Genomic DNA, 55720 nt, shown 5'->3' on the forward strand with positions numbered 1-55720 from the left:
CGCCTCGACCTGGCCGGGCGACAGGCGCTGCGGATCGCCGAGCGGGCGCAGGCCCTCGGCGGTCACTTCGAAGTGCTGGGCGTCCTCGGCGCCGCGCAGCATGCCGATCAGGCCCCAGACCCGGTGATCGTGCACCGGGGTGGTCTGCCCCGGTCCCCAGACGAAGCTGACCACCGAGAAGCGCTGCCGGGAGTCGGCGTGCAGCAGGTACTGCTGGTAACGCTCCGGGTCGGGCCGGGCGAAGGCCTCCGGCAGCCAGTCGTCCTGAAGGACCAGTTCGCGCAGCAGCAGCCGGCCTTCGCGCAGTACGCTCTCCTCGTCGTCGTGCCGGTCGAGCAGCTCGCCCAGGGCACCGACGAAATTGCGCAGGCGGTCCAGGCGCAGGGGGGATTGACTCATCGTCGCTCATCCATTCTGTGACAAGATGGCGCCACGTTACCAAGCGCCATATCATTATCAAAATGCACTTTATTCATAAGCTAATATGCTAATAACGCATGAAAACAGATGACATCGAAGCCTTCGTCGCCGTCGTCCGCTGCCAGTCGCTGAGCCTGGCCGCCGACAGCCTGCAACTGACCCAGTCGGCGATCACCCGCCGCGTGCAGAATTTCGAGGATGACCTCGGCACCCTGCTGCTCGACCGCAACACCAAGCCCCTCAAGCCGACGGCCATGGGCCTGCGGGTCTACGAGCAGTGCCGCGAGGTGCTGCGCAGCATGGACGTGCTGCGCGAGATCGTCGCCCGCGACGCCCCGCCCAGCGGCACCCTGCGCCTGGGCGTGCCGCAGACCATCGGCGACGTGGTGCTGCTCGACACCCTGGAGCAGCTGAAGAACACCTATCCCGACCTGCAGACCCAGGTCTCCAGCGGCTGGGGCAGCACCCTGCTGGAGCGCCTGGAAAACCTCGAACTGGATGCCGTGGCGGCGCTGTTTCCCGCCAGCAAGAGCTTTCCCGAGGGCATCGCCGCCACCTCCCTCGGGCGCCTGCGGCTTCTGGTGGTGGCCGCCCGCGGCAGCTCGGAAAGGCGCGGCGGCAAACTCGCCGACTGCTGCGACCGCGGCTGGGTGCTGAACCCGGAAGGCTGCGGCTTTCGCGCCGGCCTGCAGCACGCCCTGGCCGAGCAGGGCCTGAAACTGCGGATCAACCTGGAAACCTTCGGCAGCGAACTGCAACTCGGCCTGGTGGCGAAGAACCTCGGCCTCGGCCTGGTTCCCGAGCCGCTGCTTTTGGCCAGCCGCTACCGCGAGCAGCTGGAAGTCGTCGCCCTCGCCGACTTCAAGCCGACGGTCGACCTCTGGCTGCTGCAGCCGCGCTTCGTCGGCAACCTGCACGGCGCCATCGAACTGTTCGGCAGCCTGGTAGCCCGCCACCTGGCCTCGCCGCCGGCGGGTGGCGTCTGAACGGGGATAGCCTCATTCGTGGCGGATGATGCCCTGTAGGGTGGAAAACGACCGCGGGTCTTTTCCACCGGGCATGGCGGGAGGGGTGCGGATTGGTAGAAAATGTGGTGTGGTTTTCTACCAATCCGCACTGGCGGCAATCGTGCCGAAGCGGAAGTTGTTCGAATTCAATAGCGAACACTCAATGCTCTCGGCCCCTTCTTGTAACACCTTCAATCCTTCGCCACCACCGTGTCGTAAAGCCCGTAGTGACTCAAGCCCTCGTGACTCTCGATACCGGTGTAGCGTAGCGACGCATCTTCATAGCGACGGAAGGCAAAGACGGCCTGGTTCATCTGCTCGGTGTTGAAGACTTTGAGGCGGACGAGCAGGTGGAAGTCCTGCACCGTCAGGCCGGTGACGGCAAGAAACAAGTCCGGTTCGAGCTTGGTAATCACATCCTGCAGCGTGTTCTCACGGAAGTCGGTGAGGTACATGAATGCCGGGATGCGGGTGGCGAACTTGATCAGCTTTTCCTGAACCAGCTTGCGCTTGGATTTGTATTCCTTCTCCTCGTCGGAGAGTTCCTTCTTTTCCTTTGCCGACAAGTCGTTGTTCTTCGCCTTGTTCTTGAGTTCCTTGACCTTCTCGCTCTTATTAATGATCGTCTCAATGATGTTGTCACCCAGAGCGCGCCAGCCCTCGATCCGCTCCACGGCAGCCATCGCCTTGGGGTCGTCCATTATGCGCCGCAACGTGTCGTTATCCACGTTCACCAGCAGCGCGCTCTCCCACTTGCGAGCCAGCAGCGTGGCTGAAGTGCCTGCCATCGCAATATCGAGAATGCCGCCGGCGTCAATCTGCGTCATGTTCGCGCCGTCGTAGGCCAGCACGGGCAGGAAGGACACGAGCTCCTTGACCGCGTTCTCCGGGTTTGACTCGTTGGGCGACAGGCCGATCCCGTACTCCGAGAGTTGCCGCAGGGCGCGGGTGGGCGCGAAGTCGAACACGAAGCAGACGGGCTTGAGAATCTCCTCCTCGTTCGGGTTATCGCCGTTGGGGTTCTTGATAGACCACGGCGACTGAACCCGGAATGCGGCCTGGAAGTAGCTCTCTGGTGACTTGAGATTGCGCAGCATCAGGATGGACGACCACTGAGGCACGGTATTAATCCGGCAATACAATAGGGCACTTTCTGTATTTTGGTTTCTCCTTGAAAATCAAGGATATATGCCGATACTGGTATGAGCCTTATTTGTGCTTTCGTATTGCCGGATTAATAACGCCGGTGGTGAGCTTGCCGCACGACAGCGTGAGGGTCTTGGTCTCGAATCCGCTGCCGATAGCCTTGCGTACGGGCGGCAAGGCATCCAGCCCGATGCCCGCCGATGCACCGGCGGCGACGACCACTGCGTAGTCGTGCCAGAAGGTGTTGTGCCTCTCCGCCAGCAGGTTGGCCATCGCGTGGCAGGCTGCCACGCTAGGCAGGAACCAGAACGAGTGCTGGAGATACGGCAACAGACGCACGTCAGAATACGGAAACGGCGGCCGCGTTCCCGTCTTCAGATGCTCCACCGATTTGGGCGCGTAGCCCCCGCGAATGATGTCCAGCCACTTCTGCACATCGTTCTTGTGCTTGAACTGTGCCGCATTGCCTGTACCCGATGCCTCGAAGAAGGCGTTGAGATCGAACTCGTCAAATTCCCCGGCGCTGGCGATCGCCACCAACTCATCCGGCATCTGGTAGGTCAACAAGCGCATTTGCGGCAATGCCCCGTAGGGATTCCGTTTGCCCGGGTTTTCGACGGCGAAGTCTTCCTTGGCGCGCTGCTCGTCGGTGTAGGTCCAGTTGAATATCTGTTCCTCGATGAACTCGCCGGTCGCCAGCGCCTTGAACGGCGTACCGGAGAGGTAGAGATACGCCTTGGTGGTGATGGGCAGGAACTCGGTTTCCTTCTCCGATAGCACTGTGAGGTCTTCGTTCATATCCTCCAGCCCGCCAGCGTATTCGAGCTTGGCCTCCTTCTTCGCGACGGCCTCCTCTTCGCCCTCGAACAGTTCCTTCGCTGTCTCACGCCAGGCCCCGAAGTGGTATTCGTCGAACACCACAAGATCCCAATTCACGGTGTGAATCCACTCATTCCTGGGCTTGATGTTCCCTGCCGCGTCACGGCCGAGCAGATCCTGGAAGGAGCCGAAATAGACGACCGGTTTGTTACAGTCGATCTGCGTCGGGTCCCGGCCGGACGAGCGCGAGAGGTATTGCCAGCCGTCGAAGTCCACGTGACTCTCAAGGTCTGACTGCCAAGCATCCTCGACGGCCGGTTTGAAGGTGACCACCAGCACGCGTCTAGCACCTAGCCTCTTGGCCAACTGATAGGTGGTGAAGGTCTTGCCGAAACGCATCTTCGCGTTCCACAGAAAACGCGGCGCAGCGTTCTTGTTTTCGGCCCAGATCGACTGGTAGTAGTCGAAGGTTTTGTCCACGGCCTCGGCCTGCTCGCGGCGCATTGGAAAGGTTTCGTGATGCGTCCCTGTGAACTGCTGGCCGGTGCGCAGCTCGGTCAGCACGGTCCTCACGTTATCGGCTGCACAGCGCACCCACTCCAGTTCGACGTTCTCGAACCCCTTCCTGACCAGCGCCGCGCGCACTTCATGGTCGCTGAAGAGGCCGCCGTCTTCGCGCTCGGCAGACTCGTCGAGTTCGATCCGAAAGTTCTTGATGGCGGCCGTCTTGAGCTGCTCGGCGACGCGCTGGCTCACGTCGCGAGTCGTCTGCCCCACCTTGAGAAGCCCCGTGTGCGCCGCGTCGGCGATCGAATAGGCGTAGATGCGCGGCCGGGCTTTCGGCTTGGGCGCTAGGATTTCTTCGATGGTGGGTTTATTCATCTGCACTACTGCCGAGATCCATCGCCCTGACTTGGGACTCGATGTATGCCCGCTCCTGCTTGGTGATGCCGTATTTCTCGTAGAGGACGTCATCGGTCCAAATGCGGTCCCACGTCTGCATCGGAACCCAAGTGTAAGCAGAGTGTGTCGCGTCCTGCGTAATCTTCCGCAACGAGACTAAGAATCGACAGAATCGAGTCGTGTAATACGACTAGAGGCTCTTGGCTTCGTCCTCCGAGCCAACGTAGAAGAAGAGGAATGACTGAGTGCAGACCGAGGGCGACGGGGCCATGAGCGGTTTACCCAATATTTGATGAGGGATGCCGTCGCCGCCGTTGTACGCCTTAGGAACGAGAACCTTCCAGGTGTCAATGAGATGTGTACTCTTGGTAACCTCCATGCGCCCGATATAGCCCACACTGCGCTTCATATTAATCCGGCAATACAATAGGGCACTTTCTGTATTTTGGTTTCTCCTTGAAAATCAAGGATATATGCCGATACTGGTATGAGCCTTATTTGTGCTTTCGTATTGCCGGATTAATAGTACGGATGTAGTAGAGCGGCAAATCCTCGGCACACCTCACTTCGTGGAATCCGTCGAAATTTGACGTCCAGCCAAACTCCTTGTCGCGAGCGAGGATCGTATTGATGGACAGTTCTCCGCGCTTCTGAACTTTTCGCAGGATTGACATGGAACGCCCATCCCGCACAAACACATCGTACTCGCCAAGGTTGCGTGCCATCGGCCCTACAACCTCTCCAGTCCGGATGGTCGTTACGTTGCAATCGCCATCGTGTGTAGCATCCCATAGGAAGTAGCAAACGCCCGCCTTGACCTCGACCCCCGGAAATACGTCGCTTGCCGCTGGATAGTCAACCAACTCGCGCATCCGTCGATCCCCAAGCATTGCCTGCCGGAATTCGCCAAGCCCAAGTCCGGAAGCCATCCACCGCGACGGAATGACCATGGTGAGGAAATGCGGCTCAAGCTTTTTCGCCTGCTCAACGAAATGCTGATAAATAGGCACGTCGCGAGTGCCGCCGTCCGAGCCGAGTTGATACGGCGGATTTCCAATTATCACGTCGAACCGCATATCACCCCCAAATAACTCGGCCAGCCGAGTTGTAATGTCGTCAGTGTGAATGAACGCATAGGCGTGGGTTTCCAATCCTTCGCCTCGGTCATAAGTCGCTTGGCTGGCACCGCAGTACAGGCACTTGCCTTTTTCCCAGGTATGCTCGACGCGCTCGAACCAGATATTGCCTGCGTCACTCATGAAGGATTTGGCGATGGAGTGCAGGCCATTGGCGTGCTTCGAGCAATAAACGCTTCGTCGCGCCAGCAGACTGGTGAGATGCGTGATGCCGATGCCGAACACCTGCCTGGTCAGAATGTGATTGACGCGCTCTTTGAGGTCTGGCATTTCGTCTGCCAGTCCCTTGGTAAGACGGCTGGTGATTTCCCGCAGGAATACGCCCGACTTGGTGCAAGGATCGAGGAACTTAACTGTCTTGTCCGCCCATAGGTTCGCCCCGTCATGGCTGGCCGCCCAGGCCTCGGCTAGCGTGTCCAGCATCCGATTGGCGAACTCGGGCGGCGTGAAGACCTCATCGTTCGAGAGATTTGCGATGCAGGTCAGCACATCCGGATTGCGGCCCCGCAGGGAGAAACTGGCCTGTTCGATCAAGGCCTCCGCCTTCCCGCTCATGGCTGATTCCCTTCCAGTCGCCGTGCGCCCGCGTCCGCCAACAGCAGCTTCATCTGATGCATGGCGGTCTGGTTTAGCTGCTTCAGCCGTTCGGCTTGCACCAGCCCCTGATGGATGAAATGCGCATTCAGCGTTTCCAAGTTGGCCAGGCAGACCAATTGCGAGGCATTGACCTCGTCGCGGATGTTGCCCTTGCTGTCGGGGTTCTCGTCGCGCCACTGTTTCGCGGTTTTGCCGAACAGAGCCATGTTCAGCAAGTCCGCGTCGCTGGCGTAATCGTCGGCGCCGCCGGAAATGACAGCGACGGGCGTGCCTTGTACGTCGATCTTGGCCATGCTCAATCTCCCTTCAGAGCAGCCAGCTCGCTCACCGTCATCGGCGGATAGGTCTTCGTCGGCATGAAGATTTCGTGCTTGCCGAGGTGGGCGAAGAGCGAACCCTCCGCACTGAAGGCCGACGAACCGGTGAGAACGTCAAAGCGGAAGTCACGGCGCTGGAACTTGCCCTTGCCGAGGTAGCCCCACTCCGAGAAGGTGATCGGCTGGCCATCGCTGCTGCGCATCGTCAAGGCATCACCGTGAACGAGATTCCGTGAAAGTACGCAAGAGGCGGCCCGGTACAGATCGTCCGCCCCCTCGATATTCAGGTAGTCGGCGAGGATTTCCTGCACGTTCGCCCGGCACTCGGCAATGTTATCCGCCAACAGCTCAATGCCGTAGATGCACATCAGCGCGAGCAGCGCATAGTGCCGTCGCTCGAAGTCCGACTTGCCGTACTTAAGTTCGACGGCGGCGAGCTTGCGTTGCAGGACCCGGACAAGGAAGTTCCCGCTCCCGCACGCCGGCTCCAAGAAGCGGGAATCGATGCGCTCAGTTTCATCCTTCACGAGGTCGAGCATCGCCTCGACCATCCACGCCGGGGTGAATACCTCTCCGTGATCGGCAACGCGCTTTCGGGACTTGATCAGACTCATGGGCAAAAGGCTTCGGGCTGCGATATCCAAGGAATTTGGCATTATGCCTCATGCTTCCAAGTGTCCCTATGCCGTAAAAAGCTTGACAGCGACCTATTGTGAGATCGGGCAATGGCGTCTATTGGGAGCCGATTATTAATCCGGCAATACAATAGGGCACTTTCTGTATTTTGGTTTCTCCTTGAAAATCAAGGATATATGCCGATACTGGTATGAGCCTTATTTGTGCTTTCGTATTGCCGGATTAATATGATCCCCCTCACGTCCCCCTCCTCCTCCCCGCAACAATCCCCACCCGCATCCCGAACAACCTGAACACGCTGTCCAGGGTCGCCACCGTCGGGTTGCCGGCGTCCTGTTCGAGCTGGCGCAGAGTGCGCAGGGAGAGTTTGCACATGCGGGCGAAGTCGGTCTGGTTCAGGCCGGTGACACGCAGGCGCAGCTGGCGGATCGCGCCGCCGAAGCTCAGGGTGCCGTCGGCCAGTTGCTGGCGGATTTCGTCGAGTACCGCGCCGCGGTCTTCTTCCGGCTTCTTCATGGCATGTCTGGCAGCGACTGCCGCGTTCTCCGTGTGAGTCGGTCCAGATAGGCATCATAGTGCCTATTTCTGGCCCATCCAAACACTAAAAAGGTATTTAAATGCCTATTTTGACGTCTTGCTCGTGCGAAACAGGCAATTTATTGCCTTCCGTCATGCAGGCGCATTCACGCCGATTCAAGCGCTGCCCTAACAGCAGCAGGCCGATGGCGATGGCGAAGCCGAACGAAGGTGGATGGCTTCGGCCATCCACCCTACCCATCGAACCCGCGCGGCATGCATGAAAACCACGCACAAAATGCAAATAAAGCAAATTAATGGCAGCCAAATTTAAAACCCAGGAATATTAATTTATAAGAAAATCGAATTTCAGATTGCTCTCTTATGCATGCAGTATTGGGCTACCACTTCCTGCAGGCCCATGAACCGGCGCTACAGATGGCTGGCCCACCGGACCACCGGACGACTCGGCATCGTGACAGTCGCCCCAGGTGCATTCCGATGAGCATCACTCCACTTCGCAACCCTTCCCGGGCAGCCGCGGGCTCGCCCGTCCGCCCCGGCAGCCCGGCCTTTTCCGCGCTGCTGAACCGTCTCGGCGAGGAATTCGCCGGGCGCGCCGCCGACTACGACCGCAGCGGCGAGTTTCCCCAGGAAAATTTCCGCCGCCTGCATCAGGAAGGCCTGCTGGCCCTGACCATTCCCCTGTCCCAGGGCGGTCTGGGCGGCGGTCTGGCCGAGGCCGTCGAGGCCATCGGCGCGGTGGCCAAGGGCGATCCGTCCACCGCGCTGATCCTGGCGATGCAGTACCTCCACCACAACCGCCTGCAGGACAACCCGCAGTGGCCGGAAGTGCTGCGCCAGCGGGTGGTCCGCGAGGCCGTCGAGGACGGCGCGCTGATCAACGCGCTGCGCGTCGAGCCGGCGCTCGGCTCGCCCTCGCGCGGCGGCCTGCCGGCCACCGTCGCCCGGCGCACGCCCGAGGGCTGGCGGATCAGCGGCAGCAAGCTCTACTCCACCGGCAGCCACGGGCTGACCTGGTGCAACGTGTTCGCCCGCAGCGACGACCCCGACCCGCTGGTCGGCGTCTGGCTGGTCCGCAAGGACAGCCCCGGCATCCGCATCGTCGAGGACTGGGACCACCTGGGCATGCGCGCCACCTGCAGCCACCGCATCGACTTCGACGACGTGCTGGTGCCGCTGGAGCACGCGGTCAACGTGGCGCCGGCCAGCCGCCGGAGCACCGATACCGAACTCGACCCCGAGGGCCTGTTGTGGATGGGCGCCCTGCTCGGCGCCCTCTACGACGGCATCGCCCGCGCCGCCCGCGACTGGCTGGTCGACTGGCTGAAGCAGCGCACGCCGAGCGCGCTCGGCGCGCCGCTCGCCAGCCTGCCGCGCCTGCAGCAGCTGGTCGGCGAGATCGACAGCCTGCTGCTGGTCAACCGCAGCCTGCTGGAGGCCGCCGCCGGCCGGCGCCTGCCGCTCGAGGCCAGCGGCCAGCTCAAGCACCTGGTCACCGACAACGCCATCCGCGTCGTGGAGCTGGCCCTGCAAGCCTCCGGCAACCACGGCCTGAGCCGGAACAACCCCCTGGAGCGGCACTACCGCGACGTACTGTGCGGACGCATCCACACGCCGCAGAGCGACGTCGTGCTGGTCAAGGCCGGCCAGACCGCGCTGGGCCTCTAGCACATCCGTCGACCCAGGAAGCGGCGCGCATGGATGCTCCCCTCCCCAGGGGGAGAGGGAGCCGAAAGCCGCTTTCTCCTCAAGCACCGAATCCAACACTCGACACTCACGGAAACGACGCGCATGACCTTCAATCCCTCCCTCTCCCGCCGCCGCCTGCTCGGCCTGGCCGGCACCGCCGCCGCGGCCGCCACCGTCGGCCGCTTCGCCTGGGCCGCCGATCCACACGCCCATGCCGGCCACGCCGGCCATGCCGCACAGGCCTTCTCGCTCGATGCCAAGGGCTGGGCGCTGCCGGCGCCGCGCAAGCTCAAGCTGGCCACCAACCTCAACGCCATCTGCCTGGCCCCGGTCGCGGTGGCCGACAGCCAGGGCTTCTTCCGCAACCACAACCTGGAGGTCGAGTTCGTCAACTTCGGCCACTCCACCGAGGTGCTGCTCGAATCCCTGGCCACCGGCAAGGCCGACGCCGCCACCGGCATGGCGCTGCGCTGGCTGAAGGCGCTGGAGCAGGGCTTCGACGTCAAGCTGACTGCCGGCACCCACGGCGGCTGCCTGCGCCTGATCGCCCAGGAGGACGGCCCGCGCACCCTCGAGGAGCTCAAGGGCAAGACCATCGGCGTCACCGACATGGCCAGCCCGGACAAGAACTTCTTCTCGCTGATGCTCAAGCGCCACGGCGTCGACCCGATCCGCGACGTGACTTGGCGGACCTACCCGGTCGACCTGCTCGGCACCGCCCTGGAGAAGGGCGAGATCCAGGCGGCCAGCGGCTCCGACCCGATGATGTACCGCCTGCGCAACCAGCCGGGCAAGCGCGAGCTGTCCAACAACCTGGTCGAGGAATACGCCAACCTCAGCTGCTGCGTGGTCGGCGTCGGCGGCAACCTGGTGCGCAAGGAGAAGCCGGTCGCCGCCGCCATCACCCACGCCATCCTGCAGGCCCACGCCTGGGCGGCGCAGCACCCCGAAACCGTGGCCCAGGACTTCCTCAAGTTCGCGGTCAACACCAGCTCCGAGGAGATCCACGCCATCCTCAACGAGCAAACCCACGCGCACTACTCGGTGGGCCAGGCCTTCGTCGACGAGATCGCCGTCTACGCCCGCGACCTGAAGGCCGTGGAAGTGCTGCGCGCCAGCACCGATCCCCGGAAATTCGCGGAGAGCATCCATGCCGACGTATTCAGCTGAACTGCCGCGCCGCGCCGCCGCCCGTCCCTTCGCCGTGTGGAGGACCGGCCTGCTGGCGGCCGCCGGCTGGCTGGCCTTCGCCCTCTACAGCAGCGAGGCGCCCAACGCCATCCGCGACTGGCCCTATACCCGCGAACTGGTCAACCTCGCCCTGATCGTCGCCGCCCTCCTGGCGCTGATCGCCCTGCTCCCCGGCCCGACCGCCCGGCTCGCCGAGCGCCTGCGCCCGGCCGGCCCGTGGCTGATCGCCCTGCCGCTGCTGCTCGGCCTCTGGCAACTGGCGACCGCCAAGCTGGCGCTGCTGCCGGTGCCCTTCTTCGCCCCGCCGCAGGCGCTGCTGGAGGTCTACGCCGAGGACTGGCCGCGCCTGGCCGAGAGCCTGCTGCACTCGTTCTGGCTGCTCGCCAACGGCGTGCTGCTCGGCTCGGCGTGCGGCTTCCTCGCCGGGGTGTCGATCGGCTGGTCGCAGCGCATCGGCTACTGGCTGCACCCGGTGCTGCGCATCCTCGGCCCGGTGCCGTCCACCGCGCTGCTGCCGGTCTGCTTCTTCATCTTCCCCAGCAGTTGGGGCGCCAGCGTGTTCCTGATCGCCCTGGCCACCTGGTTCCCGGTCACGGTGCTGACCTGGTCGGGGGTCGCCAGCGTCGACCGCGCCTACTACGACGTGGCGCGCACCCTGGGCGCCAGCGAGCGCTTCCTGATCTTCCGGGTGGCCATCCCAGCGGCCCTGCCGCACGTCTTCGTCGGTCTGTTCATGGGGCTGGGCGCATCCTTCTCGGTGCTGGTGGTGGCCGAGATGATGGGCGTCAAGGCCGGCCTCGGCTGGTACCTGCAGTGGGCCCAGGGCTGGGCGGCCTACGCCAACATGTACGCCGCGCTGCTGGTGATGGCGCTGCTCTGCTCGGGGCTGATCACGGCGCTGTTTTTGGTCCGCGACCGCGTCCTGTCCTGGCAGAAAGGAGCCGTGAAATGGTGAGCGCCAGCCTGAAGAGCGCAGCCCCGGCGCGGGGCCTGCACCTGGAAGTGAAGAACCTCAGCCACGCCTTCGACCTGGGCAAGACCAGCCTGCCGGTGCTCAACCAGGTCGACCTGAGCCTGCAGCCGGGCGAGAGCGTCGCCCTGCTCGGCCCCTCGGGCTGCGGCAAGTCGACCCTCCTGCGCCTGGTCGCCGGGCTGGAGGCGCCGCTGTCCGGGCAGATCCTGGTCGACGGCCAGCCGGTCGGCGCGCCCGATCCGTCGCGCATCCTGGTCTTCCAGGACCCGACCCTCTACCCCTGGCGCACCGTGTGGGACAACGTCGCCCTCGGCCTGCAGGCCCGCGGCCTGATCAACAGCCAGCGCGAGCGGGTCGACGCGGTGCTGGCCAAGGTCGGCCTCGGCGAGTTCCGCGACGCCTATCCGCATCAGCTGTCCGGCGGCATGGCCCAGCGCGCCGCGCTGGCCCGCGCGCTGGTCAACGAACCGCGCCTGCTGCTGCTCGACGAGCCGCTGGGCAAGCTCGACTCGCTGACCCGCATCGCCATGCAGAGCGAGCTGATCCGCCTGTGGCAGCAGCAGCGCTACAGCTCGCTGCTGGTCACCCACGACGTGGAGGAAGCCCTGCTGCTCTGCGACCGGGTGCTGGTGTTCAGCAACCGGCCGGCGCGCATCCTCGCCGAGCTGAAGGTCGACCGCCCCTACCCGCGCCACCGCGACGACCCGCATCTGGTCGAGCTGCGCCAGCAGGCGCTGGAGCTGCTCGGGCTGGGCAGCAGCTGGTAAGAGCCCATCTCTGGTGTAGCGCCTGCAGGCCGGATAGGCGCCCCCACCCTCGCCTGCAGGCGCCGGTTGCCAGGACCGACCCTCCGGCTCCCGACCTCCCATCCAGCCGGCCGCCATGCCCCGTCCCGCGCCGCCTCCCCGATCGGCAGCGGCCGATCGGAATCGAGTCGCCGGCACCCTCTCGATGGCTTCCGATCCGAATACGAGGTCGAACGGATGGCCGGCCAGCCGCACTTCCGCCCCGGCTTTCCGGTCGGACAAGCCTTGCCGTCGTGCCTGCCGGCCGGTCGCTCGCCGCTGCGCACCCGGTCCTGTGCCCGGCAGAATGAAGCCCGGCGCCTGCGCGCACTCCATACTCCAGGACAAGAAAAGAAGGTTGGCCATGAAGATCGTCATCGCTCCCGATTCGTTCAAGGAAAGCCTGTCGGCCGCCGAGGTGGCCGCGGCCATCGCCGCCGGGCTCGGCGAGGTCTGGCCGCAGGCCGAGCTGCTCTGCCGGCCGATGGCCGACGGCGGCGAGGGCACGGTGGAGGCGGTGATCGCCGCGGTCGGCGGCGAGCGGCGCGAAACCCTGGTGCGCGGCCCGCTCGGCGAGCCGGTGACGGCGCACTGGGGCTGGATCGCCGAGAGCCGCAGCGCGGTGATCGAGATGGCCGCGGCCAGCGGCCTGCACCGGGTGCCGGCGGATCGGCGCGATGCCCTGCGCAGCTGCACCTACGGCACCGGCGAGCTGATCCTCGCGGCGCTGGAGGCCGGCGCCGAGCGGATCGTCCTCGGTTTCGGCGGCAGCGCCACCAACGACGCCGGCAGCGGCATGCTGCGCGCCCTCGGCGCGCGCTTCGAGGATGCCGAGGGCCGCCCGCTGCCGCCCGGCGGCGCGGCGCTGGCGCAGTTGCAGCGGATCGACCTGACGGGCCTCGATGCGCGCCTGGCGCAGGTGGACTTCGAGGTGGCCTGCGACGTCGACAACCCCCTGTGCGGGCCGCGCGGCGCTTCGCAGGTGTTCGGTCCGCAGAAAGGCGCGACGCCGGAGCAGGTGCGCCAGCTCGACGCCGCCCTCGCCCGCTTCGCCGACGTCTGCGCGGCGACCCTGGGCCGCGATGCGCGGGACAGCCCCGGCAGCGGCGCGGCCGGCGGCATCGGCTTCGCGGCGCGAACCTTTCTCGGCGCGGCCTTCCGCCCCGGCATCGAGCTGGTCGCCGAGGTCAGCGGCCTGGAGCAGGCCGTGATCGGTGCCGACCTGGTGATCACCGGCGAGGGCCGGCTCGACGAGCAGACCCTGCACGGCAAGACGCCGATGGGCGTGGCGGGCATCGCCAAGCGTCACGGCGTGCCGGTCGTCGCCCTGGCCGGCATGCTCGGCGAGGGCTACGAGCGCCTCTACGGCCACGGCATCGATGCCGCCTTCAGCCTGGCGCCGGGGCCGATCAGCCTGGCCGCCGCCCTCGCCGACGCCCCCGTCCTGCTGCGCCAGCGCGCCGCCGACATCGCCCGGCTCTGGCAGCTGGCGCGGGGCTGAGCGCCGCCGCGCCGGGGCGTCGCCGGGCTTGTCAGGGCCGGCAGGAGACGCCCTCGCCGGCATCGCGGCGGCTCCGCTGTCGGTCTCCCACACAGGAGGCACCCGTCCCGGAGGCGGGTCACGGGCCCCGAAATCGGCTACAGTCAGCCACGGCAGCCGGCCAGATAGCCTGGCTGGCCCCGGTGTGGCAGCGGCCCGGGCGGTCTTCGCTGCGCCGGCGAACCGGAAAGACGCTCAACCCTTGAAAGCGGGAGGAAGTAGATGCCCTTACTGGCCGGGATTCTCAGCGCTCTCGCGCTGGCGCTGGCGTTGGCCACCATCGCCGGCGTGATCGCCCCGTCGCTGTTCCGCAACCGAAAGACCGGAGAGGTTCCCAGACGCCTGTCCCTGCTGGTCTGGGGATGCATCGCCGTGCTCGTGGCCATGATTCTCGCCGGCAGCCTGGTACCGCGACCGGCAGCGGCGCCGACGGCCGGGGCCGGGTCGAACGAGGCCGCCTCGGGAAGCGCACCCCGCTGAGGGAACCCGGTTCGCCTGGCGTTCGGCCGGGCGAGGCCTGGTCGTTGGCATGGCCGGCCCGCCACAGCCCATGGACAGGCTCTCAGCGAAATTCCTTGTAGTTCAGGTTGTGCCGGGCCATGCGCAGGCCGAGGATGCGCCGGGTCAGGCCCAGGTGGGCGGCGGCCTCGGTCATGTTGCCCCGGTGCCGCCTGAGCGCCTCGACGATCAGCTCGTACTCCGCCTGCCCCAGGCGGACGTCGAGGATGCCGGCGGCGGACGGGCTCTCGGAGACCGCCGGGGTCTGCAGCGAAGGCGGCAGGTGGTGGGTCTCGATGACCCCGCCTTCGCAGAGGATCACCGCCCGCTCGATGACGTTCTCCAGCTCGCGCACGTTGCCCGGCCAGTGGTAGCACATCAGCATGCTCATCGCCGGCGCGGCGATGCGCTCCACCGCGATGCCCAGCTCGCGGGAAAAGCGCGCGACGAAATGCTCCGCCAGGGTGGCGATGTCGGCGCCGCGCTCGCGCAGCGGCGGCACGGTGATGGGGAAGACGTTGAGCCGGTAGTAGAGATCCTCGCGGAAACGCCCCTGCTCCACCATGCCTCGCAGGTCGCGGTTGGTGGCGGCGAGGATGCGCAGGTCGACCTGGTGGGTGAGGTTGCCGCCGACCCGCTCGAAGCTCTTCTCCTGGAGCACCCGCAGCAGCTTGGCCTGCATGGCCAAAGACAGCTCGCCGACCTCGTCGAGAAAGATGGTGCCGCCGTCGGCCATCTCGAAACGCCCGCGCCGCTGGTTGGCCGCCCCGGTGAAGGCGCCCTTCTCGTGGCCGAACAGCTCGCTCTCGATGACGCTCTCCGGCAGGGCGGCGCAGTTGAACTTGACGAAGGGGCCGTCGGCATTGCTGCTGTTGTAGTGGATGGCGCTGGCCACCAGCTCCTTGCCCACCCCGTTTTCACCGAGGATCAGCACCGTGGTTCGCGAACGGGTCACCTTCTCGATCAGCGCGTAGACCTCCTGCAGCGGCCGCGAGCTGCCGATGATGTTGCTGGGCCTGAAACGGCTCTGCAAAGCCGAGCGCAGGCGGCGGTTCTCGTCCTCCAGGGCGGCCTTGCGGACGTGCTCCTGCAGGTGCAGCTCCACCGCCTGGGCGGTGGTGGCGGCGAGGATGGCGAGGATCTCCGCGTCCAGCTCGAGCATCTGCCGGTTGGCGTAATGGCGCTCGGCGACGATGGCGCCGAGCACCTTGCGGTCGCGTCGGATCGGCACGCAGAGGAAGGACTGGCTGCCCGCCTCGCCGGGCAGCACCACCGCCTGGCCGCTGTCCACCACCTGGGCGACGATGCCCTCGCCGCGGGCGAGGCAGCCCGAGACCTCCTCCTCGTCGCTCAGGCCGCAGCCCTGCTGGATGAAGATCCGCCCAGACTCCGGCTCGCGCAGGTTGACCATGCCGCGCGTCACCTTCAGATGGCGCTGCATCAGCTCCAGCAAGACGCGCAGGATACCGGCCAGATCGCCGCCCTCACTGGCGATGCGCCCCAGCTCGCCGAGCAGCGGCAGCAGCTCGGTGCGGCATTCGCCCATGTCCCACTCGCAGGGCTTGTCCTGCACCGGCAGCTCCCGGCCGGAAAGCGCGTCCGCCGACGCCTGGGAACGCCGGCTCATGGGCGCCTCCCGGCCCATGCGCACAGGCTCCGCCAGGACAACGGCAGCCCGTGGCGGAGCCGCAGAGGTTGCTTGAGTCGTTCCAACGCCGTCCGGGATTCGCCGGGCAGCAGTCCGTATCCGAGGGCTTTCATGGCTGGCTGAAAAGGGTCTCCGGGTAGGGTTTGCGCCGCCGGGGCGGCATCCGCGGGAGATACAGCAAGCTTCGTTCCACACGCCAGGCCCCCGCAAATCCCGCCCCAGCCCGCACAAACGTACGCATGCGAACGAAAGGTCGGCCGGTTGCGCACGCGCCGGTACATCCCGGCCCCGGCAGCACAGGGCAACGGCGCTGCCGGGCAAGCCCGGCCAGCGCGGCGAACGCCCGCCGGGCGCCGCACAGCGCCAGGCGCCGACAAGGACAGGCCGGCACTGGCGTCGATCTTGCGAGGGGCGGTCCGTCACCCTCCCCAGGAGCCCCGCCATGTCCGAATCCATCCCGTCGCAGCCCGCCAGCGCCCGCATCTACCGTTTCGAGCCCTATCACTTCAGCCACCACCTGCCGCCGGACACCCGCGCCAGGCTGAAGGAAATCTTCGCCCACTGGAACGAGACGGAAAAAGCCGAGGCGCTGGTCCGCGACATCATCGACCAGGCCCCGGACACCCTTGGCGTGCGCATCGTCGCCTACCGCTTCTACTTCTACCGGCGGCGTTCGCTGGAAGCCGCGCACTGGGCGCTGTCCTGCATCGAATGGCTGTCCCGGCGCCTCGGCCTGCCGGCCGACTGGCGCGCGGTTCGTGCGGAGATGGCCGACTTCGTCCACTGGCACGCCTTCACCCGCCTCTGGCTGCAGTCCCTCACCGCCTATGCCTACAACCTCGCCCGTCTGGGCCGCGAGGCCGAATCCCTGGAGGCGCTGGACAAGGTGGAAGAGCTGGATCCCAGCGGCAAGCTGGGCGCACCACGCCTGCGCCAGGTCTTCGGCGGCCCGCGCAGCGACGCCGGCATGCTCTTTCCCAAGGCGTTCGAGAACTGGCGCTTTCCCCGGCGCCAGGACGAGTGCTGACCCTCCGGCCCCAACTGGCCTGTCGGCATTCGCCAGATGCACTTCAGGAACGGGAGTTTTCTATTCCCATGGTCCCACTTGATAGAAGCAAGCCACCGACCGGGCCAAGGCCCTGCCTGCTGAAGGCCAGTACTCCGGCCTCGCCCATCGGCATGCGCCCAGCCACACACCGTTATATTTACCAATATATAAATAATATCCTACACTGCCGTCCGGCCCCGTCAGCCAGGCACCCAGGCCCCGGGCGGGAGAAGGATCTGTCAGCCCCCTGTCCGGCCTGTCCGGGCAAGTCGTGCATTCGCCTGAATGCCCCCAGCGGCATCCTCCGGATGGAGGATCGCCTATTCGACAATCCGCCCGCCGTCCGCAGCGCATCGCGCTCCGGCGCGGTCCCGCGCACGACTGCCGGCCGGTCGCGGCGGGCACAGCCTGAGGAGGCAAGCCATGTCCAACCTGCCACTGGATAGCGAAGCCGGCGAAAGCGCCGAACTTCCCCGGATCGACCCCATCCCCGCCGAATCCCTGCCGCTGGTGCGCGACACCATCGAGCGCCTGCGCCCGGGGGTGCAGCGCGACGGCGGCGACCTGGAGCTGGTCGCCGTGCAGGAGAACATCGTCCGCCTGCGCCTCAAGGGCGCCTGCGTCGGCTGCGCCATGTCCGCCCAGACCCTCGGTGGCGTGCGCCGCGCGCTGGTCGAGGCGCTCGGCAACCCCTCGGTGCGCGTGCTGCCGGCCCCCTGAGCAACGCCCCATGCGCCAGACAGAACGCCAGACAGGAGCGGCCATCCCCATGTCCAGTCTTCCTCACTACTGCGAATGCGACCTCGGCGAGTGCCGCACGGACCTGCTGCCGCTGCTCTATGAAATGAGCCAGATCGCCACGGAGAGCGGCGATCTGTCGAGCATCATCAACATCCTGCTGCGCCTGATGCAGCGCCACATGAAGGTGGTGCGCGGCATGGTCACCCTCTACGACCGGGACTCCGGCAGCATCGTCCTGCACGAGAGCTTCGGCCTCAGCCCCGAAGAGGCCGGCAAGGGCGTCTACCTGCTTGGCGAGGGCATCATCGGCAAGGTAGTAGCAACCGGCCAGAGCATCGTCGTGCCCTGCATCCGCGACGAGCCGGCGTTCCTCAACCGCACCGGCAGCCGCGACTGCGCAAGCGACGACGCCAACCTGTCGTTCATCTGCGTGCCGATCATGCGCGGCCGCCAGGTGATGGGCACGATCAGCGCCGAGCGCCTCTACGACAACGCCGAACTGCTCAAGCTCGACGTCGAGGTGCTGTCGATCCTGGCCACCACCACCGCCCAGGCGGTCGAGCTGTATTTGGTGGAAAACGTCGAGAACGTCGCCCTGGAGGCAGAGAACCGCCGGCTGCGCAGCGCGCTGGGGGAACGCTTCAAGCCCGCCAACATCATCGGCAATTCCAAGCCGATGCTCGAGGTCTACCAGCTGATCGAGCGCGTGGTGCGCACCCGGACCACGGTGCTGATCCTCGGCGAGAGCGGCGTCGGCAAGGAGCTGGTGGCCGGCGCCATCCATCACAACAGCCCGGCGGCCAAGGGGCCGTTCGTCAAGTTCAACTGCGCCTCGCTGCCCGAATCGGTCATCGAGAGCGAGCTGTTCGGCCACGAGAAGGGCTCCTTCACCGGCGCCATCGGCCTGCGCAAGGGCCGCTTCGAGGAAGCCGCCGGCGGCACCATTTTCCTCGACGAGGTCGGCGAGATGTCGCTGACCACCCAGGCCAAGCTGCTGCGCGTGCTGCAGGAGCGCAGCTTCGAGCGAGTCGGCGGCAACACCACCCTCCATGTCGATCTGCGGGTGGTTGCCGCGACCAACCGCAACCTCGCCGAGATGGTCGCCGACGGCAGCTTCCGCGAGGATCTCTACTACCGCCTCAACGTCTTCCCCATCACCATCCCGCCGCTGCGCGAACGCGGCAGCGACATCATCACCCTGGCCGACCACTTCGTCTCGCGCTTCTCCAGGGAGATGGGCATCGAGGTCAAGCGCATCTCCACCCCGGCGCTGAACATGCTGCAGAGCTACCACTGGCCGGGCAACGTGCGCGAGCTGGAGAACGTCATCGAACGCGCCATGCTGCTCAGCGAGGACGGCGTGATCCATGGCTACCACCTGCCGCCGTCGCTGCAGGCGCCGGTGGTCGGCGACAGCGAGGCGCCGGCGGACGGCCTCGAAGCGCGCCTCGGCGCCATCGAGTACGAGCTCATCGTCGAGGCCCTCAAGCTGCACCACGGCAACATGACCGAGGCAGCGGCCCACCTGGGGCTGACCCGCCGCGTGCTCGGCCTGCGCATGGGCAAGTACCACCTCAACTACAAGGACTACCGCTGATCGCGGCGGCGTGCCGTCTGCCCGCGCGAAAGTACCGCCGCGTACAGGGATCGTTCGCCGCGGTACATACCCGCCCCCGAAATTCTGCCGAAACCCCTCAAGGACGCGGCTTTGCGCGGTTGGCGCGGCCTTTGCTGCAGCACCCGCAGGCGTTCGCGGCAGAGTGCTCCTGCCAACGCGCTCCGTCTGCCGGACAGCACTTTTCCATCCACCGCACGCGACGGTAGCGACCGTCCGGAGAGGTACGATGAACCAGACCGATATCCAGAACCTGCTCGACGAGCCGGCCTGCACCCACAACACGGCGGGCAAGAGCGGCTGCTCGCGCTCGCGCCCCGGCGCCACCCAGGGCGGCTGCGCCTTCGATGGCGCGCAGATCGCCATCCTGCCGATCGCCGATGCCGCGCACATCGTCCACGGCCCGATCGGCTGCGCCGGCAGCTCCTGGGACCTGCGCGGCAGCAGCTCCTCCGGCCCGCAGCTGTACCGCCTGGGCATGACTACCGAACTGTCCGACGTCGACGTGATCATGGGCCGCGGCGAGAAGAAGCTGTTCCACGCCATCCGCCGCGCGGTCGAGCGCTACAACCCGCAGGCGGTGTTCGTCTACGGCACCTGCGTGCCGGCGATGCAGGGCGACGACATCGAGGCGGTGGCCCGCGACGCCAGCCAGCGCTGGGGCGTGCCGGTTATCCCGGTGGACGGCGCCGGCTTCTACGGCACCAAGAGCCTGGGCAACCGCATTGCCGGCGAGACCCTCTACCGCCACGTCATCGGCAGCCGCGAGCCGGCGCCGCTGCCGGAAGACGCCGTCGACCGCGGCATCAGGGTGCACGACGTCAACCTGATCGGCGAGTACAACATCGCCGGCGAGTTCTGGCGCGTCGCGCCGCTGTTCGACGAACTCGGCCTGCGCATCCTCTGCACCCTCTCGGGCGACGCGCGCTTTCGCGAGGTCCAGACCATGCACCGCGCCGAGGCCAACATGGTGGTCTGCTCCAAGGCCATGCTCAACGTCGCCCGCCACCTGCGCGAGGACCATGGCACGCCGTTCTTCGAGGGCAGCTTCTACGGCATCGCCGACACCTCCCAGGCGCTGCGCGACTTCGCCAGGGCGATCGACGACCCGTCGCTGTCGGTGCGCACCGAGCTGTTGATCCTGCGCGAGGAGAACAGGGCCCGGGCGGCGCTCGAACCCTGGCGCGAGCGCCTCGCCGGCAAGCGCGCGCTGATCTTCTCCGGCGGGGTGAAGTCCTGGTCGGTGGTCTCGGCGCTGCAGGATCTGGGCGTCGAGGTGATCGCCACCGGCACCGAGAAATCCACCGAGGAGGACCGCGCGCGCATCCGCGAACTGATGGGCCCGAACGCCCGGATGATCGACGACAACGACCAGGGCGCGCTGATCGCCACCTGCATCGAGAGCGGCGCCGACATCCTGATCGCCGGCGGCCGCTACCTGTACGCCGCGCTCAAGGCGCGCCTGGCGTTCCTCGACATCAACCACGAACGCGACTTCGGCTACGCCGGCTACGCAGGCTTCGTCGAACTGGCCCGCCAGCTCGCGCTGGCCGTGCACAGCCCGGTGTGGCAGCGCGTGCGCCAGGAGCCGGGCTGGGTGCGCGCGAGCGTCGATGCGGCCCTGCTGGAGGAAGCCTGACATGGCCCGGATCGTCCAGACCAACAAGCCGCTGAGCGTCAACCCGCTGCGCGTCAGCCAGCCGATGGGCGCCGTGCTGGCCTTCCTCGGCCTGGCCCGCAGCCTGCCGCTGGAGCACGGCGCCCAGGGCTGCACGGCATTCAGCAAGGTGTTCTTCACCCGCCACTTCCGCGAGCCCATCCCGCTGCAGACCACCGCGCTCGACATGTTCAGCAGCGTACTCGGCGGCGACGAGCGGCTGCACGAGGGCCTTGCCACGGTGATCGACGAGCATCGCCCGGAAGTGGTCGGCCTGATCACCACCGGCCTGGTGGAAATGCAGGGCGCCGACATCCGCCGCGTGCTGCGCAGCTTCCACGCCGGCCGCTGCGAAACCGCCAGCGTCGTCGCGGTGAACACCCCGGACACCCTCGGCGGACTGGAGAGCGGCTACGCCCTGGCGGTGGAGGCGATCATCCAGGCGCTGGTGCCGGACGCCGTGGTGCCGGTTGCGCAGCGCGCCCGCCAGGTCAACCTGCTGGCCGGGTCGATGCTGACCCCGGCCGACGTCGAGGCGATCCGCGAATGGATCGAGAGCTTCGGCCTGCAGGCGGTGATCCTCCCCGACCTCGCCGACTCCCTCGACGGCCACCTGACGCCCCAGGGCTACACCACCCTGACCACCGGCGGCACCAGCCGCCAGGCGATCGCCGCCATGGGCCGCTCGGCGCTGACCCTGGTCATCGGCGACTCCCTCGGCCGCGCCGCCGACCTGCTCAAGGCGCGCACCGGAATTCCGGACCTGCGCCTGTCCGGCCTGACCGCGCTGGCCGACTGCGACGCCTTCGTCCAGGCGCTCGCCGACGTCTCCGGCCGCCCGGTGCCGGCGCGCATCCTCCGCCAGCGCGAGCAGTTGCTCGACGCCCTGGTCGACAGCTACGTCCCGGTCGGCGGCGCGCGCATCGCCATCGGCGCCGACGCCGACCAGCTGGTGGCCCTCGGGCGCTTTCTCGACGACATCGGCGCCCGCCTGGTCGCCGCGGTCAGCCCGTGCCGCAGTGCGGCGCTGGAGACGCTGAACGTCGAGGAAGTGCTGGTCGGCGATTTCGAGGACCTGGAGGAGCGCGCCCGTACAGCCTCCGCGCAGCTGCTGATCGGCAACTCCCACGCCTTGCAGAGCGCCGAGCGCCTCGGCATCCCGCTGCTGCGCGCGGGCTTCCCGCAGTACGACCACTACGGCGCGGCGGCGCGCCTGTGGGTCGGCTACCGCGGCGCGCGCCAGCTGCTCTTCGAGCTGGCCAACCTGTTCGCCCCCCGGGGCACCGGCATCGCCCCCTACCACTCGCCGCTGCGCCAGGACTTCGACGGCGCCGCCGCACCTTCCGCGAGGAGCATTTCCGCATGATCAAAGTCGCTTTCGCGTCCAACGACCGCGTCAACGTCAACCTGCACTTCGGCGCCGCCGACACCCTGGTGGTCTACGACGTCTCGCCGGGCTACGCCGAACTGCTCGGCGTCGGCGAGTTCGTCAAGGTCAACATGAAGGGCGAGAACCGCTTCAAGGCGCTGTCCACCGACGAGCAAACGGCCAACGTCATCGACCTGCAGCTCAGCACCGAGGAGCTGGAGCGCCTGGCTGCCAAGCCGCCGGAGGACAAGGTGATCGCCAAGCTGGACTTCCTCGACGGCTGCTCGGCGATCTACGCCGCCTCGATCGGCACCTCGTCGATCAAGCGGCTGATCGCCGCCGGCATCCAGCCGATCATCGTCGGCACCGGCCAGACCATCGAGGATTTGCTCAACGAGGTCAGCCTGGCCCTGCACTGCGGCGGCCTGAGCTGGGTCGAGCGCGCCAAGGCCAAGGCCGAACGCGCGGCCCCGGCTCCCGCCGTGCCCCGCGAATCCGCCGGCGGGCTGCGCCTGATCACCTCCATCGAAGAGCTGGAATAACCCGGCTCCGCCCTGCCCGCCGTTCCCGCCACCGGGAACGGCGGGCGGGGAATCCCAATAGCGAGAAACCAATCTCGCCCTTTCCCCACGACCGTTCTCCCGGCCGCCTCCCGCTTCGGGCGACTTTGCGCGCCCAAGCGCCCGAATTCGTCAATCGATCGGTGATAGCATGAAGCCATCTACGGCATGGGCTTCGGCCGGAAGCATTCGGAGCGATGCCGAAAACCTCTGCCCGGCAGCCTCGGTGCGGACCGAGTGGCGACGATACGGGCTTGCCCGCACGCGAAAACCACAGTCAGACCGGGGGAGCGAGAATGGCAGGGAATGTTATGCAATAAGTGGGGGGTATTTACTTACATCATTTGGTGTCGAATGGTAGTTAGGCCCTGACCGAATCTATTCACACCCGTAAGGAAATTTCCCACAGTGGACATCCCACGGATATTCAACATCACTGAAAGTGCTCACCGCATCCATAACCCGATCACACCTGAAAAGCTTGCCACTCTCGGCGCGGCGCTGCGTCTGGAATCGGGGGCCCGAGTGCTCGACCTCGGCAGCGGTTCGGGGGAGATGCTGTGCACCTGGGCACGCGATCACGGCGTCATCGGCACCGGCATCGACATGAGCCAGTTGTTCACCGAGCAAGCGAAACTCCGTGCTGTAGAACTCGACGTCGCCCATCAAGTCAAGTTCATCCATGGCGATGCTGCCGGCTATGTCTCTGACGAGAAGGTCAGTGTGGCAGCCTGCGTCGGTGCCACTTGGATCGCCGGTGGAGTCGCCGGCACTATCGAGCTTCTGGCGCGGAGCCTGCGCACCGGAGGGATCATCCTCATCGGCGAGCCCTACTGGCGGCAGTTACCGCCAACGGAAGATGTTGCCAAGGGGTGTCTTGCCAACTCAATCTCCGACTTTCTCATGCTTCCAGAACTTCTCGCGTCTTTCGGCCACCTTGGCTACGACGTCGTTGAAATGGTTCTGGCTGACCAAGACGGCTGGGATAGATACGAGGCGGCCAAATGGCTCACCATGCGCCGATGGCTTGAAGCCAATCCCGACGACGAGTTCGCGAAAGATGTTCGAGCCCAACTGACCTCGGAACCCGAGCGCTACGCCGCTTACACGCGTGAATACCTGGGCTGGGGTGTGTTCGCGCTGATGCCGCGGTGATGCGTTGGCGCATCCAGCGGATCGTCAACGGCTGTGCCGCGCAACAGCTGGTGGCTCGTCAAGATGTGATTGCGCCTGAATTCATTTCTTATGGTCTAGTTATCCGTGCAATCAACAGAAAGGTCTGTCTCGGGCAGGTCTAACAATTCATATATGGACTCTCCCCCACAAGTGGTGAGCAATGCTGCTCCAACCCTGCCGTCAGCACGGTTGCATTCCTATATCCGGCCTGTTCACGGGTATGCCGCCCAGGCCACTCTGTATTCGCGCAGCGGGGGCCAAGCGCTTCATCGATCACCAGGATCAGCATTGTTATCGGCCTTGCTCCGCTGCAGGACTCGCCTGTTCCGACAGTGTCGCTGTTCATCGCAACCATGGGGAAAACCTGGTTCCGATCAGGTCTGCCATCAGGCGGGTCGGCTGCTCCGCTAGTGGCCTGTGCGGTTAGTTTGTTAACTCAAGTTCGGATGACCATGGTTCCGAAACAAGGCGCCGCGACGAGTCATAGCAGGGCTATGGCGAGGAGTGGCAACGCAGTATCGGGGCCATGGGCGCCGAAATTGACTAACTGAACTAACCAAACAGGCCACTAGCCCCCGCTGTTCCAACCCACTTTCTTTTAGCGCCCCCAGCTCTGGAGATCACCATGCCCACCTGGCTCCGATGGCTGCTCACCGTCCCCTCCGCCTACCTTGCCTGGGTCGCCACGGCGTTCACGGGCATGGCGCTGCATGCCCATGCCGAGCGCGCCTGGTGTCCGGCGGAGGACTTCATTTCCGGCTATTGCATGAACAAGGCGGTCCAGGACCGCCTTGACCTGCTGATCACGGTCTTCGCCGGGCTGTCCGCCGTCGCGGTCATCGGCGCCGCGGTGGCCATGGCGCCGGCCCGAAAGCAGGCCGTTGCCTGGTGCGCCCTCGCGGTCGGCGGTGCGTTCGCGGCGCTGCTGGGGTTTGGCTCTTCGGAGTTCCATGCGGCGGTTTCGCTGGGTGCGCTGGCCTGCATCGGACTGTCACTGCGCGGGCGCCGCCGGGCCGTCAGTCGAACCTGACCAGATTGAGCGCCGGCAGCGGGCCGCCGGGGAACTGCACCAGGCGGGCGCCGATGGCGAGCGGGCCGAGATCGATGGCGAAGAAGCCCAGTTGCTCGATCAGCGCGCCCACCGCCGCCCTGGCGCGGGCGTCGTCGCCGGAGAGGAACAACACCCGCCGACCGCCCTCCGCCCCCGGCGCGCCGGAGACCAGCTGCGGTTGAAGGTGGTTGAAGGCCTTGACCACCCGGGCGCCCGGCACGAGTTCGACAAAAACCTCGCTGGAGACGCGGCCGTGCAGCTCGACCGGCTTGAACAGCGCTGCCTCGATCGGGTTGTTGGCGTCGATCACGATGCGTCCGCCGAAGTCCGGCAGGCCGGCGAGCGCCGCCGGCAGCTTGGACCAGTTGACCGCGACCAGGACGATGTCCTGCGCCGCCGCCTCTTCGCGGGTTCCGGCCCTGATCGAGGGGCCGAGTTCGCGGACCAGATCCTGCAGCGACTCCGGGCCGCGGCTGTTGGCGATGACGGCGGGGATGCCCTGCCGGGCGAGCGCCCGGGCGAATGCCGAACCGATGGCGCCGGCGCCGAGGATACCGATGGTGTTCATGCTGCTGCTCCTGCAGTCGGGATGGGCTGGATCAGGCGGTGAAGCCGCCGTCGGCGACGATCTCGGCGCCGGTGACGAAGGCCGCTTGCGGGCCGGCGAGGAAGGCGACGACGCTGGCGATCTCATGCGGCTGGCCGTAGCGGCTGAGGGCGATGCCGGGGCCGACGATCCGGCTGACCGGGCCGCCGTCGGGGTTCATGTCGGTGTCGGTCGGGCCGGGATGGACGGTGTTGACTGTGATGCCGCGCGGCCCCAGGTCGCGCACCAGGCTGCGGTTGAAGCCGGCGACTGCGCCCTTGGTCAGGGTGTACAGCGAGGCGGTCGGAAAGGCCGCGTAGCGCGTCATCGACGAGCCGATATGAACGATGCGCCCGCCGGCCCTCATGTGGCGCACGGCCTCCTGGGTGGCGACGAACACGCCGGTGACGTTGACCGCGATCATCCGCTCGTAGGTCTCGAAGGCGATCTCCTCGATCGCCCCGCCGAGGCCCAGGCCGGCGTTGTTGACCAGGATGTCAAGGCCGCCGAAGGCTTCGACGGTCGCCGCGACAGCGGCGCGCACGGCAGCCGGATCGCCCGCGTCGGCGGCAATGGCGAGCGCCCGGCCGCCGGAGGCCTCTATGGCCCGGACGACCTCGGCGGCCTTTTCCGGCGAGGCGCTGTAGGTGATGGCGACTGCCGCGCCGTCGGCGGCCAGACGCCTGGCGATGGCCGCGCCGATCGAGCGCGAGCCGCCGGTGACGAGGGCCGCCTTGCCGTTCAGGAGGGTGGTGCCGATGAGGGAGGTGGACATGGTTTTCACTCCGGGGTCGTTGTAGGTGGAGTGAATGGTGGCCCAGTCATTACCTCTTGATTAGCCGGTAATGGCTTGAATCATTTTCAATCATCCGTATAAAGTTCGCCCATGGAAACCCTCGCCAACCTCGAATCCTTCGTCCGCAGCGCCGAGACCGGCAGCTTCTCCGCCGCCGCGCGCCGCCTCGCCCTGACCCCGGCGGCGGTCAGCCGCAACATCGGCATGCTGGAGCGGAACCTCGGCGTGCGGCTGTTCCAGCGCTCGACGCGCAAGCTCACCCTGACCGAGGCCGGCGAGCGCTTTCTGGAAGCCATCGGCGGCAATCTCGACGCGCTGCAGGCGGCGATCGCCACGCTGGCGATGGAGCGGGACGAGCCGGCCGGCGTGCTCAAGGTCAGCATGCCGCCGACCTTCGGCATCACCCATGTCCTGCCGCTGCTGCCGGACTTTCTCGCCCGCCATCCGCTGATCCGCCCGGACTGGCATTTCGAGAACCGTCCGGTGGATCTGATCGCCGAAGGCTACGACGCGGCGATCGGCGGCGGTTTCGAACTCGCCCCGGGCGTGGTGTCGCGCACGCTCGCCCCCGCCCATATCGTCGCGGTCGCCTCGAAGGCCTACATGGTCGAACGCACACCGCCGGCGGATCCCGCCGGCCTGGCCGGATTCGCCGGCATCGTCATGCGCTCCAGCCGTACCGGCCGGGTGCGCCAGTGGATGATGCGCGACGCCGCCGGGGCCGAGATGCCGGCAAGGCTCGCCGAGACGATCACCCTCAACGACCCCGCCGCCATGCGCGAGGCGGCGCTGCTCGGTCTCGGCGTCACGCTGCTCGCCGTGCCGGACGTACTGCCGTGGATCGAGCGGGGCGAACTGGTGAGGCTGCTGCCCCGCTGGTACGCCGACGCCGGCGCGATCTCGCTCTACTACGCGAACCGCACCCTCATGCCGGCCAAGACCCGCGCCTTCATCGACTTCGTCGTCGAGGCGTTCCAGCACGGGCGCCTCGCCGAGCGGTTCGCCGGCAGCCTGGGCTGAGCCCGTCCCGGCGCCACGCAGTCGCTACCAGAAACCCGTCCAGAAACAGCATCCACGTTGAACAGCACCGTCCGAAAGGGGCAGCGCTCGTCCTGTTCATCGCGAGCCAAAGGATGCATCACGGCGTCCCGAGACCGAACCTCCAGGCATTCCGCCGTCAGGCACGCGTACGCTGCCCAGCCAAGGCATCTTGGTCCTGGCCAATATTCATCCCCTCTGGCCGCTTGTTGGGCTGCTGCGAAGAGGCGGCGGGAACAACCTCGGAAACACGGGGTCGTTACGCCGTTCGCCTCTGTCGAACCCGTGGATGGCGAGCAGACAACCAGGTGCCTTCACAAAACGTGGAAACCAGTGCAAAACCCTGGTTTCCGAACACGAACAGATCCCCCAAGGCGGCCCATTTGCCATGGCCGTTCGGGGTCAGCACGACAAGGACCCTTTTGCCTATGCTGGTATCGATCCAGGCACTGCGAGCCTTTGCCGCGTGGCTCGTGGTCTTCCACCACTTCATGCAGGTGTTTTTCGACTTCAAGGCCGACACCCTTGCCGGACACCTGCTTTCCACCCGCGGCCAGGTCGGCGTCGACATCTTCTTCGTCATCAGCGGCTTCGTCATCTACCTCGCCAGCGCCGGCAAGCCGATCGCCTCGAAACGCTTCATACTCGATCGCCTGATCCGCATCGTGCCTGCCTACTGGGTATTCACCCTGCTCACCGCCTCGATCATCTATTTCGACGCGCGCGTCATGCCGGTCTACGCGGTCGATCCGATCACGCTGCTCAAGTCGCTATTGTTCATTCCGGCCCAGAATCCCGGCGGCTTCGGCTTCTACCCGGTCCTGCCGGTGGGCTGGACACTGAACTTCGAGATGATGTTCTACATCCTGTTCGCGCTGGCGCTGTGCGCCGGTCGACGTCATCGGGCCTGGGTCACCGCCCTGCTGGTGCTCGCACTGAGCGGCTGGCTGGCCCATCAATCGTGGGTGTCGAGCTTCTACACCAATCCGGTGATCTACGAGTTCCTCCTCGGCATCGGCCTGGCGGTGATTTACCGCCGCGGCCGGCTACCGGCGCTGTCGGGCCGGATGCTGCTGGCACCCGCGCTGATCGCAGCGAGCGCGACCGCCATGATTCTCTGGTTCGACGACCAGCATCCCTATCGCTGGCTCACCTGGGGTGTCCCCGGCGCGGCGCTGGTCGCCGCCATGATCAGCATGGAACGACTGTTCAACGGCAGTCAGGTGCTCAGGAAGCTCGGCGACTGGTCCTATTCGGTCTACCTGGTGCACATCATCGTGCTGTGGTGCGGCGCCTACCTGCTCGGCCAGCACCTCGACCCCTACCTGATCCTGACGCTCTGCGTGCCGGTGATCACGCTCGGCGCCTGGCTCAGCTTCACCTACATCGAGATGGGCCTTTCCCGCCGCCTCAAACACCGCTTCGGCCTTTCCCGGCCAGTGGCGGCGAACACCGAAGCCATCCCCCCGCGTCTCCCCAACAATGCGGACGAGGACAGCGGAAGCAGCCGGGCCCGGTGACATGCCTGCCATGGAGCGTGCTGGCTCACTCGCCGCACGCCACTTCCCGCGCCAGCCGGCATGAACTCCGGTACCGCACGGAACGGATCGCCGGCCGGCTGTACCTGCAGGTACGCCGCCGGCCGGGGCGACGCAAAATCGCTGCCGGCCGACTTCCAATACACCCCTATTATTCGGCACAGAATCTCGCAAATAACGTTAATACTGGTTTTTTACACTAAAAAACTGGCCATACATGACTTTTAAATCGTGATGGCATCGCCCTTGCTAAATCCTCTGCGACACCAGTCAAACGCCACGAATCAACGGAGGTTCCAAGATGGCATTGCGTCAGTGTGCAATTTACGGCAAGGGTGGCATCGGCAAGTCCACCACCACCCAGAACTTGGTCGCCGCCCTCGCCGAGGCCGGCAAGAAGGTGATGATCGTCGGTTGCGACCCGAAAGCCGACTCCACCCGCCTGATCCTGCATTCCAAGGCCCAGAACACCGTCATGGAGATGGCCGCATCCGCCGGCTCGGTGGAGGACCTCGAGCTGGAAGACGTGCTGCAGATCGGCTACGGCGGCGTCAAGTGCGTCGAGTCCGGCGGTCCTGAGCCGGGCGTCGGCTGTGCCGGCCGCGGCGTGATCACCGCGATCAACTTCCTGGAAGAGGAAGGCGCCTACAGCGACGACCTGGACTTCGTGTTCTACGACGTGCTGGGCGACGTGGTGTGCGGCGGCTTCGCCATGCCGATCCGCGAGAACAAGGCCCAGGAAATCTATATCGTCTGCTCCGGCGAGATGATGGCCATGTATGCCGCCAACAACATCGCCAAGGGCATCGTGAAATACGCCCACTCCGGCAGCGTGCGTCTGGGCGGGCTGATCTGCAACAGCCGCAAGACCGACCGCGAAGACGAGCTGATCATGGCTCTGGCCGCGAAGATCGGCACCCAGATGATCCACTTCGTGCCGCGCGACAACGTCGTGCAGCACGCCGAAATCCGCCGCATGACCGTGATCGAATACGATCCGAAAGCCAAGCAGGCCGACGAGTACCGCGCCCTGGCCCAGAAGATCCTCAACAACAAGCTGCTGGTCATCCCGAACCCGGCGAGCATGGAAGATCTCGAAGAGCTGCTGATGGAGTTCGGCATCATGGAAGCCGAAGACGAGTCCATCGTCGGCAAGGCCGCCGCCGAAGGCTGATCCAGCCGGCGCAGTGTTTGCGGAGGAGCGTGCGTCGCGGGCTGTCCGGAATGGCTTCTCGCGGCCGGCGGCGCACGCCGCCCTCCCTTTTGAATCGCCCCGAATTCTCCAACCTCAGGAGCTGACCCTATGGCCATGGCCATCGACGGCTACGAATGCACCGTCTGCGGCGACTGCAAGCCGGTCTGCCCGACCGGCTCGATCGCGCTCCAGAACGGTAGCTACGTGATCGACGCCGACAGCTGCAACGAGTGCGCCGATGCAGGCGAGCCGCGCTGCCTCGGTGTCTGTCCCGTGGATTTCTGCATCCGGCCGCTCGATGACTGAAGACTGAACGAGCCCGCACCCGCTTGCCGGCGACAGAGCATCCCGCGCCGCTCTGCCACCGGGTCCCAAACGGCGATCGCTTTCCTCAGGGGCGATCGCCGTTTTTTCTCTTCGATGACGCACCCTTTCGGGCGGCTACAATCGCAGCACACCCCACCACGGTACTGCCTGCCCATGTCCCGCAAGAAGCTGCCCATCGGCATCCAGACCTTCGCCAAGATCCGCGAAGACGACGACTACTACTACGTCGACAAGACCGGCTTCGCCCTGCAACTGATCGAGCAGGGCACGCACTACTTCCTCTCCCGGCCGCGGCGCTTCGGCAAGAGCCTGTTCCTCGACACCCTGGCCGAGCTGTTCGCCGGCAACGAGCCGCTGTTCCGCGGGCTGCAGGTGCATGACCGCTGGGACTGGAGCCGGCGCCATCCGGTGCTGCGGATCAGCTTCGGCGGCGGGGTGATTCGCGATGCGCAGGACCTGGAGGGCAAGATCGCCGAGCTGCTGACGATCAACGAGCAGGCCCTGGGCATCGCCTGTACGCAGCGCGAGAACCGTGCCCGCTTCGGCGAGCTGATCCGTCAGGCGCATGCCGCCGGCGGCGAGCGGGTGGTGGTGCTGGTCGACGAGTACGACAAGCCGATCCTCGACAACCTCACCCGCCCGGAGATCGCCCGCGAGATCCGCGACGGGCTGCGCAACCTGTACTCGGTGATCAAGGATTCCGACGCGCACATCCACTTCGCCATGCTCACCGGGGTGTCGAAGTTCAGCAAGGTCAGCCTGTTCTCCGGGCTGAACAACCTCGACGACATCAGCGTCGACGGCCGCTATTCGGCGCTCTGCGGCTACACCGAGACGGACGTGGATACGGTGTTCGCCCCCGAGCTGCCGGGCCTCGACCGCGACGAGATCCGTGCCTGGTACAACGGCTACAACTGGACCGGCGAGGCGGTCTACAACCCTTTCGACCTGCTGCTGCTATTCCAGAAGCGCGAGTTCCGCCCCTACTGGTTCGAGACGGGCACGCCGACCTTCCTGGTTGACCTGCTCATCGAGCGGCGGGCCTTCGCCCCGGCCCTCGAACAGGTCATGGCCACCGACGCGCTGCTCTCGGCCTTCGAGGTCGGCGATATTTCCACCGAGGCACTGATGTTCCAAGCCGGCTACCTGACCATCGGCCAGGTGCAGCGCATCGGCGCGCAACCGCGCTACCGGCTGCGCTATCCGAACCTCGAAGTGAAGGCCAGCCTCAACGAGGCGCTGCTGCTGCGCTACCTGCCGGAGCCCGCCAGCGTGATGCGCCAGACCGGGCAGCTCTACGACCTGCTGCTGGCCAACGACTTTCCCAGCCTGCAGGCACTGTTCACCGCCTTCTTCGCCAGCATTCCCCACGACTGGTACCGCAACAATCCCATCGCCCGGTACGAAGGCTATTACGCCAGCGTGTTCTACAGCCACTTCGCCGCGCTGGGCCTGGATGTCCGCCTGGAAGACGCGACCAGCCATGGCCGCATCGACATGGCGGTGCTGTTCAACGGTCATGTCTACCTGTTCGAATTCAAGGTGGTCGAGCTGGCGCCCGCCGGACAGGCACTGCAACAGCTCAAGGACCGGGGCTACGCCGACAAGTACCGCGCCCGCGGCGAGCCCATCCATCTGCTCGGCGTGGAGTTCAGCCGCGACAGCCGCAGCGTGGTGGGGTTCGTGGTGGAGAGCCTGGACTGATTTGCCGGGTGAGATGATCGCTCTCAAACTCCTGCGTGGGAGCGTCCCTCCCCGAGCTCCCACGCGGGAGCCCGAGAACCATCCCTCGCTTTCCAACCCCCCACGCACCTCGACGTACAGACCCCGAACGCTCCGTACTTGGCCGAACGAAAAACCTTTCGCGCATTCCGCCTGCCGTCCGCGCAAGTGCTGCAAACGCGGAAAAAATGCCCGAAAAGCCCCCGCGCAGCACCTTTCGGCCGTGCCGAAATAAATCCACAAGTCATTGATTAAAAAGAACTAATCAGGGCGCTCGGCGGGCGAACGGAAAATTCCCGCAAGCACAGCAAGGGCATCTGGCACGCATCCTGCCATTACCTCCTCGCCAACCGGTTTTTCCGGTCCCGATCGGGCACCGCTCAGGGTGCTCGATCCCTGCATTGAGCCGAGGAGACTTCAACCATGCCAATGGTATTGCTGGAATGTGACAAGGACATACCCGAGCGCCAGAAACACATCTATCTGAAGGCGCCCAACGAGGACACCCGCGAGTTCCTGCCGATCGCCAACGCGGCGACCATCCCCGGCACCCTGTCCGAACGCGGCTGCGCCTTCTGCGGCGCCAAGCTGGTGATCGGCGGCGTGCTCAAAGACACCATCCAGATGATTCACGGCCCGCTCGGCTGTGCCTACGACACCTGGCACACCAAGCGCTACCCGACCGACAACGGCCACTTCAACATGAAGTACGTCTGGTCGACCGACATGAAGGAAAGCCACGTGGTCTTCGGCGGCGAGAAGCGCCTCGAGAAGAGCATGCACGAAGCCTTCGACGAGATGCCGGACATCAAGCGGATGATCGTCTACACGACCTGCCCGACCGCGCTGATCGGCGACGACATCAAGGCGGTGGCCAAGAAGGTGATGAAGGACCGTCCCGACGTGGACGTCTTCACCGTCGAGTGCCCCGGCTTCTCCGGCGTGTCCCAGTCCAAGGGCCACCACGTTTTGAACATCGGCTGGATCAACGAGAAGGTCGAGACGATGGAGAAGGAGATCACCAGCGAATACACCATGAACTTCATCGGTGACTTCAACATTCAAGGTGATACCCAGCTGCTGCAGACCTACTGGGACCGCCTGGGCATCCAGGTCGTCGCCCACTTCACCGGCAACGGCACCTACGACGACCTGCGCTGCATGCACCAGGCCCAGCTCAACGTGGTGAACTGCGCGCGCTCCTCCGGCTACATCGCCAACGAGCTGAAGAAGCGCTACGGCATCCCGCGCCTGGACATCGACTCCTGGGGCTTCAACTACATGGCCGAGGGCATCCGCAAGATCTGCGCCTTCTTCGGCATCGAGGAGAAGGGCGAGGCGCTGATCGCCGAGGAATACGCCAAGTGGAAGCCGAAGCTCGACTGGTACAAGGAGCGCCTGCAGGGCAAGAAAATGGCGATCTGGACCGGCGGCCCGCGCCTGTGGCACTGGACCAAGTCGGTCGAGGACGACTTGGGCGTGCAGGTGGTGGCCATGTCCTCCAAGTTCGGCCATGAGGAAGACTTCGAGAAGGTCATCGCCCGCGGCAAGGAAGGCACCTACTACATCGACGACGGCAACGAGCTGGAATTCTTCGAGATCATCGACCTGGTCAAGCCGGACGTGATCTTCACAGGTCCCCGCGTCGGCGAATTGGTCAAGAAGCTGCACATCCCCTACGTCAACGGCCACGGCTACCACAACGGCCCGTATATGGGCTTCGAGGGCTTCGTCAACCTGGCCCGCGACATGTACAACGCCGTGCACAACCCGCTGCGCCACCTGGCCGCCGTGGACATCCGCGACAAGTCGCAGACCACGCCGATCATCGTGCGGGGGGCCGCCTGATGAGCCAGTCCCGTCTCGACGATCTGTTCGCCTATGTCGAGGAGCGCTGCCTGTGGCAGTTCTTCTCGCGCACCTGGGACCGCGAGGAAAACATCGAGGGCGTGCTCAACCAGGTCTGCCGCCTGCTGACCGGCCAGGAGCCGCTGCGCGGCACCCCGCAGGAGCGCCTGTTCTACGCCGACGCCCTGGCCATGGCCAACGACGTGCGCGAGCGCTTCCCCTGGGCTTCGCAGGTCAACAAGGAAGAGATCGCCTTTCTGATCGACGGCCTCAAGTCCCGTCTGGTCGACGTGACCATCACCCGCTCGACCAACCGCGAACTCAACCACCACCTCTACTGAGTCACCGGCGCACAGACGGCCGGACGGCCGTCTGCGCGCACGAAGGAGCCATTTCATGAGCAATTGCGAGCTGACCGTCCTCAAGCCGGCGGAAGTCAAGCTGTCCCCGCGCGACCGCGAGGGCATCATCAACCCGATGTACGACTGCCAGCCCGCTGGCGCCCAGTACGCCGGCATCGGCATCAAGGACTGCATCCCGCTGGTCCACGGCGGCCAGGGCTGCACGATGTTCGTCCGCCTGCTGTTCGCCCAGCACTTCAAGGAAAACTTCGACGTCGCCTCCACCTCGCTGCACGAGGAGTCGGCGGTGTTCGGCGGCGCCAAGCGCGTCGAGGAAGGCGTGCTGGTCCTGGCCCGCCGCTACCCGAACCTGCGGGTGATCCCGATCATCACCACCTGTTCCACCGAGGTCATCGGCGACGACATCGAGGGCACCATCAACGTCTGCAACCGGGCGCTCGCCACCGAGTTCCCGGAGCGCAAGATCCATCTGGCGCCGGTGCACACCCCGAGCTTCAAGGGCAGCCACGTCACCGGCTACGCCGAGTGCGTGAAGTCGGTGTTCAAGACCATCACCGACGCGCACGGCAAGGGCCAGCCGAGCGGCAAGCTCAACGTCTTCCCGGGCTGGGTCAACCCCGGCGACGTGGTGCTGCTCAAGCGCTACTTCAAGGAAATGGGCGTCGACGCCAACATCTACATGGACACCGAGGACTTCGACTCGCCGATGCTGCCGAACAAGAGCATCGAGACCCATGGCCGCACCACCGTCGAGGACATCGCCGACAGCGCCAACGCCCTGGGCACCCTGGCCCTGGCCCGCTACGAAGGCGCCACCACCGGCGACCTGCTGCAGAAGACCTTCCAGGTGCCGAACCACCTGGTGAACACCCCGTACGGCATCAAGAACACCGACGACATGCTGCGCAAGATCGCCGAGGTCACCGGCAAGGAGATCCCCGAGTCGCTGGTCAAGGAGCGCGGCATCGCCCTCGACGCCCTGGCCGACCTGGCGCACATGTTCTTCGCCAACAAGAAGGTGGCGATCTTCGGCCATCCGGACCTGGTGCTCGGCCTGGCCCAGTTCTGCATGGAAGTGGAGCTGGAACCGGTGCTGCTGCTGATCGGCGACGACCAGGGCAACAAGTACAAGAAGGACCCGCGCATCGAGGAGCTGAAGAACACCGCGCACTTCGACATCGAGATCGTCCACAACGCCGACCTCTGGGAGCTGGAAAAGCGCATCAACAGCGGCCTGCAGCTCGACCTGATCATGGGCCACTCGAAGGGCCGCTACGTCGCCATCGAAGCCAACATCCCGATGGTCCGCGTCGGCTTCCCGACCTTCGACCGCGCCGGCCTCTACCGCAAGCCGACCATCGGCTACCAGGGCGCCATGGAGCTCGGCGAGATGATCGCCAACGCCATGTTCGCCCACATGGAATACACCCGTAACAAGGAGTGGATCCTCAACACCTGGTGAGTTGCCAGCCCCGCGGCGGCCCCCTGCTTCGGCAGGGGCCTCCGCCCCGTATTCCACTCCGGCCGCCATGCCGCCTTCGGGAGAGAGCCATGAAACAGCGACAGGAAATGGTCGCCCACTACCGCGCGTGCTTCGGCGAGCTGTGCGCCCGACCGGAACACCGCCCCATCGAACCCTACACCCGCCCGCGGCGCCTGAACTTCGCCGAGCCGGAAAGCGAAACCGCCCGCCGCGTGCCGGCCCGCCTGATCCTGGCCCTGACCAGCGCCTACGCCCTGCTCGCCGACTGGCAGGAATCCCGCGACCCGTCGCTCGCCGGCCTCGGCAGCTGGCAACGCTACCTCGCCCTGCCCCGCCGCACCCCGGCGGAGAAGCTGATGGCCGAGGTCTTCCGCATCCTGCGCGTGTTCCGCGCCGCGGCGATCCAGCAGAACGGCGCCATCGAGATCCGCGACGACGGCCTGATCCGCGCCAGCTGCACCTACAACCGCTGCGCGCTGAGCCTTTTGATCAGCCAGACCGGCCTCGAACTGCTCGCCGCCTGCGTCGCCTGCTACCTCGAATCCTTCGACCAGCCCTACAGCGACGCCTACGAGGAACTGCTGCTCGGCCAGTACTACGCCGACATCGTCGCCGAGATCCGCGCCTTCGCCGACGACGACCGGGTGCTGTTCCAGTTCCGCCACACATGCTGGTTCAACCGCCATGTCCGCCTGGACTGCGACAACCCGCGCCTGCAGCTCGAAGAGGACCGCCACTACCGCATCGACCTGGGCAAGTACGGCGAGAACGCCGCCCGCCACCCGATCGACTTCTACATCACCCTCGACGACCGCCTGTACATCGTGCCGGTCGAGGCCCTGAAAGCCGGCTGCATCGCCGTCGCCGAGCTGCCCCGCTGGCTGGCGCGCACCGACGGCGGGACGAAGCTGCCGGACGCCTTTCGCCTGCGCTTCGCCCACGAAAAGAACGTCGTCGGCCTGCCGATGACCTGAACCCCGCGCGCCGGGCCGCGCCCGGCGCCCGCCCGAGCCACCCGGAGGACACGGACATGAACGAGATCGGCCATCTGAAGATCGCCATCACCAGCAACGACCTGCTGCAGGTCGACGCCAACTTCGCCACCGCCAGGCAGATCGTCATCTACGACGTCACCTACGACGAGGCCAACTTCCTCGACGTCGTGCAGTTCAAGGGCGGTGGCAAGGGCGGCGACGGCAAGCGCGGCCCCGGCGGCGGCGGCGGTTGCTCCATGGGCGACCCGACCGGCGGCGCCTCGGTCGACCAGATCCAGCTGCGCGTCGACGCCATGCAAGGCTGCGCCGTGCTCTTCACCCTCGCCCTCAGCGACTTCGCCGCGGTCAAGGTGAAGAACGCCGGGGTCTTCCCGGTGAAGATGCAGCACCCCCGCGAGATCGACGAGGTGGTCGCGCACCTGCAGCGGATGATGCAGAACAATCCGCCGCTGTGGCTGCGCAAGGCGCTGGGCTACGGGGTGCGCAATCCCGACTACCTGATCGAGCGCGAAGCATGAGCGGCATCTACCAGTTGCCTCTCGAGCGCGCCCTGGCCCCGGCCTCCGACGCCGGGCGCAGCACGCCGGCGGCGTCCACAGATGGCTCGCCGGTGCTGCTGCGGCTCGACCGGGTGTCGATCGAGCGCAGCGGCAAGCGCATCCTCGAAGGCCTCGATCTCGACATCCGCCGCGGCAGCATCACCGCCATCGTCGGCCCCTCGGGGATCGGCAAGAGCACCCTGCTGGCCACCCTCAACGGCCTGCTGCCGCCCGCTTCCGGCACCCTCAGCGTGGACGGCATCGGCCGCCTGCAGACCCCGGCCAGCCTGCTCGCCCACCGGCGCAGCAGCGCCACGGTGTTCCAGGAACATGCGCTGATCGCCCGCCTGTCGGCGCTCGACAACGTGCTGCTCGGCCTCGCCGACCGCCGCCATCCGTTGTCGCCGCTGCCCTGGCCGCGGGCGATGCGCGAGCAGGCCCTCGCCGCCCTCGCCGAGGTCGGCCTGCTCGGCAAGGCCCTCGACCCGGTCGCCCGGCTCAGCGGCGGCGAGCGCCAGCGCGTCGGCATCGCCCGCGCCCTGGTGCGCAAGCCGCGCCTGCTGCTCGCCGACGAGCCGTTCGCCTCGGTCGATCCGGCCCTCGCCGAACGCCTGGCCGGCGAATTCCGCCGGCTGGTGCGCGACCACGCGCTGACCCTGGTGATCGTCCTGCACCAGCTCGACCTGGCCCGCCGGCTGGCCGAGCGCATCGTTGGCCTGGCCGACGGCCGCATCGCCTTCGACGGCCCGCCGTCGCGCTTCGACGCCGCCGCCCAGGCGCGCCTGTTCCCCCTGCATCCGGCCCCGGAGCCCACCCGCCCCCAGTAGAAGGAAACGCCCCATGACCCGACTGCTCGAACGCCTGCGCCCGCTGTTCGCCGCGCTGCTCCTGCCGGCCGCCCTCGCCGCCCACGCCGACGATGCGGCCCTGCCGAAGAAGCTGACCATCGGCCTGCTGCCCGGCGAGTCCGCGCCCACCGTGATGCGCCTCAACGAACCGCTGCGCGCGCACCTGGAAAAGACCCTCGGCATGCCCGTCGACCTGACCGTCGGCGCCAACTACGCGGCGACCGGCGAGGCGCTGCGCTTCGGGCGCATCGACATCGCCTACCTCGGCCCGGTGACCTACATCCTGCAGAACCAGCGCGCCAGGCTCGAACCCTTCGCCCGCCCGAGCCACGCCCAGGTCGGCCCGACCTTCCAGGCGGTGCTGATCGTTCCGGCCGACAGCCCGGCGCGCAGCGTCCAGGACCTGCGCGGCCAGGACGTCGCCTTCGGCGATCCGGCCTCCACCTCGGGCACCTGGGTGCCGCGCTGGATGCTGGCCGACGCCGGCCTGGTCTCCGGACGCGATTACAGCCTGCGCGTGCTCGGCGCCCACGATGCGGTCGCGCTGGCCGTCGCCGGCAAGAAGGTCGCCGCCGGCGGCCTGTCCAAACCGATCTACGAACGCCTGATCAGGGAAGGCAAGCTCGACGCCGCCAAGGTGCGCGTGCTGGCCGACTCGCCGGCGATCCCCGAATACATGTGGATCTTCCGCGAGGGCCTGGCCCCGGAGTTGAAGGAGAAGATCCGCCGCGCTTTCTTCACCCTCGACGATCCGGCCGCATTGGGCGTGTTCCGCGCCGAGGCCTTCATTCCGGCTGCCAACGCCGATGTCGACCCGGTGCGCGAGTGGATCTCGGTGGTCGAGCGCGAGCATCCCGAAGCCGTGACGGTGAAGCCATGAATGCCGCGTTCGCAGAGCGCCAGGCCCTGCTGAAGGCGACGGCGCAGCGCGCCTGGCTGTCGCGCCTGCTGCTCATCCTCGGCCTGGGCGTGGTGCTGCTGGCCACCCGCTACACCGGCGCGCTCGATGCCGAGCGCTACCGCGAGCTGCTGCCGACCCTCTGGACGCTGGCCGGCGACGCCTGGCCGCCGGCGTTCGAGCGCTGGGAGCACTGGAGCAAGCCGCTGCTCGACACCCTGACCATGAGCGTCGCCGGCACCGTCGGCGGCATCCTCGCCGCCCTGCCGCTCGGCGCCCTGGCGGCCGGCGGCCAGGCGCCCGCGCCGCTGCGCCAGCTGGTCCTGCTGCTGCTCAACGCCATCCGCTCGATCCCCAGCCTGGTGTGGGGCATCCTGTTCGTCGCCGCGGTGGGCTTCGGCCCGCTGCCCGGCGTGCTGGCGCTGGCCACCCACTCCACCGGCATGCTCGGCAAGTTCTTCGCCGAGACCTTCGAGCACGTCGACCGCGCCCCGGTGGACGCGCTGCGCAGTCAGGGCGTCCCGGTGCTCGGCGTGCTGCGCTTCGGCGTGCTGCCGCAGGTGCTGCCGCGGCTGGTCGATGTCGCCCTCTACCGCTGGGAACACAACATCCGCGCCGCCACCACCCTGGGCGCGATCGGCGCCGGCGGCCTGGGGCTGGAGATCGTCACCGCCTTCCACCTCTTCGAATACCGCGAGGCCCTGGCCCTGATCGCCGTCCTGCTGGCACTGGTCAGCCTCGTCAACCTGCTCGGCGCGCAGATCCGCCGCCGTTTCCTCGACTCCACCACCGCTTAAGGAGGCATTTCCGATGAGTGTCGAATCCGCCAAGGCCTACATCAACCGCATGCGCAGCGACGAAGCGTTCAAGAACCTGGTCAACGAAGGCGCGGAAGACGAACAGGCGAGCTGGGCGCTGCTCAAGGAGCACGGCTTCGCGTTCAGCATGAACGAGTTCCGCCAGGCCCAGGACGAGATCTACGCCGAGCACGGCATCACTCCCCTCTGAGTTACCAACCCTGCGACTGCAACTTTGCGTCGACCGGGCTCCCTGCCGGTCGGCGCCTTTTTCCATTCAGCGGTACATCCCTCGAGCTCGACGCCCTGCGCAAGGCGCCGCCGGTCGATCCGATCCGGCAGCGGCAAGGCCCTCCGGGCGCGCTTTCAGACGCTCCCGCCTCAAGCGCGGATGCCCCCCTCCAGCAGCACGCGCTCCAGATCCCCGGCCGCCTCGACGATGGTCCGGAAGTTCTGCTGCGCCTCCTCGTCCCGGGGGTTGGCCCGCTCGATCCAGGCGCGCGCCTGGGTCAGGGCGTGGCGGGCCTCCTCCTCGGCCTTGCCCAGCAGGGTCGCGCTGCCCAGCTTGCGCGCGCCGACCAGGCGGCGGGTGGCGTTGACGATGCCGCGTGACTTCATGGTGTATTCCTCATGGCGGATGGATGCGCCGGGGACGATGCCAGCGCCGTGCCAGAAGCCCTTGGCCGCCGCCGGCCGGGCCGCGGCTGCCGGCGGCGCCTGCCCAAGGGTTCGCGCCGGTACGTCTGCCACGGCGAAATGTTCGGCGGCGAACACTTCCCATGCCACCCCTTCCCGACCCGAACGCCCGCAGCCCCGATACGGCGCGGCCTCGGCCACGCCCGTGCCGGCTGGCCCGAATCTCGCTAAAGCCAGTCCGTGGGATGGAAAACCCGTACAGCGACTCTCCGCCGGTCAGCGCCACTGGTGGGAAAGACCTGCGGTCGTTTCCCACCCGGACCAAGCCCGCCGTAGGGTGGGAAACTCGCGCAGCGATTTTCCACCGACCGGAGCACCACCGGTGGGAAAGGCCTGCGGCCGTTTCCCACCCTACGGATCGCCCAGCCGTAGGGTGAAAACGCGCAAAGCGATTTTCCACCGACCGGGGCACCCACGGACCAGACGACCCGCCGGAGCAAGGAGATCAGCGTGACGACACCGCAGCACATCACCGCCAATGCCGGCCAGTTGGACCTGCTCGGGCGCATGCCGATTCCGCTGCGTCGGGCCTTCAAGGCCGGTATCGACCGAACCCTGGCGGCGCAGCGCGCAGCCGGAGGCCCGGCCCTGAACTGCTGCTGCCTGGGCGGCGGCGAGTGGTACAGCCCGTTCGACACCCTGGCCAGCGAGCGCGATCCGGCGCGCCTGCCGGGCCTGCTGGTCTCGACCATCTACCAGGACATCCTCGCTCCGGGCCTGCTCGCCCGCTACGCCCCCGGCCCCGACGCCCGGCCCCTGCCCGCACTGCATCCGGCCTGCGCGGCGGCCGGCCTCGCCGACCCGCAGGAAGCCTTCCGGGTGTTCTCGGTGATTCCCTTCGTCTGGCTGATCGACCAGCGCCGGCTCAAGGGCCGCCGGCCGCCGCGTGTCTGGAGCGATCTGCTCGATCCGCAATGGGCCGGGGAGATCGTCTTCGGCGGCTGGCGGCCGAATCCGCAGGTGCCCTATCAGGACTACAACGCCTACCTGTTGCTGGCGCTGTATCTGGAGTTCGGCCAGAGCGGCCTCGCCGCCTTCGCCGGCAACGTGCGCCGCCTGCAGCACAACGTGCGCACCGCGACCCAGGCCGGCTCGAACAGTCCGGACGTCGGCGCCATCGCCGTGCTGCCCTGGCTGCAGGCCGAGCTCTGCCCGCGCCGCGAGCGCACCGCGGTGCTCTGGCCGGAGGACGGCGCGCTGGCCATGCCGATCGGCTACCTGCTCAAGCCCGGCTGCGAGGAACGCCTCGCCCCGCTCATCGACTACCTGCACGGCGCGGAGCTCGGCGCCGTGCTCGCCCACAACTGCTATCCACCGACCGGCACGGCGCCGGCCAATGCCTTTCCGCCGGGCGCGCGGCTGAAGTGGCCGGGCTGGGAGTTCTTCCGCAACCACGACTTCGCCGCCGAACAGCGCCGCGCCGCCGAGCTGTTCTTCGCCGCCCAAGGAGGCCTGCGCCCATGCAACTGATCACCGTGGCCGGCTCGCCGTCGGTCGGCAAGACCTCGGTCATCCTCCAGGTCGCCAGACTGCTCAGGGAGGACGGCCTCGCCGTCGGGGTGGCCAAGTTCGACGCCCTGTCCAGCGACGACGGGCGCCTCTACGCCAGGCACGGCATCCCGGTGGCGGTCGGCCTGGCCGGCGCCCTCTGCCCGGACCACTACTTCGTCTCCAACATCGCCGACTGCCAGGCCTGGGGCCGGCGCCAGGGCCTCGACGTGCTGATCGGCGAGAGCGCCGGGCTGTGCAACCGCTGCTCGCCGCACATCGACGGCGTGCTGGCGATCTGCGTGGTCGACGCCCTGGCCGGGGTGCACACGCCGAAGAAGATCGGCCCGATGCTGCGCCTGGCCGACCTGGTGGCGATCACCAAGGGCGACATCGTCTCCCAGGTCGAGCGCGAGGTGTTCGCCTTCCACGTGCGCCTGGCCAACCCCGGTGCGCCGGCGCTGTTCTGCAACGGCCTCACCGGCCAGGGCGCCGCCGACCTGGCCCGGCACATCCGCGCCGCCGCGCCGACGCCGGACCTGAACGGCAGCCGCCTGCGCTTCTCGATGCCGGCGGCGGTCTGCCCCTACTGCGTCGGCGAGACCGCCATCGGCGAGACCCACCAGCGCGGCAACGTGAAGAAGATGCGCTTCGCCGACCGGGAGGAGCCCCGATGAGCCTCGCCGAGCTGCCCTTCGCCCTGCTGTTGGAGCGCCATCCGGCGCTGGCCGAATTCGTCGCCGCCCTCGCCCTGCCGCCCGCCACGCCCGGCGCCAGCCTTGCCCAGTGGCTAACCGGACTGCCCGACGAGGCGCTGTTCGACGCCGGCATGCAGCGCGCCCAGTTGCTCGATCACCTGGAGCGGCTGGTCGCCGAGGTGCGCGCCCTGGCCGAGGCGCCGGACGCGCGGGTCGACAGCCTCACGCTGCTCGGCGGGCGCGACAAGCACGGCCGCGCCGAGAACCGCGAGCTGGTCTTTCGCGCCGGCGAGATCGTCTGCATCGTCGGCCCGACCGGCTCGGGCAAGAGCCGCCTGCTTGCCGACATCGAGTGCCTGGCCCAGGGCGATACGCCGACCGGCCGCCGGGTGCTGGTCAACGGTGCCGCACCGCCGGCCGAGCGGCGCTACGCGCCGGACCGCAAGCTGGTCGCGCAGTTGTCGCAGAACATGAATTTCGTCGTCGACCTCAGCGTGCGCGAGCTGATCGAGATGCACGCGCGCTGCCGGATGATCGCCGACCCGGAAGGCATGGCGCGCACGGTGATCGCCTGCGCCAATGCCCTGACCGGCGAGAAGTTCGCCGCCGACAGCGCCGTCACCCAGCTCTCCGGCGGCCAGACGCGCGCCCTGATGATCGCCGACGCGGCGCTGCTGTCGGCCTCGCCGGTGGTGCTGATCGACGAGATCGAGAACGCCGGGGTCGACCGCAAGCGCGCCCTCGACCTCTTGGTCGGCGGCGCCAAGATCGTGCTGATCTCCACCCACGACCCGCTGCTCGCCCTGCGCGGCGCGCGTCGGCTGGTGATCCGCAACGGCGGCATCGCCGAGGTGCTCGACACCAGCCCGGCCGAGCGCCGCACCCTGGAATGCATCGAGCGCCTCGACGCCGCCCTGATGGGCATCCGCGAACGGCTGCGCGCCGGCCTGCGCATCGAGGAGGAACTGCCATGGGCGGAATGACCCCGATTCCCGCCCCGGACTCCGCCCTGGGCCTGCTGCTCAACCGCCGCTCCTGCCACCGCGTGCGCGCGCCCGGGCCGAGCGACGCGGAGCTCGCGCTGATCCTGCGCGCCGCGCTGCGCGTGCCAGACTTTCAACACCTGCGCCCCTACCGCTTTCTCGCCGCCCGCGACGCGGGCCTGGATCGCCTGGGCCGGGCCATGCAGCGCGCCGCCGTGGCCGCCGGGCGCAGCGAGGCGGAGATCGCCCGCACCCCGCGCATGCCGCACCGCGCGCCGCTGGTGATCACCGTGGTGGCCAGCCCGCGGCCGAGCGAGGTGGTGCCGCTGTTCGACCAGCAGCTGTGCGCCGCCTGCAGCGTGCTGACCCTGCAACTGGCTGCCCGCGCCCTGGGCTACGGCGGCCTGTGGCGCTCGGGCTGGCTGATGTACGACCGCGGCTTCCACCGCGAGCTGGGACTGGGCGAAGACGAACAGATCGTCGGCTTCCTCTATCTGGGAACGCCGCAACACGCCGAGGAGACAACCCATGAGGCTGTGCCAGACCCCTACGACGTCCTCCGCTGGATCTAGGTCGATGCCGGCCGTGGACTACGGCATCGAATTCGAATACCTGCTGATCGATATCCGCGGCCCGCAGGCCGGACGCCTGCGCGACATCCACGCCCTGGACGTCGCCCGGCTCGCCGAGCTGCTGGCCGACAAGCCCGGCCTCGGCGATCCGGCGCTGGCCGAGGGCGACCAGGGCATCCGCAGCGGCTATTGGTACCTGGAAGGCGACGAGCGCTTCGACCCGGAGGGGCGCTTCTGCGGCTTCGTCGCCAAGGGCGTGGAGATCCGCACCCCGCCCTTGCCCGGCGTCGCGCCCGCCATCGACAGCCTGCTCGACATCGAGCGCCAGCTCGCCGCGCGCCTCGAGCGCGGCGGCCTGGGCCTGGCCATCGCCGGCTTCGACCCGCTGCGCACCCAGTACGGCTACAACCCGCCGCTCAACGCCTTCGAGCAGCGCCTGCGCGCCGGGGACCGCGAGTACCAGGGCATGGAGCTGTCGATGCTGACCTACGGCCCGGACATCAACCTGTCGCTGCCCGCCTGGAACACCCGGCGCAACCTCGACGCCGCGCGCAAGCTCAACCACTACGCGCCCTACATCGTGCCCTTCAGCTTCAGCTCGCCGTACTGCGCCGGGCGGCCCTGGCACGGCTGGTCGCGGCGCACCTGGCTGCGCTGCGACCGGCGCCCGGCGGTCAAGCTGTTCCTGGGGCTCGAGGAGTACGCCGAGCAGGCCGAGCGCTCGCCGCTGCTGCGTCCGGCGCGGCTGGCGCGGGAAGCCGGGCGCATCGAGTTCAAGGCCTTCGATGCGATGCCCTCGGTGGAGCTGCTCGCCGCCTGCTGCCACCTGCTGACCGGCATCTGCCTGGCGAGCAACCTGCGCGGGCGCAGCGAAACCCCGGACGTGGCGCTGTACCGTCGCGCCGCGCTGCATGCCTTCGACGACGCAAAGATCCGCAACGGCGCCCGCGCCGCCCTGTACGCCGCCGCCGAGGCCCTCGACCGCGCTGGCAACGCCACCGCCGTCGCCGGCCTCGCGCCCCTGGCCCGGCTGCTGTCGAGCCGCAGCACCCCGGCTCACGGTCTGCGCGCCAGCGGCCGGCTGTTCCATCCGGGCGGGCTGGTCGACAGCCTGGCGCCGGCGGCGGCCTGCTGAGCGGTCCGCGGGGCATCCGTTCACTGGCGGGGGCTACGGCCGGTGCAAAAAGCGCGGTTGTCGACCTATCCACCCCGCCCGATATTTTGCATCGCAAAAAAATCTGAGCACACCTTTAGGATTCCCGTCTATCCTGATCAAGTGTGTCTCGCATGAGTACCATTTGCCCTCCTCCCGGAGGGCTTTTTTTGCTTCGCACAAACACGTAAGCCTTCGCCTACAAAAGATTGAGCGCTTTCCCGATTTGCTCGAGGCGGCGGCCTCGGTAGATTGAATTCCACAGCGACGTCGAAGGATCGATACAGCTGCCAAGGATGGAAGCAACAGGGAACAGTCGCAGGATGCGACCTCCATCAGGAAGATGGGCAGACGGAAGAGAAGAGTCGGGAAGCGGCGAGGCCAACCCCTCGCCGCTTTCTTTTGCGCGAAGAAAAAGCGGCTCGGCAATTTCCATCATCAGGGGGCTGCCGGCTTCGTCGACGACGCCAAGGGCACCCTGACCCTGCGCAACTTCTTCATCAACCGCGACTTCAAGGGCGACAACGCCACCCGCGGCAAGGCCGAGGAGTGGACCCAGAACTTCATCCTCGATTTCAGGTCCGGCTACACCGAGGGCCCGCTCGGCTTCGGCGTCGACGTGCTCGGTCTCTATTCGCAGAAGCTCGACGGCGGCAAGGGCACCGGCGGCACCCAGCTGCTGCCGCTCGGCCGCGACGGTAAGCCGGCCGACCACTCCGGCAAGATGAAGCTCTCCGAAACCGAGCTGCGCGTCGGCGAGTGGTACCTGGTACTGCCGATCCTGCGCGCCGACAATGGCCGCTCGCTGCCGCAGACCTTCCAGGGCTCGATGCTCACCTCGCAGGACATCAGGAACCTGACTCTCTACGCCGGCCATATCACCGGCAACAGCCCGCGTGACGACCGCAGCATGGAGGACATGACGCTGTTCGGCACCAGCCCCTACACCAGCGATCGCAAGTCCGACGACTACAACTTCGCCGCCATCGGCGTGTCGGGGCTGACCTTCATGACCCGCTACATCAGCGGCCACAACATCCACGTCGGCGCCGTTTGATGGCTCCCACGCTCCAGCGTGGGAGCCTAGGGCCAGGCGCTCCGGCGCCGCCTCACATTCACTTTTAGCATATTAGAATATGCAAAAAATGAATTTCCATCATCTAAATCAGCTCTGTAGCCTTCTAAGTAACCAGCCGGACAAGATCCTTTTCTTATAAGAGACGAACAGGCTCTTGTCCTATCCAACCCTCGCACAGGCAGGAGCCCGGCACATGAGCGTTCAGATTCTCGGCATGATCGGCCATCGACTTTCCTCGGAAACCATCGCCCCGGTGGGTCCGGTGTTCGACAAGAACTACATCCGCAACTTCGCCCAGGCCCACGAGAACGCCGGCTTCGACCGCATCCTGGTCGGCTACTGGTCCGATCAGCCCGACGGCTTCCTGGTCACCGCCCTAGCCGGCCTGTCCACCAGCCGCATCGGCCTGCTGCTGGCGCACCGCCCGGGCTTCGTCGCGCCGACCCTGGCCGCGCGCAAGCTGGCGACCCTCGACCAGCTGCTCGACGGCCGCCTGGCGCTGAACGTGATCAGCGGCGGCAGCGACACCGAGCAGCGCAAGGACGGCGACTTTCTCGACCACGACCGGCGCTATGCACGCACCGACGAGTTCCTCGAGGTGGTGCGCAAGACCTGGACCGCCGGGCAGCCGTTCGACCACCAGGGCGAGTTCTATCAGGTCGAGCAGGCGTTCTCGGCGGTCAAGAGCGAGCAGAAGCCGCACCTGCCGGTGTATTTCAGCGGCGCCTCGGAGGCGGCGATCCGCGTCGCCGGCAAGCACGCCGACGTCTACATGCTGTGGGGCGAATCCCTGCAGCAGACCCGCGAACTGGTCGAGAGGGTGCGCGCCGAAGCCGCCAAACACGGCCGCCACATCGAGTTCAGTGTGTCCTTCCGGCCGATCGTCGCCGCCACCGAGGACGCCGCCTGGGCCAAGGCCGAGGTCATCCTGAGCCGCGCCCGCGCGCGCCATGAAGTGGCCCGCCCGGAACTCTCCCTCAAGCCGGAAAGCATCGGCGCCCAGCGCCTGCGCGCCACCGTGGCCCAGGGCGAGCGGGTCGACAAGCGCCTGTGGACCGGCATCGCCGGACTGGTCGGCGGCGGGCACAACTCCACCGCGCTGGTCGGCACCCCCGAACAGGTCGCCGACGCCCTGATCGACTACTACGACCTGGGCATCCGCAACATCCTGATCCGCGGCTTCGACCCGCTCAACGACGCCGTCGACTACGGCCGCGAGCTGATCCCGCTGATCCGCGCCAAGGCGGCCGAACGCGACCTGCAAAACAGCGCCCGCCGCGCCTGACCCTCTCCCACGCCGCACCATCCGGCGCGACCGCACCAGCGGAGCGCTCCACACCCTTTTGTGGAGACCGCTTGATGACCGATCCGCTGCTCGCCCCGGCGAGCCTCCTTCCCCTGCCCGACCGCGAGACCGACCGATGAGCCGCCAGATCCACCTGGCCGGCTTCCTGCTCGCCGGCCCCGTCGTCCACAGCCATGCCGTCTGGCGCCACCCGGACACCCTCGGCGACTACCTCGATCCCGAGTACTACGCGCGCAGCGCCCGGGTGCTGGAGGAAGGCCTGTTCGACCTGCTGTTCTTCGCCGACCGCTTCGCCATCGGCGACCAGCTGGGCGGCTCCCGCGAACTCGCGCTGCGCTACGGCGCCCAGGACGCCACCCGCCTCGACCCGCTGCCGATCCTCTCCTACCTGGTCGGCCAGACGCGCCGGCTCGGCCTCGGCGTCACCCGCTCCACCACCTACTACGAGCCGGCCCACGTGGCCCGCTCGCTGGCCACCCTCGACCACCTGTCGCGCGGACGCGCCGCCTGGAACATCGTCACCTCGATGAACGACAACGAGGGCCGGCTGTTCGGCAAGGACCGCCACCTGGAGCACGACCTGCGCTACGACCGCGCCGACGAGTTCGTCGAGGTCGCCCTGAAGCTGTGGAGCAGCTGGGCGCCGGGCGCGCTCAAGCTCGACCGCGAACGGGGCATCCTCGCCGATCCGGCCGGGGTCCGCGACGTCGCCCACCGGGGCGAGTGGTTCAAGGTCGAAGGTCCGCTGAACATCCCGCGCAGCCCGCAGGGCCGCCCGCTGCTGATCCAGGCCGGCTCCAGCGGCCGCGGCCGGCGTTTCGGCGCGCGCTGGGCCGAGGCGATCTTCAGCATCCATGGCAACCTGCCCGCCATGCGCGCCTTCCGCGACGACGTGCGCCGGCAGGTGGTCGCCCAGGGCCGGGCGGCGGACCAGTGCAAGGTGCTCACCGCGGTGATGCCCTTCATCGGCGGCAGCGAGGCCGAGGCGCGCGCCAGGCGCGACCGTCACAACGCCCTGGCGCGTCCGGAGATCGGTCTGGCGACCCTGGCCGCCCAGCTCAACTTCGACTTTTCCGCCTACCACCTCGATACCCGCCTGGAAGCGATCGCCGCACAGCCCGGAACGCCGCCGGCGGTGGCCGAGAAGCTGCGCTCGCTGGGTGCCTCGCTGAGCCTCGGCGAACTCGCGCAAAGCTTCGCCAGCAGCGTGCGCGTGCCGCAGCTGGTGGGTACCGGCGTGCAGATCGCCGAACAGCTGGCGGAGATCTTCAACGCCGGCGGCTGCGACGGCTTCGTGATCTCCCCCGGCTACCTGCCGGGCTCCTTCGCCGAATTCGCCGAGAGCGTGGTGCCGCACCTGCAGCGCCTGGGTCTCTACCGCCGCGCCTACGAGGGCGCGACCCTGCGCGAACACCTGGGCCTCGGCCCCCTGGAGGCCTGAATGGGCACCCCCAAAACTTCCGAGGACTGGCTGGCGCTGGCCCGCGAGATCGGCGAGGAATTCACCCGCGACATCGCCCGCCGCACCCGCACCCGCGAACGCCCCGACACCCAGCTGCGGCGCCTCAAGGACAGCGGCCTGACCAACCTGGCGATCCCCCGCGAGCTGGGCGGCGCCGGCCAGCGCTGGTCGCTGATCGTCCGCACCATCCGCGAACTGGCCGCCGGCGACGGCTCGGTCGGCATGCTCTACGGCTACCACCAGCTCAACGTGGTCAACCTGCGCCGCGAGCCGCAGCCGCGCCGCGACCGCCTGCTGGCGGAAATCGCCGAACGCCGGCTGTGGCTGGCCGGGGTGGTCAACCCGCGCGACGACGACATCCTCGCCACGCCGGACGGCGAGGGTTTCCGCCTCGACGGCCGCAAGGGCTTCTGCAGCGGCGCGGCCTTCGCCGACCTGCTCAGCGTCAGCGCGCGGCATGCCCGCGACGGCCAGCGGCTGATGGCGCTGATCCCCGCCGATCGTCCCGGCCTGCACTACGCCGACGACTGGGACCACTTCGGCGTGGAGCGCAGCGACAGCGGCAGTTTCGTCCTCAGCGAGGTGCGCGCCGAGCCCGGCGAAGTCATCGCCAACGACCTGGAGGACGGCGACGACTTCTCCGCGGTGATCCGCACCCCGGTCAACCAGTCCGCCTTCACCCAGTTCTACCTCGGCAACGCCCTCGGCGCGCTGCGCGCGGCGCGCGCCTACGTGCACAGCGAGGGCCGCGCCTGGCTGCACGCCAGGGTCGACAAGGCCCATCAGGACCCACTGCTGGTCAGCCAGTTCGGCGAGCTGTGGATCGCCCTGCAGGGCGCCATCGCCCTGGCCGACCGCGCTGCGCTCAAGGTCGACGAACTGCTCGCCGCGGACGAGGCCTTCAGCGCCGAGCTGCGCGGCGAGGCCGCCGTCGAGGTGGCCAGCGCCAAGGTGCTCGCCGCCCGCACCGCGCTCGACGTCACCAGCCGGGTGTTCGAGGTGATGGGCGCGCGCGCCACCCACAACCGCTACGCCTTCGACCGCTTCTGGCGCGACACGCGCACCCACAGCCTGCACGATCCGCTCGCCCACAAGCTGCTGGAAGTCGGCGAATACGCCCTGAACGGCCAGTACCCGCCGGTGCGGGCCTACACCTGAAGACAAGGAGAGAACTTCATGAACGCCATCACCCGGATCGCCTCCGTCAAGGAGCGCGTCGGCGCCGCCGAATGGGAGGCCCGCGTCAAGCTGGCCGCCACCTACCGCCTGGCCGCTCGGTTGCGCTGGACCGACCACATCTACACCCACTTCTCGGTGCGGGTGCCGGGGCCGGACCGGCATTTCCTGATCAACCCCTACGGCCTGGCCTTCGACGAGATCACCGCCTCCAGCCTGGTCAAGGTGGACATCGACGGCACCCTGCTCGACGACCCCACGGGCCTCGGCATCAACCGCGCCGGCTATGTGATCCACAGCGCCATCCACGGCGCCCGCGAGCACACCCACGCGGTGCTGCACACCCACACCACGGCCGGCATCGGCGTATCGGCACAGCAGGACGGCCTGCTGATGATTTCCCAGCACGCCATGCGCTTCCACAAGCGCCTGGCCTACCACGAGTACGAAGGCATCGCCCTGGACCTGGACGAGCAGCAGCGGCTGATCGCCGACCTCGGCGAGCACGACGCTCTGATCCTGCGCAACCATGGCCTGCTCACCAGCGGCCGGACCATCGAGGAAGCCTTCTACAACCTCTATTTTCTGGAGCGCGCCTGCGCCGCCCAACTGGCCGCGCAATCCGGCGGCGCGGCACTGCGCTTCCCCTCCGAGGCGGTGGCGGAAAAGGCCGCGCGGGGGTTCGAGCTCGCCATCGCCCAGGGCCGCCCGCAATCCCACTGGGACGCCTACCTGCGCCAGCTCGAGCGCGACGATCCGGGTTTCGCTCTCTGATGCAAGGAGGCTTGCGATGAAAAGCACCGCCCTGGCCACGCTGGCCGCCGCCCTCTTCCTGCATGCCTTTCAGGCACAGGCCGCCGAACCGCTGACCCTGCGCATCGCCGACCAGAAAGGCAACATGCGCGCCCAGCTGGAGGCGGCCGATGCGCTGAAGGATCTGCCCTACGTCATCCAGTGGTCGGAATTCCCCGCCGCCGCGCCGCTGGCCGAAGCCCTCAACGCCGGCGCGGTGGACGCCGGGATCATCGGCGATGCGCCGCTGCTGTTCAGCCTGGCCGCCGGCGCCCAGGTCAAGGCCATCGCGGTGAACAAGTCCAACCCCTACGGCACCGCGCTGCTGGTGCCCAAAGACAGTCCGCTGAAAACCGCCGCCGACCTCAAGGGCAAGCGCATCGCCACCGGGCGCGGCTCGATCGGCCACTTCGTCGCCCTCAAGGCGCTGGAAAAGGCCGGGCTCGCCGAGCGGGACGTGGAGTTCCGCTTCCTCGGCCCGGTGGACGCGAAGATCGCCCTGGCCAACGGCTCGGTGGACGCCTGGGCGACCTGGGAACCCTACACCGCCCTGACCGAAAGCAGCGGCCAGGGCCGGGTGCTGGTCGACGGCCGCGGCCTGCGGGCCGGCAACAGCTACCTCGCCGCCACCGACCAGACACTGGCCGATCCAGCCCGTCGCGAGGCCCTGCAGGACTATCTGCAGCGCCTGGACGGCGCCCAGCACTGGGCCTATGCGCACCTCGACGACTACGCCAGGACCCTGGCGCGGATCATCGGTTTTCCCGAGGACGCGGCCCGGCTGTCCTTCGCCCGCCGCGACCTGCGCTGGCAGGCGGTGGACGCGGCGACCGTCGCCCAGCAACAGGCGACCGCCGACTTCTACCAGGCCCATGCCCTGCTGCCCAAGCGCCTGGACGTGGCGCCGACCTTCGACCACGGCTTCCGGATCGGCCCGCCCGCGCAGGTCCCGCAGCCGGCCAGGCCCTGAACCGGGGACACTAGGTTCTGTTGACGTATCAGCGCAGCCATAGCAAAACAGCCGCAAAAGCCAGCATTCCCTTGAAATGGCTGGCCCTCTTCTCATAGCGAGTGGTGATCCGCCGGTAGTGCTTCAGCTTGCCGAACAGGCACTCGATCACGTGCCGCTCCTTGTAGAGATGCCAGTCGCAGGAGCGTTGCTCGATGCGGTTCCGTCTGGCGGGAATGACGGCCTGGATCTGGCGCTCCTTCAGCCAGGCCAGAAGCTGGTTGGCGTCATAGCCCTTGTCGGCCAGCAGTGCCGACGTGGCGATCCCCGCCATGAGTGGGATCGCCTGGCTGATATCGGCCGCTTGGCCTTCCGTCAGGATGAAGCGAATCGGTAACCCCAGCGCATCGGTCAACACATGGATCTTGCTGCTGAAGCCTCCTCGCGAATGCCCCAGTGCCTCCTGGGCCGCAGTACTGCTGGCCGCCCCGGCTGCACAGGCATGGGCACGCACGACGGAGCTGTCGATGCAGACGTGCTGAAGGTCAGCGTCCCGAGCCAGTACCGAGTGAAGCCGGTCCCAGACGCCGAGCCGGCACCAGCGGGTGAAGCGTTTGAAAACGCTGTTCCATGAGCCGAGGCAACGAGGCAGCATCCGCCATTGAGCGCCGCTGCGTAGTATCCAGAGCACCGCCTCGACAAAGCGGCGACAGCCGAGAGTACGGGTCAGCCGGATCCCCTTCGTGGCGCTCAGCAGACTTTGGATACGGGACCAGTCGGTATCGCTCAGACGGCTTCTGTCAGTCATGGCAAAAGCCCAGTTTTAGCACTGGGCTTGCGTCAACAGAACCTAGGGTCTGTTGACGTTTTGGCGTAGGCCGCGACGGAGGCCCGTTTGGCGCAGAACAAGGAACGAGGAGAGAGGTTTGGTCATTCCAAATGAACGACGAGCGACGCCGTGCTGCGCCAAACGGGCCCCGTCCCTTCGGGTGGGGCCGCCGAGGCTGCGCGGCAAATGCCGCCATGCGGCGTTGCGGGGCTTGGCAAGGGAATGACCATTGCCGGCGCCCCGCGCCTTGCCGAACGCGGCCCGGCCTGGCGGCATTTGACGCGGCAACGCGGCTCACGCCAAAACATCAACAGACCCTAAGGAGTACCCATGAAGCTTTCGCGTTTTCTGCGTAACGGCCTCGCCACCCTGCTGCTGGCCGCACCCCTGAGCCAGGCTGCCGACACCGTGCTGCGCATCGGAGATCAAAACTACTACAACGTGCGCGCCTCGCTGGAGGCCTCCGGCGCGCTGGAGGGCGCGCCCTATCGGGTCGAGTGGAAACACTTCCAGTCCGCCGCGCCGCTGGCCGAAGGCCTGGATGCCGGGGCGCTGGACCTCGGTTTTCTCGGCGATTCGGGATTCATCTTCCTCGCCGCCAAGGGTGCGCCGGTCAAACTGATCGGCGTCTCCCGGCAGAACCCGGACACCATCGCCCTGCTGGTGCCCAAGGACTCGCCGGCCAAAAGCATCGAGGACCTCAAGGGCAAGAAGGTCGCCTACTGGCCGGGACCGGGGCCTGCCATCAATTATTTCCGCGTTGCGACGGAGCCCGATTTGGCGCAGGGCAAGGCGTGAGGAGAGAGGTTTGGTCATTCCAAATGAACGACGAGCAACGCAGCACTGCGCCAAATCGGGCCCGTCCCCTCGGGTTGCGCCTGAAATCGGCCCATGCGGCGTTGCAGCCCTTGGCAAGGGAGTGACCATTGCCTGCAGGCTGCGCCTTGCCTGGGCCGATTTCAGGCGGCAACGCAATCGTGGAAATAATTGATGGCAGGCCCCAGAGCCAGCAGCTGACCCTGCGCGCCCTGCAGAAGGCCGGCCTGCCCGGCGACTACGTCGAGTTCGTCAAGCTGATGCCGATCGACGCCGCCGCCGCGCTGCCACGGGGCAGCATCGATGCCTTCCCGGTGTGGGAGCCGTACATTTCCCAGCAGATCCTCTTCTCCGGCGCGCGGCCGCTGCTCACCGCCAGGGGCCTGATGCCGGGACTTTCCAGCATCGCCGCCAACGCCTCCTCCATCGAGCCCAAGCGCGCCGCCATCGCCGACTTCCTCGGCCGCCTCAAGCGGGCGCGCGCCTGGGTCGAGGCGCACAAGAGCGAGTACGCCGAGCTCTGGGCGCAGAAGGCCAATCTCGACCCGACGGTGTCCCGCCACTGGATCGGCCAGGCCGGCATGACCGTCGCCCCGGTCGACGCGCAGGCCGCCCGCGACTACCAGGAGACCGCCGACTTCCTCAAGGAAACCGGCGCCCTGCCCAAGGCCTTCAAGGTCGACGAGGTGATCGACGGCTCCTTCGCCGAGGCGCTGCAACCCTGAGTCGCCGCCTGCCCCTCGGCGGGCCCTCTCCGGTGCGGAAAGCCATGCGGGAGCGCCCCTCGCCGGGACGCTCCCGCAACCTTCATGACCTCTGCGAGCCCGCCCGTCGGGCGAGCAAGTGCGCACTCCCAGAGGCCGATCTCAGTGGTGGTAGCGCTCCAGCCAGTGGGCATAGGGCGCCGGCAGCGTCCAGGACGAGCGCTCGATGCCCAGCTCGCGGGCCGCGGCATACGGCCAGTGCGGGTCGGCCAGGTGGGCGCGGCCGATCATGGCGAGATCCAGCTGGCCTTCCCTGACGGCCCGCTCGGCAACCTGCGGGGTGCCGAAGCCCCAGGCCGACGCCACCGGGATGCCCACCTCGCGGCGTACCCGCTCGGCGATCGGCCCCATGAAGCCGGGTGCCCAGGGAATATCGGTGTCCGCGATGGTGAAGCCGATGCTGACGCTCAGCAGGTCCAGGCCGGTCTGCTTGAAGCGCCGGGCCAGCTCGATGGATTCGGCGAAGGTCTGCTCGTCCCGGCCGTCGAACTCGATCACCCCGAAGCGGGCGGTCAGCGGCAGATGCTCCGGCCATACCTCGCGGACCGCCGCCAGGGTTTCCAGCAGGAAGCGGCAGCGCTTGTCGAAGCTGCCGCCGTAGGCATCGGTGCGCCGGTTGGAATGCTCGGAGAAGAAGCTCTGGGCCAGGTAGCCGTGGGCGAAATGCAGCTCCAGCCACTCGAAGCCGGCATCACGCGCCCGGCACGCCGCGGCGACGAAATCGTCCCGCACCCGGGCGATGTCCTCCAGGGTCATGGCCTTGGGCACTTTCGGCAGGTGGTGGCCGAAGGGAATGGCCGAGGGGGCGATGGTCTGCCAGCCGCGGGCATCGCCCTCGGCGATGTGGTCGTCGCCTTCCCAGGGGCGGTTGGCGCTGGCCTTGCGGCCGGCATGGGCGATCTGGATGCCGGGCACCGCTCCCTC

Annotated in this window: 53 protein-coding genes and 3 pseudogenes (2 of these 56 running past the window's edge); 42 read left to right on the plus strand and 14 right to left on the minus strand. The window is 67.3% G+C overall.

What is annotated here, in order from left to right; genetic code table 11:
* Nucleotides 1-399 carry the 5' portion of a cysteine dioxygenase family protein gene (locus GCU53_RS03525; RefSeq protein WP_152386395.1) on the minus strand. 216 nt of this gene lie to the left of the window's left edge, so the window shows 399 of its 615 coding nt (coding positions 1-399); it begins with the start codon at nucleotides 397-399; its stop codon lies beyond the left edge, outside the window.
* Nucleotides 400-497: 98 nt separating this feature from the next.
* Between GCU53_RS03525 and GCU53_RS03530 the strand changes: the two genes are divergently transcribed.
* On the plus strand, nucleotides 498-1406 hold the full coding sequence (locus GCU53_RS03530; RefSeq protein ID WP_152386396.1) for a LysR family transcriptional regulator: 909 nt from the start codon (nucleotides 498-500) through the stop codon (nucleotides 1404-1406).
* A gap of 212 nt (nucleotides 1407-1618) precedes the next feature.
* Here the strand turns inward: GCU53_RS03530 and GCU53_RS25905 are convergent, their stop codons facing one another.
* The 7 genes from GCU53_RS25905 to GCU53_RS03570 form a co-directional block, all read right to left on the minus strand.
* Nucleotides 1619-2548 (minus strand): hypothetical protein, encoded by a 930-nt coding sequence (locus GCU53_RS25905; RefSeq protein ID WP_244307030.1) that lies wholly within the window; start codon nucleotides 2546-2548, stop codon nucleotides 1619-1621.
* An 88-nt stretch (nucleotides 2549-2636) separates the two neighbouring features.
* Nucleotides 2637-4274, minus strand: coding sequence for a DEAD/DEAH box helicase family protein (locus tag GCU53_RS03540; protein WP_208845436.1), 1638 nt, complete (start codon nucleotides 4272-4274; stop codon nucleotides 2637-2639).
* Between the two features lie 515 nt (nucleotides 4275-4789).
* On the minus strand, nucleotides 4790-5986 hold the full coding sequence (locus tag GCU53_RS03550; RefSeq protein WP_208845437.1) for an Eco57I restriction-modification methylase domain-containing protein: 1197 nt from the start codon (nucleotides 5984-5986) through the stop codon (nucleotides 4790-4792).
* Nucleotides 5983-6321: a hypothetical protein gene (locus GCU53_RS03555; protein ID WP_208845438.1), complete on the minus strand. Its 339-nt coding sequence runs from the start codon at nucleotides 6319-6321 to the stop codon at nucleotides 5983-5985. The genes GCU53_RS03550 and GCU53_RS03555 overlap by 4 nt, the downstream gene beginning before the upstream one ends.
* 2 nt (nucleotides 6322-6323) lie before the next feature.
* Nucleotides 6324-6959 carry a DNA methyltransferase gene (locus GCU53_RS03560; RefSeq protein ID WP_152386397.1) on the minus strand — a complete coding sequence of 212 codons (636 nt, stop codon included), beginning with the start codon at nucleotides 6957-6959 and terminating at the stop codon, nucleotides 6324-6326.
* Nucleotides 6960-7218: 259 nt separating this feature from the next.
* The gene (locus GCU53_RS03565) at nucleotides 7219-7497 is read right to left on the minus strand and encodes a helix-turn-helix transcriptional regulator (protein ID WP_152386398.1); all 279 of its coding nucleotides are present in this window, start codon (nucleotides 7495-7497) and stop codon (nucleotides 7219-7221) included.
* 97 nt (nucleotides 7498-7594) lie between these two features.
* Nucleotides 7595-7825, minus strand: coding sequence for a hypothetical protein (locus GCU53_RS03570; RefSeq protein ID WP_152386399.1), 231 nt, complete (start codon nucleotides 7823-7825; stop codon nucleotides 7595-7597).
* A gap of 173 nt (nucleotides 7826-7998) precedes the next feature.
* Here GCU53_RS03570 and GCU53_RS03575 point away from each other — a divergent pair, with 173 nt between their 5' ends.
* The 6 genes from GCU53_RS03575 (at nucleotide 7999) to GCU53_RS03600 (ending at nucleotide 14179) form a co-directional block, all read left to right on the plus strand.
* Nucleotides 7999-9189 (plus strand): acyl-CoA dehydrogenase family protein, encoded by a 1191-nt coding sequence (locus tag GCU53_RS03575; protein ID WP_152386400.1) that lies wholly within the window; start codon nucleotides 7999-8001, stop codon nucleotides 9187-9189.
* 123 nt (nucleotides 9190-9312) lie between these two features.
* Complete coding sequence (locus GCU53_RS03580; RefSeq protein ID WP_152386401.1) at nucleotides 9313-10380, plus strand: ABC transporter substrate-binding protein; 1068 nt, start codon at nucleotides 9313-9315, stop codon at nucleotides 10378-10380.
* Nucleotides 10361-11356: an ABC transporter permease gene (locus GCU53_RS03585; protein WP_152386402.1), complete on the plus strand. Its 996-nt coding sequence runs from the start codon at nucleotides 10361-10363 to the stop codon at nucleotides 11354-11356. Before GCU53_RS03580 ends, GCU53_RS03585 begins: the two co-directional genes overlap by 20 nt.
* Nucleotides 11350-12141 (plus strand): ABC transporter ATP-binding protein, encoded by a 792-nt coding sequence (locus GCU53_RS03590; RefSeq protein ID WP_152386403.1) that lies wholly within the window; start codon nucleotides 11350-11352, stop codon nucleotides 12139-12141. The genes GCU53_RS03585 and GCU53_RS03590 overlap by 7 nt, the downstream gene beginning before the upstream one ends.
* Before the next feature lie 382 nt (nucleotides 12142-12523).
* Complete coding sequence (locus GCU53_RS03595; protein ID WP_152386404.1) at nucleotides 12524-13660, plus strand: glycerate kinase; 1137 nt, start codon at nucleotides 12524-12526, stop codon at nucleotides 13658-13660.
* 261 nt (nucleotides 13661-13921) lie between these two features.
* Entirely contained in the window at nucleotides 13922-14179 is a 258-nt protein-coding gene (locus GCU53_RS03600) for a hypothetical protein (protein ID WP_152386405.1), read from the plus strand.
* Between the two features lie 82 nt (nucleotides 14180-14261).
* On the opposite strand, the gene GCU53_RS03605 is transcribed toward GCU53_RS03600, so the two are convergent.
* Entirely contained in the window at nucleotides 14262-15824 is a 1563-nt protein-coding gene (locus GCU53_RS03605) for a sigma-54-dependent Fis family transcriptional regulator (RefSeq protein WP_244307031.1), read from the minus strand.
* A gap of 463 nt (nucleotides 15825-16287) precedes the next feature.
* On the opposite strand from GCU53_RS03605, the gene GCU53_RS03610 reads away from it, so the two are divergent.
* The 8 genes from GCU53_RS03610 to GCU53_RS03645 all read left to right on the plus strand — a co-directional run bounded on the left by GCU53_RS03610 (nucleotide 16288) and on the right by GCU53_RS03645 (nucleotide 25041).
* Complete coding sequence (locus GCU53_RS03610; RefSeq protein WP_152386406.1) at nucleotides 16288-16872, plus strand: hypothetical protein; 585 nt, start codon at nucleotides 16288-16290, stop codon at nucleotides 16870-16872.
* 444 nt (nucleotides 16873-17316) lie between these two features.
* Entirely contained in the window at nucleotides 17317-17613 is a 297-nt protein-coding gene (locus tag GCU53_RS03615; protein WP_152386407.1) for a NifU family protein, read from the plus strand.
* A gap of 49 nt (nucleotides 17614-17662) precedes the next feature.
* Nucleotides 17663-19231, plus strand: a complete 1569-nt coding sequence (vnfA1, locus tag GCU53_RS03620) for a vanadium-dependent nitrogenase transcriptional regulator VnfA1 (protein WP_152386408.1) — start codon at nucleotides 17663-17665, stop codon at nucleotides 19229-19231.
* Between the two features lie 247 nt (nucleotides 19232-19478).
* The gene (gene nifE, locus GCU53_RS03625) at nucleotides 19479-20888 is read left to right on the plus strand and encodes a nitrogenase iron-molybdenum cofactor biosynthesis protein NifE (RefSeq protein ID WP_152386409.1); all 1410 of its coding nucleotides are present in this window, start codon (nucleotides 19479-19481) and stop codon (nucleotides 20886-20888) included.
* Nucleotide 20889: 1 nt separating this feature from the next.
* Nucleotides 20890-22272 (plus strand): nitrogenase iron-molybdenum cofactor biosynthesis protein NifN, encoded by a 1383-nt coding sequence (gene nifN / locus GCU53_RS03630; protein WP_152386410.1) that lies wholly within the window; start codon nucleotides 20890-20892, stop codon nucleotides 22270-22272.
* Nucleotides 22269-22817: a NifB/NifX family molybdenum-iron cluster-binding protein gene (locus tag GCU53_RS03635; protein WP_152386411.1), complete on the plus strand. Its 549-nt coding sequence runs from the start codon at nucleotides 22269-22271 to the stop codon at nucleotides 22815-22817. Before nifN ends, GCU53_RS03635 begins: the two co-directional genes overlap by 4 nt.
* 426 nt (nucleotides 22818-23243) lie before the next feature.
* Nucleotides 23244-23990, plus strand: a complete 747-nt coding sequence (locus GCU53_RS03640; protein ID WP_152386412.1) for an SAM-dependent methyltransferase — start codon at nucleotides 23244-23246, stop codon at nucleotides 23988-23990.
* 646 nt (nucleotides 23991-24636) lie between these two features.
* A complete protein-coding gene (locus tag GCU53_RS03645; RefSeq protein ID WP_152386413.1) occupies nucleotides 24637-25041 on the plus strand; it encodes a hypothetical protein in 405 nt (134 codons plus the stop codon).
* Here the strand turns inward: GCU53_RS03645 and GCU53_RS03650 are convergent.
* Entirely contained in the window at nucleotides 25028-25630 is a 603-nt protein-coding gene (locus GCU53_RS03650) for an NADPH-dependent F420 reductase (protein ID WP_244307034.1), read from the minus strand. The genes GCU53_RS03645 and GCU53_RS03650 overlap by 14 nt on opposite strands.
* A gap of 31 nt (nucleotides 25631-25661) precedes the next feature.
* Entirely contained in the window at nucleotides 25662-26423 is a 762-nt protein-coding gene (locus GCU53_RS03655) for an SDR family oxidoreductase (RefSeq protein ID WP_152386415.1), read from the minus strand.
* A 111-nt stretch (nucleotides 26424-26534) separates the two neighbouring features.
* Here GCU53_RS03655 and GCU53_RS03660 point away from each other — a divergent pair, with 111 nt between their 5' ends.
* From GCU53_RS03660 to GCU53_RS03725, 14 genes are all read left to right on the plus strand, one after another.
* A complete protein-coding gene (locus GCU53_RS03660; protein ID WP_152386416.1) occupies nucleotides 26535-27464 on the plus strand; it encodes a LysR family transcriptional regulator in 930 nt (309 codons plus the stop codon).
* Between the two features lie 446 nt (nucleotides 27465-27910).
* On the plus strand, nucleotides 27911-29002 hold the full coding sequence (locus GCU53_RS03665; RefSeq protein WP_152386417.1) for an acyltransferase family protein: 1092 nt from the start codon (nucleotides 27911-27913) through the stop codon (nucleotides 29000-29002).
* Between the two features lie 319 nt (nucleotides 29003-29321).
* A complete protein-coding gene (gene nifH / locus GCU53_RS03670; RefSeq protein ID WP_039801084.1) occupies nucleotides 29322-30194 on the plus strand; it encodes a nitrogenase iron protein in 873 nt (290 codons plus the stop codon).
* Between the two features lie 129 nt (nucleotides 30195-30323).
* Nucleotides 30324-30521, plus strand: coding sequence for a ferredoxin (locus GCU53_RS03675; RefSeq protein WP_152386418.1), 198 nt, complete (start codon nucleotides 30324-30326; stop codon nucleotides 30519-30521).
* A 174-nt stretch (nucleotides 30522-30695) separates the two neighbouring features.
* Nucleotides 30696-32246 carry an ATP-binding protein gene (locus tag GCU53_RS03680; protein ID WP_152386419.1) on the plus strand — a complete coding sequence of 517 codons (1551 nt, stop codon included), beginning with the start codon at nucleotides 30696-30698 and terminating at the stop codon, nucleotides 32244-32246.
* Nucleotides 32247-32687: 441 nt separating this feature from the next.
* Nucleotides 32688-34112: a nitrogenase vanadium-iron protein, alpha chain gene (gene vnfD, locus GCU53_RS03685; protein ID WP_152386420.1), complete on the plus strand. Its 1425-nt coding sequence runs from the start codon at nucleotides 32688-32690 to the stop codon at nucleotides 34110-34112.
* A complete protein-coding gene (gene vnfG, locus GCU53_RS03690) occupies nucleotides 34112-34453 on the plus strand; it encodes a V-containing nitrogenase subunit delta (RefSeq protein ID WP_152386421.1) in 342 nt (113 codons plus the stop codon). The genes vnfD and vnfG overlap by 1 nt, the downstream gene beginning before the upstream one ends.
* A 55-nt stretch (nucleotides 34454-34508) precedes the next feature.
* Entirely contained in the window at nucleotides 34509-35936 is a 1428-nt protein-coding gene (gene vnfK, locus GCU53_RS03695) for a V-containing nitrogenase subunit beta (protein WP_152386422.1), read from the plus strand.
* A gap of 89 nt (nucleotides 35937-36025) precedes the next feature.
* On the plus strand, nucleotides 36026-36931 hold the full coding sequence (locus GCU53_RS03700; RefSeq protein ID WP_152386423.1) for a hypothetical protein: 906 nt from the start codon (nucleotides 36026-36028) through the stop codon (nucleotides 36929-36931).
* Between the two features lie 56 nt (nucleotides 36932-36987).
* The gene (locus GCU53_RS03705) at nucleotides 36988-37470 is read left to right on the plus strand and encodes a NifB/NifX family molybdenum-iron cluster-binding protein (RefSeq protein ID WP_152386424.1); all 483 of its coding nucleotides are present in this window, start codon (nucleotides 36988-36990) and stop codon (nucleotides 37468-37470) included.
* Nucleotides 37467-38318, plus strand: a complete 852-nt coding sequence (locus GCU53_RS03710; RefSeq protein ID WP_244307036.1) for a phosphonate ABC transporter ATP-binding protein — start codon at nucleotides 37467-37469, stop codon at nucleotides 38316-38318. The genes GCU53_RS03705 and GCU53_RS03710 overlap by 4 nt, the downstream gene beginning before the upstream one ends.
* 13 nt (nucleotides 38319-38331) lie before the next feature.
* Nucleotides 38332-39219, plus strand: coding sequence for a phosphate/phosphite/phosphonate ABC transporter substrate-binding protein (gene phnD / locus GCU53_RS03715; RefSeq protein ID WP_152386425.1), 888 nt, complete (start codon nucleotides 38332-38334; stop codon nucleotides 39217-39219).
* Nucleotides 39216-40034 carry a phosphonate ABC transporter, permease protein PhnE gene (gene phnE, locus GCU53_RS03720; protein WP_152386426.1) on the plus strand — a complete coding sequence of 273 codons (819 nt, stop codon included), beginning with the start codon at nucleotides 39216-39218 and terminating at the stop codon, nucleotides 40032-40034. The genes phnD and phnE overlap by 4 nt, the downstream gene beginning before the upstream one ends.
* Nucleotides 40035-40047: 13 nt before the next feature.
* Nucleotides 40048-40245 (plus strand): Nif11-like leader peptide family natural product precursor, encoded by a 198-nt coding sequence (locus tag GCU53_RS03725; RefSeq protein WP_152386427.1) that lies wholly within the window; start codon nucleotides 40048-40050, stop codon nucleotides 40243-40245.
* A gap of 170 nt (nucleotides 40246-40415) precedes the next feature.
* On the opposite strand, the gene GCU53_RS25910 is transcribed toward GCU53_RS03725, so the two are convergent.
* Nucleotides 40416-40784: a hypothetical protein gene (locus GCU53_RS25910; protein ID WP_244307038.1), complete on the minus strand. Its 369-nt coding sequence runs from the start codon at nucleotides 40782-40784 to the stop codon at nucleotides 40416-40418.
* Between the two features lie 396 nt (nucleotides 40785-41180).
* On the opposite strand from GCU53_RS25910, the gene GCU53_RS03735 reads away from it, so the two are divergent.
* From GCU53_RS03735 to GCU53_RS03785, 11 genes and pseudogenes are all read left to right on the plus strand, one after another.
* A complete protein-coding gene (locus GCU53_RS03735) occupies nucleotides 41181-42200 on the plus strand; it encodes an ABC transporter substrate-binding protein (protein ID WP_244307040.1) in 1020 nt (339 codons plus the stop codon).
* Nucleotides 42191-42895: a GTP-binding protein gene (locus GCU53_RS03740; protein WP_152386429.1), complete on the plus strand. Its 705-nt coding sequence runs from the start codon at nucleotides 42191-42193 to the stop codon at nucleotides 42893-42895. Before GCU53_RS03735 ends, GCU53_RS03740 begins: the two co-directional genes overlap by 10 nt.
* Nucleotides 42892-43899 (plus strand): ATP-binding cassette domain-containing protein, encoded by a 1008-nt coding sequence (locus tag GCU53_RS03745; RefSeq protein ID WP_152386430.1) that lies wholly within the window; start codon nucleotides 42892-42894, stop codon nucleotides 43897-43899. Before GCU53_RS03740 ends, GCU53_RS03745 begins: the two co-directional genes overlap by 4 nt.
* A complete protein-coding gene (locus GCU53_RS03750; protein WP_244307042.1) occupies nucleotides 43887-44471 on the plus strand; it encodes a nitroreductase family protein in 585 nt (194 codons plus the stop codon). Before GCU53_RS03745 ends, GCU53_RS03750 begins: the two co-directional genes overlap by 13 nt.
* A 4-nt stretch (nucleotides 44472-44475) precedes the next feature.
* The gene (locus GCU53_RS03755; protein ID WP_244307044.1) at nucleotides 44476-45606 is read left to right on the plus strand and encodes a glutamate-cysteine ligase family protein; all 1131 of its coding nucleotides are present in this window, start codon (nucleotides 44476-44478) and stop codon (nucleotides 45604-45606) included.
* A gap of 361 nt (nucleotides 45607-45967) precedes the next feature.
* Nucleotides 45968-46588: pseudogene (locus tag GCU53_RS03760) on the plus strand (OprD family outer membrane porin); the annotation flags it as partial.
* A 307-nt stretch (nucleotides 46589-46895) separates the two neighbouring features.
* Nucleotides 46896-47987, plus strand: coding sequence for an LLM class flavin-dependent oxidoreductase (locus tag GCU53_RS03765; protein WP_152386433.1), 1092 nt, complete (start codon nucleotides 46896-46898; stop codon nucleotides 47985-47987).
* A 136-nt stretch (nucleotides 47988-48123) separates the two neighbouring features.
* Nucleotides 48124-49449 carry an LLM class flavin-dependent oxidoreductase gene (locus GCU53_RS03770; protein WP_152386434.1) on the plus strand — a complete coding sequence of 442 codons (1326 nt, stop codon included), beginning with the start codon at nucleotides 48124-48126 and terminating at the stop codon, nucleotides 49447-49449.
* Nucleotides 49450-50628, plus strand: coding sequence for an acyl-CoA dehydrogenase family protein (locus GCU53_RS03775; protein ID WP_152386435.1), 1179 nt, complete (start codon nucleotides 49450-49452; stop codon nucleotides 50626-50628). It abuts the gene before it with no gap.
* 18 nt (nucleotides 50629-50646) lie between these two features.
* Nucleotides 50647-51420 (plus strand): class II aldolase/adducin family protein, encoded by a 774-nt coding sequence (locus GCU53_RS03780; protein WP_152386436.1) that lies wholly within the window; start codon nucleotides 50647-50649, stop codon nucleotides 51418-51420.
* A 16-nt stretch (nucleotides 51421-51436) separates the two neighbouring features.
* Complete coding sequence (locus GCU53_RS03785; RefSeq protein ID WP_152386437.1) at nucleotides 51437-52408, plus strand: ABC transporter substrate-binding protein; 972 nt, start codon at nucleotides 51437-51439, stop codon at nucleotides 52406-52408.
* Nucleotides 52409-52436: 28 nt separating this feature from the next.
* On the opposite strand, the gene GCU53_RS03790 is transcribed toward GCU53_RS03785, so the two are convergent.
* Nucleotides 52437-53195: an IS5 family transposase gene (locus GCU53_RS03790; protein ID WP_152386438.1), complete on the minus strand. Its 759-nt coding sequence runs from the start codon at nucleotides 53193-53195 to the stop codon at nucleotides 52437-52439.
* 351 nt (nucleotides 53196-53546) lie between these two features.
* On the opposite strand from GCU53_RS03790, the pseudogene GCU53_RS03795 reads away from it, so the two are divergent.
* Together GCU53_RS03795 and GCU53_RS03805 are read left to right on the plus strand one after the other, a co-directional pair.
* Nucleotides 53547-53948 (plus strand): annotated as a pseudogene (locus GCU53_RS03795) (PhnD/SsuA/transferrin family substrate-binding protein); the annotation flags it as partial.
* A 272-nt stretch (nucleotides 53949-54220) separates the two neighbouring features.
* Nucleotides 54221-54757 (plus strand): annotated as a pseudogene (locus GCU53_RS03805) (type 2 periplasmic-binding domain-containing protein); the annotation flags it as partial.
* 141 nt (nucleotides 54758-54898) lie between these two features.
* Here GCU53_RS03805 and GCU53_RS03810 read toward each other — a convergent pair.
* Nucleotides 54899-55720, minus strand: the 3' portion of a protein-coding gene (locus tag GCU53_RS03810; RefSeq protein WP_152386439.1) for an NADH:flavin oxidoreductase/NADH oxidase. Its footprint extends 273 nt past the window's final position; only the last 822 of its 1095 coding nucleotides appear in the window; the start codon falls outside the window, past its right edge — the gene reads right to left on this strand; its stop codon occupies nucleotides 54899-54901.

This window comes from Azotobacter salinestris, assembly GCF_009363155.1.
GTDB classification, from domain to species: domain Bacteria; phylum Pseudomonadota; class Gammaproteobacteria; order Pseudomonadales; family Pseudomonadaceae; genus Azotobacter; species Azotobacter salinestris.

Coding starts and splice junctions, on each gene's coding strand:
- GCU53_RS03565 (WP_152386398.1), bottom strand. CDS start 7,497: ATGAAGAAGCCGGAAGAAGACCGCGGCGCGGTACTCGACGAAATCCGC.
- GCU53_RS03550 (WP_208845437.1), bottom strand. CDS start 5,986: ATGAGCGGGAAGGCGGAGGCCTTGATCGAACAGGCCAGTTTCTCCCTG.
- GCU53_RS03745 (WP_152386430.1), top strand. CDS start 42,892: ATGAGCCTCGCCGAGCTGCCCTTCGCCCTGCTGTTGGAGCGCCATCCG.
- GCU53_RS03710 (WP_244307036.1), top strand. CDS start 37,467: ATGAGCGGCATCTACCAGTTGCCTCTCGAGCGCGCCCTGGCCCCGGCC.
- GCU53_RS03605 (WP_244307031.1), bottom strand. CDS start 15,824: ATGAGCCGGCGTTCCCAGGCGTCGGCGGACGCGCTTTCCGGCCGGGAG.
- GCU53_RS03555 (WP_208845438.1), bottom strand. CDS start 6,321: ATGGCCAAGATCGACGTACAAGGCACGCCCGTCGCTGTCATTTCCGGC.
- GCU53_RS03540 (WP_208845436.1), bottom strand. CDS start 4,274: ATGAATAAACCCACCATCGAAGAAATCCTAGCGCCCAAGCCGAAAGCC.
- phnD (WP_152386425.1), top strand. CDS start 38,332: ATGACCCGACTGCTCGAACGCCTGCGCCCGCTGTTCGCCGCGCTGCTC.
- vnfK (WP_152386422.1), top strand. CDS start 34,509: ATGAGCAATTGCGAGCTGACCGTCCTCAAGCCGGCGGAAGTCAAGCTG.
- GCU53_RS03655 (WP_152386415.1), bottom strand. CDS start 26,423: ATGTCCACCTCCCTCATCGGCACCACCCTCCTGAACGGCAAGGCGGCC.
- GCU53_RS03765 (WP_152386433.1), top strand. CDS start 46,896: ATGAGCGTTCAGATTCTCGGCATGATCGGCCATCGACTTTCCTCGGAA.
- GCU53_RS03780 (WP_152386436.1), top strand. CDS start 50,647: ATGAACGCCATCACCCGGATCGCCTCCGTCAAGGAGCGCGTCGGCGCC.
- GCU53_RS03750 (WP_244307042.1), top strand. CDS start 43,887: ATGGGCGGAATGACCCCGATTCCCGCCCCGGACTCCGCCCTGGGCCTG.
- GCU53_RS03660 (WP_152386416.1), top strand. CDS start 26,535: ATGGAAACCCTCGCCAACCTCGAATCCTTCGTCCGCAGCGCCGAGACC.
- GCU53_RS03665 (WP_152386417.1), top strand. CDS start 27,911: ATGCTGGTATCGATCCAGGCACTGCGAGCCTTTGCCGCGTGGCTCGTG.
- GCU53_RS03645 (WP_152386413.1), top strand. CDS start 24,637: ATGCCCACCTGGCTCCGATGGCTGCTCACCGTCCCCTCCGCCTACCTT.
- GCU53_RS03580 (WP_152386401.1), top strand. CDS start 9,313: ATGACCTTCAATCCCTCCCTCTCCCGCCGCCGCCTGCTCGGCCTGGCC.
- GCU53_RS03575 (WP_152386400.1), top strand. CDS start 7,999: ATGAGCATCACTCCACTTCGCAACCCTTCCCGGGCAGCCGCGGGCTCG.
- GCU53_RS03705 (WP_152386424.1), top strand. CDS start 36,988: ATGAACGAGATCGGCCATCTGAAGATCGCCATCACCAGCAACGACCTG.
- GCU53_RS03635 (WP_152386411.1), top strand. CDS start 22,269: ATGATCAAAGTCGCTTTCGCGTCCAACGACCGCGTCAACGTCAACCTG.
- GCU53_RS03650 (WP_244307034.1), bottom strand. CDS start 25,630: ATGAACACCATCGGTATCCTCGGCGCCGGCGCCATCGGTTCGGCATTC.
- vnfA1 (WP_152386408.1), top strand. CDS start 17,663: ATGTCCAGTCTTCCTCACTACTGCGAATGCGACCTCGGCGAGTGCCGC.
- GCU53_RS03770 (WP_152386434.1), top strand. CDS start 48,124: ATGAGCCGCCAGATCCACCTGGCCGGCTTCCTGCTCGCCGGCCCCGTC.
- vnfG (WP_152386421.1), top strand. CDS start 34,112: ATGAGCCAGTCCCGTCTCGACGATCTGTTCGCCTATGTCGAGGAGCGC.
- GCU53_RS03775 (WP_152386435.1), top strand. CDS start 49,450: ATGGGCACCCCCAAAACTTCCGAGGACTGGCTGGCGCTGGCCCGCGAG.
- GCU53_RS03725 (WP_152386427.1), top strand. CDS start 40,048: ATGAGTGTCGAATCCGCCAAGGCCTACATCAACCGCATGCGCAGCGAC.
- GCU53_RS03585 (WP_152386402.1), top strand. CDS start 10,361: ATGCCGACGTATTCAGCTGAACTGCCGCGCCGCGCCGCCGCCCGTCCC.
- GCU53_RS03790 (WP_152386438.1), bottom strand. CDS start 53,195: ATGACTGACAGAAGCCGTCTGAGCGATACCGACTGGTCCCGTATCCAA.
- GCU53_RS03560 (WP_152386397.1), bottom strand. CDS start 6,959: ATGAGTCTGATCAAGTCCCGAAAGCGCGTTGCCGATCACGGAGAGGTA.
- GCU53_RS03755 (WP_244307044.1), top strand. CDS start 44,476: ATGCCGGCCGTGGACTACGGCATCGAATTCGAATACCTGCTGATCGAT.
- GCU53_RS03610 (WP_152386406.1), top strand. CDS start 16,288: ATGTCCGAATCCATCCCGTCGCAGCCCGCCAGCGCCCGCATCTACCGT.
- nifH (WP_039801084.1), top strand. CDS start 29,322: ATGGCATTGCGTCAGTGTGCAATTTACGGCAAGGGTGGCATCGGCAAG.
- GCU53_RS03595 (WP_152386404.1), top strand. CDS start 12,524: ATGAAGATCGTCATCGCTCCCGATTCGTTCAAGGAAAGCCTGTCGGCC.
- GCU53_RS03590 (WP_152386403.1), top strand. CDS start 11,350: ATGGTGAGCGCCAGCCTGAAGAGCGCAGCCCCGGCGCGGGGCCTGCAC.
- nifE (WP_152386409.1), top strand. CDS start 19,479: ATGAACCAGACCGATATCCAGAACCTGCTCGACGAGCCGGCCTGCACC.
- GCU53_RS03600 (WP_152386405.1), top strand. CDS start 13,922: ATGCCCTTACTGGCCGGGATTCTCAGCGCTCTCGCGCTGGCGCTGGCG.
- GCU53_RS03680 (WP_152386419.1), top strand. CDS start 30,696: ATGTCCCGCAAGAAGCTGCCCATCGGCATCCAGACCTTCGCCAAGATC.
- phnE (WP_152386426.1), top strand. CDS start 39,216: ATGAATGCCGCGTTCGCAGAGCGCCAGGCCCTGCTGAAGGCGACGGCG.
- GCU53_RS03700 (WP_152386423.1), top strand. CDS start 36,026: ATGAAACAGCGACAGGAAATGGTCGCCCACTACCGCGCGTGCTTCGGC.
- GCU53_RS03740 (WP_152386429.1), top strand. CDS start 42,191: ATGCAACTGATCACCGTGGCCGGCTCGCCGTCGGTCGGCAAGACCTCG.
- GCU53_RS03785 (WP_152386437.1), top strand. CDS start 51,437: ATGAAAAGCACCGCCCTGGCCACGCTGGCCGCCGCCCTCTTCCTGCAT.
- vnfD (WP_152386420.1), top strand. CDS start 32,688: ATGCCAATGGTATTGCTGGAATGTGACAAGGACATACCCGAGCGCCAG.
- GCU53_RS03675 (WP_152386418.1), top strand. CDS start 30,324: ATGGCCATGGCCATCGACGGCTACGAATGCACCGTCTGCGGCGACTGC.
- GCU53_RS03615 (WP_152386407.1), top strand. CDS start 17,317: ATGTCCAACCTGCCACTGGATAGCGAAGCCGGCGAAAGCGCCGAACTT.
- GCU53_RS03530 (WP_152386396.1), top strand. CDS start 498: ATGAAAACAGATGACATCGAAGCCTTCGTCGCCGTCGTCCGCTGCCAG.
- nifN (WP_152386410.1), top strand. CDS start 20,890: ATGGCCCGGATCGTCCAGACCAACAAGCCGCTGAGCGTCAACCCGCTG.